This is a genomic window from Sporacetigenium sp. TC11 (assembly GCF_058146105.1).
This window is the reverse complement of the sequence record NZ_JBYVNY010000001.1, coordinates 1-57,671: the sequence shown is the minus strand read 5'-3', so window position 1 is coordinate 57,671 and position 57,671 is coordinate 1. Positions and strand designations below refer to the sequence as shown.

At 30.8% G+C, this 57,671-nt stretch carries 56 protein-coding genes (1 of these 56 running past the window's edge); 45 read left to right on the top strand and 11 right to left on the bottom strand.

Annotated features, from left to right (window positions below; genetic code table 11):
* The 4 genes in view from ribD to ribH are tightly spaced (at most 13 nt apart) and all read left to right on the top strand, a layout consistent with a single transcriptional unit that may run on beyond the window.
* Window positions 1-1,040 carry the 3' portion of a bifunctional diaminohydroxyphosphoribosylaminopyrimidine deaminase/5-amino-6-(5-phosphoribosylamino)uracil reductase RibD gene (gene ribD, locus ACUSRV_RS00280; RefSeq protein WP_490140409.1) on the top strand. It extends 67 nt beyond the left edge of the window, so only the last 1,040 of its 1,107 coding nucleotides appear in the window; the start codon falls outside the window, past its left edge; it ends in the stop codon at window positions 1,038-1,040.
* Window positions 1,041-1,043: 3 nt separating this feature from the next.
* Window positions 1,044-1,694: a riboflavin synthase gene (locus ACUSRV_RS00275; RefSeq protein WP_490139902.1), complete on the top strand. Its 651-nt coding sequence runs from the start codon at window positions 1,044-1,046 to the stop codon at window positions 1,692-1,694.
* Between the two features lie 13 nt (window positions 1,695-1,707).
* Window positions 1,708-2,928 (top strand): bifunctional 3,4-dihydroxy-2-butanone-4-phosphate synthase/GTP cyclohydrolase II, encoded by a 1,221-nt coding sequence (locus tag ACUSRV_RS00270; RefSeq protein ID WP_490139901.1) that lies wholly within the window; start codon window positions 1,708-1,710, stop codon window positions 2,926-2,928.
* Window position 2,929: 1 nt separating this feature from the next.
* A complete protein-coding gene (ribH, locus tag ACUSRV_RS00265) occupies window positions 2,930-3,391 on the top strand; it encodes a 6,7-dimethyl-8-ribityllumazine synthase (protein WP_490139900.1) in 462 nt (153 codons plus the stop codon).
* A 47-nt stretch (window positions 3,392-3,438) separates the two neighbouring features.
* Here the strand turns inward: ribH and ACUSRV_RS00260 are convergent, their stop codons facing one another.
* A complete protein-coding gene (locus tag ACUSRV_RS00260; protein ID WP_490139899.1) occupies window positions 3,439-4,479 on the bottom strand; it encodes an ABC transporter permease in 1,041 nt (346 codons plus the stop codon).
* Window positions 4,480-4,481: 2 nt separating this feature from the next.
* On the bottom strand, window positions 4,482-5,207 hold the full coding sequence (locus tag ACUSRV_RS00255; protein ID WP_490139898.1) for an ABC transporter ATP-binding protein: 726 nt from the start codon (window positions 5,205-5,207) through the stop codon (window positions 4,482-4,484).
* Between the two features lie 195 nt (window positions 5,208-5,402).
* Between ACUSRV_RS00255 and ACUSRV_RS00250 the strand changes: the two genes are divergently transcribed.
* The 6 genes from ACUSRV_RS00250 (at window position 5,403) to ACUSRV_RS00225 (ending at window position 10,751) form a co-directional block, all read left to right on the top strand.
* Entirely contained in the window at window positions 5,403-5,912 is a 510-nt protein-coding gene (locus tag ACUSRV_RS00250) for a GNAT family N-acetyltransferase (RefSeq protein ID WP_490139897.1), read from the top strand.
* A gap of 239 nt (window positions 5,913-6,151) precedes the next feature.
* Entirely contained in the window at window positions 6,152-7,045 is an 894-nt protein-coding gene (locus ACUSRV_RS00245) for a sulfite exporter TauE/SafE family protein (RefSeq protein WP_490139896.1), read from the top strand.
* Between the two features lie 88 nt (window positions 7,046-7,133).
* Window positions 7,134-7,610, top strand: coding sequence for a DUF6241 domain-containing protein (locus ACUSRV_RS00240; RefSeq protein WP_490139895.1), 477 nt, complete (start codon window positions 7,134-7,136; stop codon window positions 7,608-7,610).
* A gap of 65 nt (window positions 7,611-7,675) precedes the next feature.
* Entirely contained in the window at window positions 7,676-8,386 is a 711-nt protein-coding gene (locus ACUSRV_RS00235; RefSeq protein WP_490139894.1) for a hypothetical protein, read from the top strand.
* A 90-nt stretch (window positions 8,387-8,476) separates the two neighbouring features.
* Window positions 8,477-8,980, top strand: a complete 504-nt coding sequence (locus tag ACUSRV_RS00230; protein ID WP_490139893.1) for a GNAT family N-acetyltransferase — start codon at window positions 8,477-8,479, stop codon at window positions 8,978-8,980.
* A gap of 262 nt (window positions 8,981-9,242) precedes the next feature.
* Entirely contained in the window at window positions 9,243-10,751 is a 1,509-nt protein-coding gene (locus ACUSRV_RS00225; protein WP_490139892.1) for a DUF1846 domain-containing protein, read from the top strand.
* 115 nt (window positions 10,752-10,866) lie between these two features.
* Here ACUSRV_RS00225 and ACUSRV_RS00220 read toward each other — a convergent pair whose 3' ends face one another.
* Entirely contained in the window at window positions 10,867-11,310 is a 444-nt protein-coding gene (locus ACUSRV_RS00220; RefSeq protein WP_490139891.1) for a MarR family winged helix-turn-helix transcriptional regulator, read from the bottom strand.
* A 264-nt stretch (window positions 11,311-11,574) separates the two neighbouring features.
* On the opposite strand from ACUSRV_RS00220, the gene ACUSRV_RS00215 reads away from it, so the two are divergent.
* Together ACUSRV_RS00215 and ACUSRV_RS00210 are read left to right on the top strand one after the other, a co-directional pair.
* Entirely contained in the window at window positions 11,575-13,806 is a 2,232-nt protein-coding gene (locus ACUSRV_RS00215) for an ABC transporter ATP-binding protein (protein WP_490139890.1), read from the top strand.
* Window positions 13,806-15,665 carry an ABC transporter ATP-binding protein gene (locus ACUSRV_RS00210; RefSeq protein ID WP_490139889.1) on the top strand — a complete coding sequence of 620 codons (1,860 nt, stop codon included), beginning with the start codon at window positions 13,806-13,808 and terminating at the stop codon, window positions 15,663-15,665. The genes ACUSRV_RS00215 and ACUSRV_RS00210 overlap by 1 nt, the downstream gene beginning before the upstream one ends.
* Before the next feature lie 55 nt (window positions 15,666-15,720).
* Here ACUSRV_RS00210 and ACUSRV_RS00205 read toward each other — a convergent pair whose 3' ends face one another.
* Window positions 15,721-15,885 carry a hypothetical protein gene (locus tag ACUSRV_RS00205; RefSeq protein ID WP_490139888.1) on the bottom strand — a complete coding sequence of 55 codons (165 nt, stop codon included), beginning with the start codon at window positions 15,883-15,885 and terminating at the stop codon, window positions 15,721-15,723.
* Window positions 15,886-15,994: 109 nt separating this feature from the next.
* Complete coding sequence (locus ACUSRV_RS00200) at window positions 15,995-16,546, bottom strand: GNAT family N-acetyltransferase (RefSeq protein WP_490139887.1); 552 nt, start codon at window positions 16,544-16,546, stop codon at window positions 15,995-15,997.
* Window positions 16,547-16,685: 139 nt separating this feature from the next.
* On the opposite strand from ACUSRV_RS00200, the gene ACUSRV_RS00195 reads away from it, so the two are divergent.
* The 6 genes from ACUSRV_RS00195 to ACUSRV_RS00170 all read left to right on the top strand — a co-directional run bounded on the left by ACUSRV_RS00195 (window position 16,686) and on the right by ACUSRV_RS00170 (window position 20,917).
* Window positions 16,686-17,432: a MerR family transcriptional regulator gene (locus ACUSRV_RS00195; RefSeq protein ID WP_490139886.1), complete on the top strand. Its 747-nt coding sequence runs from the start codon at window positions 16,686-16,688 to the stop codon at window positions 17,430-17,432.
* Window positions 17,433-17,591: 159 nt separating this feature from the next.
* Complete coding sequence (locus tag ACUSRV_RS00190; protein WP_490139885.1) at window positions 17,592-17,828, top strand: helix-turn-helix transcriptional regulator; 237 nt, start codon at window positions 17,592-17,594, stop codon at window positions 17,826-17,828.
* Entirely contained in the window at window positions 17,829-18,284 is a 456-nt protein-coding gene (gene def / locus ACUSRV_RS00185) for a peptide deformylase (RefSeq protein WP_490139884.1), read from the top strand.
* Window positions 18,285-18,635: 351 nt separating this feature from the next.
* On the top strand, window positions 18,636-19,850 hold the full coding sequence (locus ACUSRV_RS00180; RefSeq protein WP_490139883.1) for a type III PLP-dependent enzyme domain-containing protein: 1,215 nt from the start codon (window positions 18,636-18,638) through the stop codon (window positions 19,848-19,850).
* Between the two features lie 104 nt (window positions 19,851-19,954).
* Window positions 19,955-20,137 carry a DUF6954 family protein gene (locus ACUSRV_RS00175; RefSeq protein WP_490139882.1) on the top strand — a complete coding sequence of 61 codons (183 nt, stop codon included), beginning with the start codon at window positions 19,955-19,957 and terminating at the stop codon, window positions 20,135-20,137.
* A 180-nt stretch (window positions 20,138-20,317) separates the two neighbouring features.
* On the top strand, window positions 20,318-20,917 hold the full coding sequence (locus ACUSRV_RS00170) for a DUF2238 domain-containing protein (protein WP_490139881.1): 600 nt from the start codon (window positions 20,318-20,320) through the stop codon (window positions 20,915-20,917).
* 656 nt (window positions 20,918-21,573) lie between these two features.
* Here the strand turns inward: ACUSRV_RS00170 and ACUSRV_RS00165 are convergent.
* Window positions 21,574-22,086, bottom strand: a complete 513-nt coding sequence (locus tag ACUSRV_RS00165; protein WP_490139880.1) for a nitroreductase family protein — start codon at window positions 22,084-22,086, stop codon at window positions 21,574-21,576.
* A gap of 316 nt (window positions 22,087-22,402) precedes the next feature.
* On the opposite strand from ACUSRV_RS00165, the gene ACUSRV_RS00160 reads away from it, so the two are divergent.
* The 4 genes from ACUSRV_RS00160 to buk all read left to right on the top strand — a co-directional run bounded on the left by ACUSRV_RS00160 (window position 22,403) and on the right by buk (window position 27,982).
* Window positions 22,403-24,292 carry a sigma 54-interacting transcriptional regulator gene (locus ACUSRV_RS00160; protein WP_490139879.1) on the top strand — a complete coding sequence of 630 codons (1,890 nt, stop codon included), beginning with the start codon at window positions 22,403-22,405 and terminating at the stop codon, window positions 24,290-24,292.
* Between the two features lie 161 nt (window positions 24,293-24,453).
* The gene (gene iorA, locus ACUSRV_RS00155; protein ID WP_490139878.1) at window positions 24,454-26,238 is read left to right on the top strand and encodes an indolepyruvate ferredoxin oxidoreductase subunit alpha; all 1,785 of its coding nucleotides are present in this window, start codon (window positions 24,454-24,456) and stop codon (window positions 26,236-26,238) included.
* Window position 26,239: 1 nt separating this feature from the next.
* Entirely contained in the window at window positions 26,240-26,821 is a 582-nt protein-coding gene (locus ACUSRV_RS00150; RefSeq protein WP_490139877.1) for an indolepyruvate oxidoreductase subunit beta, read from the top strand.
* A 75-nt stretch (window positions 26,822-26,896) separates the two neighbouring features.
* Entirely contained in the window at window positions 26,897-27,982 is a 1,086-nt protein-coding gene (gene buk / locus ACUSRV_RS00145; protein ID WP_490139876.1) for a butyrate kinase, read from the top strand.
* A 38-nt stretch (window positions 27,983-28,020) separates the two neighbouring features.
* On the opposite strand, the gene nudC is transcribed toward buk, so the two are convergent.
* The gene (gene nudC / locus ACUSRV_RS00140; RefSeq protein WP_490139875.1) at window positions 28,021-28,800 is read right to left on the bottom strand and encodes an NAD(+) diphosphatase; all 780 of its coding nucleotides are present in this window, start codon (window positions 28,798-28,800) and stop codon (window positions 28,021-28,023) included.
* Between the two features lie 175 nt (window positions 28,801-28,975).
* Between nudC and ACUSRV_RS00135 the strand changes: the two genes are divergently transcribed.
* Both ACUSRV_RS00135 and ACUSRV_RS00130 read left to right on the top strand, forming a co-directional pair.
* A complete protein-coding gene (locus tag ACUSRV_RS00135) occupies window positions 28,976-29,503 on the top strand; it encodes a DUF2284 domain-containing protein (protein ID WP_490139874.1) in 528 nt (175 codons plus the stop codon).
* 73 nt (window positions 29,504-29,576) lie between these two features.
* Entirely contained in the window at window positions 29,577-30,539 is a 963-nt protein-coding gene (locus tag ACUSRV_RS00130) for a D-2-hydroxyacid dehydrogenase (RefSeq protein ID WP_490139873.1), read from the top strand.
* A gap of 96 nt (window positions 30,540-30,635) precedes the next feature.
* On the opposite strand, the gene ACUSRV_RS00125 is transcribed toward ACUSRV_RS00130, so the two are convergent.
* The gene (locus ACUSRV_RS00125; protein WP_490139872.1) at window positions 30,636-31,097 is read right to left on the bottom strand and encodes a redoxin domain-containing protein; all 462 of its coding nucleotides are present in this window, start codon (window positions 31,095-31,097) and stop codon (window positions 30,636-30,638) included.
* Between the two features lie 293 nt (window positions 31,098-31,390).
* On the opposite strand from ACUSRV_RS00125, the gene ACUSRV_RS00120 reads away from it, so the two are divergent.
* The 4 genes from ACUSRV_RS00120 (at window position 31,391) to ACUSRV_RS00105 (ending at window position 36,460) form a co-directional block, all read left to right on the top strand.
* A complete protein-coding gene (locus tag ACUSRV_RS00120; protein WP_490139871.1) occupies window positions 31,391-32,239 on the top strand; it encodes a sialate O-acetylesterase in 849 nt (282 codons plus the stop codon).
* 51 nt (window positions 32,240-32,290) lie between these two features.
* Window positions 32,291-32,812, top strand: coding sequence for a PadR family transcriptional regulator (locus ACUSRV_RS00115; protein ID WP_490139870.1), 522 nt, complete (start codon window positions 32,291-32,293; stop codon window positions 32,810-32,812).
* 140 nt (window positions 32,813-32,952) lie between these two features.
* Window positions 32,953-35,568 (top strand): phosphoenolpyruvate synthase, encoded by a 2,616-nt coding sequence (ppsA, locus tag ACUSRV_RS00110; protein ID WP_490139869.1) that lies wholly within the window; start codon window positions 32,953-32,955, stop codon window positions 35,566-35,568.
* A gap of 307 nt (window positions 35,569-35,875) precedes the next feature.
* Window positions 35,876-36,460 carry a hypothetical protein gene (locus tag ACUSRV_RS00105; RefSeq protein ID WP_490139868.1) on the top strand — a complete coding sequence of 195 codons (585 nt, stop codon included), beginning with the start codon at window positions 35,876-35,878 and terminating at the stop codon, window positions 36,458-36,460.
* Window positions 36,461-36,632: 172 nt separating this feature from the next.
* On the opposite strand, the gene ACUSRV_RS00100 is transcribed toward ACUSRV_RS00105, so the two are convergent.
* A complete protein-coding gene (locus ACUSRV_RS00100) occupies window positions 36,633-37,589 on the bottom strand; it encodes an ornithine cyclodeaminase family protein (protein WP_490139867.1) in 957 nt (318 codons plus the stop codon).
* Between the two features lie 154 nt (window positions 37,590-37,743).
* Here ACUSRV_RS00100 and ACUSRV_RS00095 point away from each other — a divergent pair, with 154 nt between their 5' ends.
* From ACUSRV_RS00095 to ACUSRV_RS00060, 8 genes are all read left to right on the top strand, one after another.
* Window positions 37,744-38,544, top strand: a complete 801-nt coding sequence (locus tag ACUSRV_RS00095) for a TrmB family transcriptional regulator (protein ID WP_490139866.1) — start codon at window positions 37,744-37,746, stop codon at window positions 38,542-38,544.
* 123 nt (window positions 38,545-38,667) lie between these two features.
* Complete coding sequence (gene cls, locus ACUSRV_RS00090; RefSeq protein WP_490139865.1) at window positions 38,668-40,203, top strand: cardiolipin synthase; 1,536 nt, start codon at window positions 38,668-38,670, stop codon at window positions 40,201-40,203.
* Between the two features lie 40 nt (window positions 40,204-40,243).
* Window positions 40,244-41,236 (top strand): oxidoreductase, encoded by a 993-nt coding sequence (locus ACUSRV_RS00085; RefSeq protein ID WP_490139864.1) that lies wholly within the window; start codon window positions 40,244-40,246, stop codon window positions 41,234-41,236.
* Between the two features lie 207 nt (window positions 41,237-41,443).
* Window positions 41,444-42,346 carry a helix-turn-helix transcriptional regulator gene (locus ACUSRV_RS00080; RefSeq protein ID WP_490139863.1) on the top strand — a complete coding sequence of 301 codons (903 nt, stop codon included), beginning with the start codon at window positions 41,444-41,446 and terminating at the stop codon, window positions 42,344-42,346.
* 95 nt (window positions 42,347-42,441) lie between these two features.
* On the top strand, window positions 42,442-43,002 hold the full coding sequence (locus ACUSRV_RS00075) for a DNA-3-methyladenine glycosylase I (RefSeq protein WP_490139862.1): 561 nt from the start codon (window positions 42,442-42,444) through the stop codon (window positions 43,000-43,002).
* A 228-nt stretch (window positions 43,003-43,230) separates the two neighbouring features.
* Complete coding sequence (locus ACUSRV_RS00070) at window positions 43,231-43,995, top strand: MerR family transcriptional regulator (RefSeq protein ID WP_490139861.1); 765 nt, start codon at window positions 43,231-43,233, stop codon at window positions 43,993-43,995.
* A 171-nt stretch (window positions 43,996-44,166) separates the two neighbouring features.
* Window positions 44,167-44,589, top strand: coding sequence for a PPC domain-containing DNA-binding protein (locus tag ACUSRV_RS00065; protein ID WP_490139860.1), 423 nt, complete (start codon window positions 44,167-44,169; stop codon window positions 44,587-44,589).
* Between the two features lie 49 nt (window positions 44,590-44,638).
* Window positions 44,639-45,088 carry a flavodoxin family protein gene (locus tag ACUSRV_RS00060; protein WP_490139859.1) on the top strand — a complete coding sequence of 150 codons (450 nt, stop codon included), beginning with the start codon at window positions 44,639-44,641 and terminating at the stop codon, window positions 45,086-45,088.
* A gap of 52 nt (window positions 45,089-45,140) precedes the next feature.
* Here the strand turns inward: ACUSRV_RS00060 and ACUSRV_RS00055 are convergent, their stop codons facing one another.
* Window positions 45,141-45,956, bottom strand: coding sequence for an alpha/beta fold hydrolase (locus ACUSRV_RS00055; protein WP_490139858.1), 816 nt, complete (start codon window positions 45,954-45,956; stop codon window positions 45,141-45,143).
* An 83-nt stretch (window positions 45,957-46,039) separates the two neighbouring features.
* Window positions 46,040-46,606 (bottom strand): TetR/AcrR family transcriptional regulator, encoded by a 567-nt coding sequence (locus ACUSRV_RS00050; RefSeq protein ID WP_490139857.1) that lies wholly within the window; start codon window positions 46,604-46,606, stop codon window positions 46,040-46,042.
* A gap of 218 nt (window positions 46,607-46,824) precedes the next feature.
* Here ACUSRV_RS00050 and ACUSRV_RS00045 point away from each other — a divergent pair, with 218 nt between their 5' ends.
* The 9 genes from ACUSRV_RS00045 (at window position 46,825) to ppnP (ending at window position 57,518) form a co-directional block, all read left to right on the top strand.
* Window positions 46,825-49,179: a YhgE/Pip family protein gene (locus tag ACUSRV_RS00045; RefSeq protein WP_490139856.1), complete on the top strand. Its 2,355-nt coding sequence runs from the start codon at window positions 46,825-46,827 to the stop codon at window positions 49,177-49,179.
* A 131-nt stretch (window positions 49,180-49,310) separates the two neighbouring features.
* Window positions 49,311-50,057, top strand: coding sequence for a SagB/ThcOx family dehydrogenase (locus ACUSRV_RS00040; protein ID WP_490139855.1), 747 nt, complete (start codon window positions 49,311-49,313; stop codon window positions 50,055-50,057).
* Window positions 50,058-50,090: 33 nt separating this feature from the next.
* Window positions 50,091-50,573 (top strand): Cys-tRNA(Pro) deacylase, encoded by a 483-nt coding sequence (gene ybaK / locus ACUSRV_RS00035; RefSeq protein WP_490139854.1) that lies wholly within the window; start codon window positions 50,091-50,093, stop codon window positions 50,571-50,573.
* A 25-nt stretch (window positions 50,574-50,598) separates the two neighbouring features.
* Window positions 50,599-51,936 (top strand): metallophosphoesterase, encoded by a 1,338-nt coding sequence (locus ACUSRV_RS00030; protein WP_490139853.1) that lies wholly within the window; start codon window positions 50,599-50,601, stop codon window positions 51,934-51,936.
* A gap of 456 nt (window positions 51,937-52,392) precedes the next feature.
* Window positions 52,393-52,971, top strand: a complete 579-nt coding sequence (locus tag ACUSRV_RS00025) for a helix-turn-helix domain-containing protein (protein WP_490139852.1) — start codon at window positions 52,393-52,395, stop codon at window positions 52,969-52,971.
* A 114-nt stretch (window positions 52,972-53,085) separates the two neighbouring features.
* A complete protein-coding gene (locus tag ACUSRV_RS00020; RefSeq protein WP_490139851.1) occupies window positions 53,086-53,988 on the top strand; it encodes a trans-4-hydroxy-L-proline dehydratase activase in 903 nt (300 codons plus the stop codon).
* 6 nt (window positions 53,989-53,994) lie between these two features.
* A complete protein-coding gene (gene hypD / locus ACUSRV_RS00015; protein WP_490139850.1) occupies window positions 53,995-56,373 on the top strand; it encodes a trans-4-hydroxy-L-proline dehydratase in 2,379 nt (792 codons plus the stop codon).
* A gap of 15 nt (window positions 56,374-56,388) precedes the next feature.
* Entirely contained in the window at window positions 56,389-57,195 is an 807-nt protein-coding gene (gene proC / locus ACUSRV_RS00010) for a pyrroline-5-carboxylate reductase (protein ID WP_490139849.1), read from the top strand.
* A 41-nt stretch (window positions 57,196-57,236) separates the two neighbouring features.
* Window positions 57,237-57,518, top strand: coding sequence for a pyrimidine/purine nucleoside phosphorylase (gene ppnP, locus ACUSRV_RS00005; RefSeq protein WP_490139848.1), 282 nt, complete (start codon window positions 57,237-57,239; stop codon window positions 57,516-57,518).
* The last annotated feature ends 153 nt before the right edge of the window (window positions 57,519-57,671 follow it).

The following is a 57,671-nucleotide window of genomic DNA, read 5'->3' as shown; positions in this document are numbered from 1 at the left end:
CAAGCCCAAATCCACTAGTAGGAGCCTTAATAGTAAAAAATGGAAAAGTAATTGGAGAAGGATATCATGAAGTTTACGGTAGTAATCATGCTGAGATAAATGCATTTAAAAATGCAACAGAAGATGTTAAAGGTGCTACTATGTATGTTACCCTAGAACCTTGTTCTCACTATGGCAAAACGCCTCCATGTGCAAATGCAATAGTAGAAAAAGGAATAAAGAAGGTAGTAATAGGTTTAAAAGACCCAAACCCACTAGTTTCAGGAAAAGGAATACAAATTCTAAAAGACAATGGGATAGAAGTAGTTAGTGGAGTGCTAGAAGAAGAAGGAAGAAAATTAAATGAAATATTCTTAAAGTATATAACTACAAAACTTCCATTTTGTATTATGAAAACTGCTATGACATTAGATGGAAAAATCGCAGCATACACTGGGGATTCCAAATGGATAACAGGAGAATTGTCAAGGAAATACGTACATAAATTAAGGCATAGAGTGTCAGGTATTATGGTAGGAATAGGAACAATACTTAAGGATGATCCATTTTTAAATACAAGACTAGAAAATGGTGAAGGAAAAGATCCCATAAGAATAATTGTAGATAGTAAGCTGAGAATTCCACTACAAGCAAACGTTTTAAATCTTAAATCCGATGCAAAAACAATTATAGCAACTACTCAAAATGCTGATAAGGATAAGTTAAAAGATTTAGAAGGAAAAGGAGCAGAAGTAATTATTACTTCATCTAGTGATAAAGTTGACTTGGTATTTTTAATGAAAGCACTTGGAGAGAAAAAAATTGATAGTGTTCTTTTAGAAGGTGGAAGTGAGCTAAATTACTCTGCACTTAATGAGGGAATTGTAGATAAAGTAAATTCTTTTATTGCACCTAAGATAATAGGAGGAAGTAATTCAAAAACTCCAGTTGGTGGAATAGGAAAATCATATATGAAAGATGCTATAAATCTTAAGGATATAAATATTCATGCCTTTGGAGATGACATAATGATAGAAGGCTATATAAGAAAGGAGGAATAAGACGTGTTTACAGGGTTAGTAGAAGAAATTGGAAAGATTGAATCTATTATTAAATCTGAGAAATCAGCCAAAATAATAATTAAAGCTAATAAAGTACTTAAGGAAGTAATGCTAGGAGATAGTATAGCTACTAATGGGGTTTGTCTTACAGTAACATCATTTGAAAGCGGGAAATTTACTGTTGATGTTATGGCAGAAACTATTAGAAGAAGTAATCTAAAAGGCCTTTCTCCTGGAGATGAAGTTAATCTAGAAAGGGCCTTGAGATTAGGTGATAGACTAGGGGGCCATATAGTAAGTGGACATATTGATGGTACAGGGATTATTAGGAGCTATGAAAAAGAAGATAATGCAATATGGGTTTCTATTTCTGCATCACATGAAATATTAAAATATATAGTTCAAAAAGGATCTATTGCAATAGATGGTGTAAGTCTGACAGTTGCATATGTAGATGAATCTATATTTAAGGTTTCTATAATTCCACATACCAAGGAAATGACTACACTTCTTAGAAAAAAAGTTGGAGATGAAGTAAATTTAGAATGCGATATGATAGGAAAGTATATTGAGAAACTTTTAGGAGCAAAAGAACAGGCACCAATTAAGAAAGGTATTGATTTCGATTTCCTTAGTGAAACTGGATTCATATAGAGGAGGGTAAAAAATGAATAAATTTAATACTATAGAAGAAGCAATTGAAGATATCAGAGTTGGAAAGATAGTAGTTGTAGTAGATGATGAAGATAGAGAAAATGAAGGCGACTTACTTATGGCTGCAGAGAAAGTTACACCTGAGGCTATAAACTTTATGGCTAAATATGGTAGAGGACTTATATGTATGCCTATTGTAGGAGAAAGATTAAAAGAATTAGATATTTACCCTATGGTAAGTAGAAATACAGACTCTCACCAAACTGCCTTTACAGTATCGATAGATGCTGCAGAAACTACAACTGGAATTTCGGCTCATGAAAGATCAGATACGATAGCAAAGGTTTTAGGAAAAGATACAACGCCGGAGGACTTTAAAAGACCTGGACATGTGTTTCCACTTGAGGCAAAAGATGGTGGAGTTCTAAAAAGAGCAGGCCATACTGAAGCAGCTGTAGACCTTGCAAGAATGGCAGGACTTTATCCTGCAGGTGTTATATGTGAAATCATGAATGAAGACGGTACAATGGCTAGAGTTCCAGATTTAATGGACTATGTAAAAGAACACGATCTTAAACTTATTACTATTGCTGACTTAATTGCTTATCGTAGAGAAAAAGAAGTATACATAAAAAGAGTAACAAAAGCAGATATGCCTACAAAGTATGGTGACTTTGAAATAGTTGGATATGAAAATATCTTAAATGGAGAACATCATGTAGCTTTAGTAAAAGGAGATGTTTCAAATGGAGAACCTGTACTTATTAGAGTTCACTCAGAATGTCTTACAGGAGATGCATTTGGATCATTAAGATGTGACTGTGGAGAGCAATTTGCATCAGCTATGAAATCAATAGAAGAAGAAGGTAGAGGAATACTTCTTTATATGAGACAAGAAGGAAGAGGAATAGGACTTATAAATAAACTTAAAGCCTATGAACTTCAAGATAAAGGGATGGATACAGTAGAAGCAAATTTAGCTCTAGGATTTCCTGAGGATATGAGAGATTATGGAATCGGTGCTCAAATCCTTGTAGACCTTGGAGTAGAAAAAGTAAAACTTATGACTAATAATCCTAAAAAAATAGCTGGACTTACTGGATATGGAATAGAAATTGTAGATAGAGTAGCAATACAAATGAACCACAATGAAAGAAATGAGCATTATTTAAGAACTAAACAAGAAAAAATGGGTCATATTTTAAAATTTAACGAAAATAATGGAGGTAAATAATATGAAAACTTATGAAGGAAAATTAATATCGCAAGGATTAAAATACGGAATTATAGTAGGAAGATTTAATGAGTTTATAGGTGGCAAGCTTTTAACAGGAGCAATAGATGGCCTAAAGCGTCATGGAGTAGAAGATTCTGAAATCGAAATAGTATGGGTTCCAGGAGCTTTTGAAATTCCACTTGTTGCAAAGAGAATGGCTAAGTCTAAAAAATACGATGCAGTTATTTGTCTTGGTGCAGTAATAAGAGGAGCTACACCTCACTTTGATTATGTATCTAGTGAAGTAACAAAAGGTGTTGCAAGTGTATCTTTAGAAACTGAAGTTCCTGTAGTATTTGGTGTATTAACTACTGATACTATAGAACAAGCAATAGAAAGAGCTGGAACAAAGGCAGGTAACAAAGGATATGATGCAGCAGTTACAGCTATAGAAATGTCAAATTTACTTAATCAATTTTAATAACTAAATTAAACAATAAATAAAAGACTACCTTAATAGGTAGTCTTTTATACTTTTCTATATTTTTTTAATGCTAATATATTTAATACTAAGAATAATATAGCATAAAATAATAACACTAAGATATCTAATTTTATATCTCCTAAATTATATCCTTTTAAAGCTACATTTTTTAAGGCTTGTGCTCCGTAAGTCATAGGAAATAATTTTGATAAAATCTCGACCCACTTTGGAGAATTTGATATATCAAATATACCACTAAATAATATCTGAGGAACTATTATTGCTGGTATAAATTGAAATAATTGAAATTCATTTTTAGCAAATGTTGACAACAGTGTTCCAAGTGCTAAGGAACCAAAAGCTAGTAATAAATTCACTATTAATATAGTAGAGAAATTACCTATAGTATAAATTTTAAGTACATATATCATAAATAGTTGTAAAAGTACTGTTTGTATACTTATAAACAATCCGAATCCTAAAAAATATCCAAAAACTATTTCGTGTCTTTTAAGTGGAGTAGCTAGTATTCTATCTAATGTACCGCTTATTCTTTCTCTCAAAAAGGATACTCCTGCTATTAAAAAAGTAAAGAAGAATATAAAATAACCCATCATAGCAGGTGCTATTGAATTAAATAAATCTAACTCATCATTACCATATAAATAAGATATCTCAGGCTTTGAAATAGGTGTATTCATAGGCATATTTGATGTAGTATAATTGCTAAAAGCTTGACTATAAATTTTTATAACTAAATTGTCTGTAGGAGGATTAGAACCATCTACAGTAATACTTATATCATTATTATTATTAAACTCAATATATCCATGGGATTTGCCATTTTCTAAATTATCATTAGCATTATCTAAATCAACTTCTGATACAGTAGCTTCTTTTTTTAGTTCATCTATAAATTTATTTGGTCCATTTACAACATCAATAGTTGGAGTTGCTGTATTAGACGTAAGAATTATACTAAGTAGAAAACATATAAAAATAGGAGCAATAAACATAAGTCCAACAGTTCTTTTATCGGAAGAGATTTGTTTTATAAGTCTTTTTGCAATAGCTAATGTTTTCATATTTACACTACCTTTCTCGAATAATATAAAAATGCTGACTCTATAGTTTTATCATCAGTTATAGTTTTTAAATTATTAGGAGTATCTATTGCAATTATTTCTCCATCTCTTAGAAATACTAATCTATCACATTTTTCTGCTTCATCCATTACATGGGTTGTAACAATTATAGTAACTCCTTGTTGTTTTAGTTTATAAAACTCATTCCAAAACTCTTGTCTTAGTGTAGGATCTATGCCTACAGTAGGTTCATCGAGTATTAATATTTTGGGGTTATGTATAAGTGATATTGCAAGCGATAATCTACGCTTCATCCCACCTGAGAAGTTCTTTACTAGTTTTTTAGTATGGTTACTTAATTTAACTAACTCTAGCAATTCTATTATCTTTTTATGAGCTTCCTTTTTAGATACACTATACAAAGAGGCAAAAAACATCATATTGTCATATGCATTAAGATCTTCATACAAAGCGTCTGATTGAGCCATATATCCTATATATTTAGTAACTTCTAAATTTGGCATCTTTTTATCATACACATAAATACTACCTTGTGATGGAGATATCATGCCTATTACACATTTTATTAAAGTACTTTTACCACATCCAGAAGGCCCTAGTACTCCAAGAATTTGACCTTGATTTATATCTAAATTTATATTACTTAATGATTTAAACTTGCCAAAAGAGTGGCTGATATTTTTTATCCTAATGGTTTCATTATCCAAATTAATTCCCCCTTAATATTTTATATTTGAAATTACTTACAAGTTAGCAAAATATGTATATGATGTCAATGAAAAGTATATTCCGTATATTAATTTCCCTGGTAATATTTTTGAGAATTTTTAAGGTTATTATTATTTCCATAATAATATGATAAAATGTTATATGAAAGTATTTTATTACAGGGGGATGATTATATGGATAAGAAATTTAATACAAAATTAGATGGATTTAAGGTAAGATTTGCCGGAGAAAATGATGTAGATTTGATTTTAAACTTTATTAAAGAGTTAGCAGACTATGAAAAAATGTTAAATGACGTAGTTGCAACAGAACAAATACTTAAGGATTCATTGTTTAAACGTAAAGCAGCAGAAGTTATTATAGGAGAATATAATAATGAACCAGTAAGTTTTGCATTATTTTTCCATAATTTTTCAACTTTCTTAGGAAAACCAGGACTGTACTTAGAGGATTTATATGTAAAACCTGAAGTAAGAGGTAAGGGGATAGGAAAAACAATGCTTTCATTCTTGGCAAATTTAGCTTTAGAAAGAGATTGTGGAAGGTTTGAATGGTACTGCCTTGACTGGAATGAACCATCTATAAAGTTTTATAAAAACATTGGAGCAGTACCACTAGATGAATGGACTGTATATAGAGTACATAATGAGGCACTTAATAATTTAGCAATGCATAATGAATAATTGTTAGGAAAATTTATTTATATAAAAATATAAAATAAAGGGGTTAAAAATAACCCCTTTATTTTTGTTTTACTTGTATATTGTAAGTGATATCAGCTATAATAAATTCAATATTAAGGACAATTAACCAAAAATGTTGTCATTATTCAGAAAATTTAAAAGACTTATATAAAAATAAGTTGAATGATGATATAATAAGTTTATATTGATAAATTAATAACCATTTTGGGAGGGGTTATATGCTAATTAAAGTTGTTTTAGGGATATTATTTATTATTGCATCATGGTTCGGAATAATTTTCATAAAAGATACAATAAAAAACAAGCAAGAATTAGAAAAAAAATCATTTACAAAATCTCTAGGAATAGGATTTATAACTGACTTTTTTGATACCTTAGGAATCGGCTCTTTTGCTATTACAACGGCAATATTAAAAGGATCAAGAATGTCAAAAGACCAAGTTTTACCAGGAACTTTAAATGTAAGCCATTCTATATCTATGGTACTCGAGGCATTTATATTTATGACTGCAATAACAGTTGAGCCTATAACACTGTTGAGTATGATAGGTGCATCTATAGTAGGGGCTTGGTTAGGTGCAGGTGTTATATCCAAATTACCTGAAAGAAATATTCAGATAACTATGGGTATTGCATTGTTCGTTACTGCCATATTAATGTTATTAGGGAAATTAAATGCATTACCTGGAGGGGGAGATGCCGTTGGATTAACAGGTGTTAAATTATTTATTGGTATAGTAGGTAACTTTATACTAGGAGCATTAATGACTGCAGGAATAGGGTTGTATGCGCCATGTATGGCACTTGTTTATTTCTTAGGAATGTCTCCTGCTGTGGCATTTCCAATAATGATGGGATCTTGTGCATTTTTAGGACCAGTTGCTTCTGTTAAGTTTATAAAAGAAGAATCGTATGATAGAAAGGTTTCTTTTGGTATAGCACTAGGTGGAGCAGTGGGAGTTTTTATAGCTGCATTTCTAGTTAAATCACTACCTTTAGATACATTAAAATGGTTAGTTATATGTGTTATATTGTATACTGCTATAACTATGCTAAAATCAGCTTATAATAACAAGCCAAATAGAAAAATATTAGATGAATTAGCTCAATAATACTATTGGAATAGTTAAACAAACTCCCTTTCACAAAGCATAGACTAGATGTTATAATATGCATATGTGAAGGGGGTTTTTACATATTATGGGAAAAGGGAAATTAATTGGATTAATTTTAGGATTGTTTTTAATAGGTGGTGGAATAACTTATTATATTATTAATAACCAAACATCATCAACACAATCTCAAAATCAAGAATTTGATACTGAAAATAAAAACGAAAAAAATAAGGTATCAGAAAAAGTAGTAACGTCTGCTAATTACGATAAAAAAGAAATATTTTTAAAAATGCATGAAATGTCTAATACATTAATTATTGCAAGGGATGGGCAGGTATGGGGTGAAATAGCAATAGACAAACAAAATATAGCTGACATAGAAGCTATGGTTGTAAGTAATAATGATTTAGATGATAAAGAAGAAAAACGTGTATTAGAAACTCTAGCAGCTTGGAAGAAAGACGATTTTTCAAATGGAGTTGATGAACACAATTACTTTTGGGACAAGCTAGGTGGGAATATTGGTAGAGCTAAAGAATTAAAACCTGAGTATAAAAAATAGAAAACTTTTGCATCACCTTTTGATTATTTATGAATAAATTTATATTAATAGAGGTGGTGTACAATATGTTTTATAATAAAAATAATAACTCATGGAACTATTATCAATATAATTATTATTGGTGGCAACAATATATTTTGCAACAGCAATACAAACAATTAAAAGACAAATTAAGTAATAGACAAAATAATATACTAAATATTTCCGGAGAATGGAATACAGACGAGGGAAAAATAACATTTAATCAAGATGGAAATAACGTTACGGGGATATATAAGTTTGGCAAGGCTAGAGTAGAAGGCACAATAAATGGATATATATTAGATGGATACTGGTATGAAGAACCAACATATGAATGTCCTAATGATAAAGGAAAACTTAAACTTGAATTTGATCCAAGCGGGAATACTTTCGAAGGCAAGTGGGGTTACTGTGAAGAAGAACTAACTCGAAAATGGAATGGGGCACGAGAACAAAGCATTCTAGCATTGAATATCTCTGGGCAGTGGTATACAGAACTTGGAAAAATGACACTTAAACAAGAATTTAATATAGTAACTGGCACATATGAATATGGAAATGGCAAAATAGAGGGTACTATAAATGGATATACACTAAAAGGATATTGGTCTGAAGAGCCAACATATGAATGCCCTAGTGATAAAGGAAAACTTGAATTTAATTTTTCATTGGATGGAAATACCTTTAGAGGGGTTTGGGGATATTGTGAAGACGAACCCAAAAACAGCTGGATTGGAATACGAATGCGACATTAAATAAAGTATTTAATAATATAGTTTAAATATGAGGTCATGATATTTATCATGGCCTTATATATCTTATTAAAGGTATAGGGGGAATTAAGAATGAGGTTAAATGTAAGACCAATAAGGAATGAAGATGCAAAATATATAAATGAAATGAGAATAATGAATGGGGTAAGAGAAAATATAATGGGTATAACAAGTGAGAGAATATCAAGAACAGAAGAATTTATAAATGGACTTACAAATAATGATCATTTATTTGTTGCAGAAGTTGAAGAAAATGGATTAAAAAAAGTAGTAGGAAATGTTGGGATGCATGTAAATAACGCAAATAGAGCAAGACACTGCGCTGAAATTGGGATAATGGTACATAGCGATTTTCAAGGCAAAGGCATTGGAAGAGAGTTAATAAATAAAGTTATTGATTTAGCAGATAACTGGTTGATGCTTGTAAGATTAGAGCTATCTGTATATGTTGACAATGAAAAAGCTATTAACTTATATAAATCATTAGGATTTGAAATTGAAGGAACCAAGAAATATGCAGCAATAAGAAATGGAAAGTATGAAGATCAATATATTATGGCAAGATATAATATCTAAAATATACCCACAGGACCTAGGGGTATATTTTTTATTTTGTTATAGTAATTATAATATATTTATATTAGGGTTTTTAGAATTTAACGAGTTTTCCAGAATTTTTAAAAATTATCAAATATAATACGAACGACATATTTCTAATATAAATTACATATTATTCAATTTAATTAAAATTTATGGTATAATATTAAAATGTGAAAAAATATTTTTTAATATTTTTGGAGAAGATATTAATAATAATTTTAGTTAGTGAGGCGTGAATATGAAGATAGGATTTGACCACAAAAAATACCTTGAAGAACAATCAAAGTACATTTTAGAAAGAGTTAATAATTATGACAAGTTATACTTAGAATTCGGCGGGAAACTTTTACAAGATCTTCATGCAAAAAGAGTTTTACCTGGATTCGACGAAAATGCAAAAGTTAAATTACTACACAAATTAAGAGAAAAAGCTGAGATAATTATTTGTGTATATGCAGGAGATATCGAAAGAAACAAAATCAGAGGAGATTTTGGGATAACTTACGATATGGATGTTTTAAGACTTATAGACGAATTAAGAGATTATGAACTTGATGTAAACAGTGTTGTAATAACTAGGTATGAAGGACAACCATCAACAAATGTATTTATCAACAAACTTGAACGTAGAGGTATAAAGGTATATACTCATAGACCTACTAAAGGATATCCTACAGATGTAGATACAATTGTAAGTGATGAAGGATATGGAGAAAATCCATACATAGAAACAACAAAACCTATAGTTGTTGTAACAGCACCAGGGCCAGGAAGTGGAAAACTTGGAACTTGTCTTAGCCAACTTTACCATGAAAATAAAAGAGGTAAAGTTGCAGGGTATTCAAAATTTGAAACATTCCCAGTATGGAATGTACCTTTAAAGCATCCTTTAAATATAGCATATGAAGCTGCAACAGTAGATCTTAAGGATGTAAATATGATAGACTCATTCCATGTTGACGCTTATAATAAGGTAACTGTAAACTACAACCGTGATATAGAACTATTCCCAGTTCTTAGAAAGATAATAGAAAAGATAACAGGAAAAGAATCTGTATACAAGTCTCCAACAGATATGGGAGTTAATAGAGTAGGCTATGGTATAACTGATGATGAAGCTGTAAAAGAAGCTTCTATACAAGAAATAATAAGAAGATACTTTAAAACAAGCGTTGAGTACAAAAAAGGCTATGTAGATAAAGAAACTTTCGAAAGAATAAAGATTATAATGGAAGAACTTAATCTAAAACCTGAAGATAGAAAAGTTGTAATACCTGCAAGAGAATACAGTACTAAGTTAAGAGAAAGTGCTTGTAAAAACGACATCTGTCCAGTTATAGCATTAGAACTTAATGATGGTACAATATTAACTGGTAAAAGATCAGAATTAATGGATGCAAGTGCTGCTGTAATTTTAAATGCAGTTAAATACTTAGCAAATATATCTGATGAAATACACCTTATTTCTCCGGTTATACTTGAGCCAATTATAAATTTAAAATCAAAAACATTAGGAAATAAAAACATAGCTTTAAGTTGTGAAGAAGTATTAATGGCTCTTAGTATATGTGCTGCTACGAATCCAACAGCAGAAGTAGCTATGGAAAAATTAGCAATGTTAAAGGGATGCCAGTCTCACTCAACTACAATATTAAGCGGAAATGATGAACAAACTTTCAGAAAATTAGGTATAGATACAACATCTGATCCTGAGTATCCTTCTGCAAGTTTATATTATAATAATTAATATTATGAATTAAAAAAGTCGTATCAATAGATACGACTTTTTCTTGATTTATTATATATATTGTTTTAATAATAAATGATATTCAAAATACTTAACTGTAATATCGTTTGCAAAATCACTTTAATTTTAAAATAATATCTGTAATACTAGTCACATGTTTACTAAGAGATTCTAAATCTTTTGAATCAAGAGCAGTAATTTTTTTTGCCAAAATACCTTTTATTATTTGTTCTTGTTCTTTTAAAAATTCATGGGCTTTATCTGTCAAATCAATCCTTATTATCCTTCTATCATCTGGATCATTATACCTATTAACCATACCTTCAGAAATTAATTTATCAATTATAGGAGTCATATTAGGTTTAGATATTGTAAGATGTTTAGCAGTCTCAGAAATAGAAGAAGTTCCCCTGTGTTTAAGATAAATTATGACTTTAATATGAGATTGCGGCATATGTATATTTTTCAAAATTTCTTTTTGATGAAAAATTATGCTATGTAAATAAAATGACAAATTATATAAATCTCCAGAGAGCTTATTAAGGTCAACGGTACTCATATTATCCTCCTTATATAAATACTGTAATTTAATAATTTACATTATAATGTATTTATAAACATTTTACAATCAAAAGGTTATTGACATATAAAACTTATTAAAATATAATAGTTATGAAAACATAATCATTATACTATCAAAGCAAAAAGAGGTGATTTTTAATAAATTATAATAATTGATTATTTTATGTGTAAAATTATATAAACTTACACTTATGTAAAATAGTGCGACAATCATAAAAATGAAAGTGGGGGATGTATCTAAATGCTAAAAATAATAAAGTATTTAAAACCGTTTATTATATCTATAATTTTAATTATAGGTCTTTTATTGGTGCAAGCATCAAGTGAACTAGCACTTCCTGACTATATGTCAAAAATTGTAAACGTTGGAATTCAGCAAGGAGGAGTAGAAGACGCAGTTCCTGAGATAATTCGTAAAAGTGAACTAGACAAGATTAAACTATTTATGAGCGATGATGATGAGAAAAAAGTAGAAGATAATTATATTCTTTTAGACAAGAAAACTCTTTCTAAAAGTGAATATGAAGAATATCTAAATGATTATCCAAAACTTAATAAAGAACAACTGTATAAGCTAGATACAAAAGATGAAGATACAATTAATGAACTTAATGGCTTATTTGGCAAGCCTATATTAATTGTTGGAGGAATTGAAAAGGCAGGTATAAAAGGTTTAACTGCGGCAATGCAAGGGGCAGCTAACATTCCTGCAAACACTGAACCATTTGATATAATTTCAAAGATGCCAAAAGAACAAATAAAGGCAATGAAAGAAAGTGTAGATGATAAGTTTAAAGATATGCCAGATAGTATGATTACACAGTCAGCTGTTTCATTCCTTAAGACAGAGTATAAAGAAATAGGCATGGACACTGATAAGCTTCAATCAAGTTATATTCTTTCTTCAGGGGGTAAAATGCTTGGTTTAGCCCTAGTTGGTATGGTAGCTACAGTTATAGTTTCACTACTTTCTTCAAGAGTAGCTGCAGGCCTAGGTAGAAACCTTAGAGCGAAAATCTTTAGAAAGGTTACCGGCTTTTCTAATTCAGAATTTGATAAATTCTCAACAGCTTCTTTAATTACAAGAAGTACAAATGATATTCAACAAGTACAAACTCTTATGGTTATGTTACTAAGAATGGTATTTTATGCACCGATTTTAGCTGTAGGTGGAGTACTGAAAGTACTTAATACTGATACTTCAATGGGATGGATTGTAACAGTTGCAGTTCTTGCTATTTTAACATTGGTAATTGTTTTATTTAGTATAGCTATTCCAAAATTCAAGAGCGTACAAAAATTAGTGGATAAGATAAACTTAATAACCCGTGAGTCCTTAATAGGTATGCTAGTTGTACGGGCTTTTAATACTCAAAAGTATGAAGAAAATAAGTTTGAAAAAGCAAATCAAAATTTAACAAAGACAAATTTATTTATAGGTCGTTTAATGACATTAATGATGCCTATGATGATGTTAATAATGAACTTAGTTACAGTGCTAATTGTTTGGGAAGGAGCTCATCAAGTTGATGCAGGAAATATACAAGTTGGTGATATGATGGCATTTATGCAATACACAATGCAAATAATTATGTCATTCCTTATGATTTCTATGGTATCAATGATGCTTCCTCGTGCATCTGTATCAGCACAACGTATAGCAGAAGTTTTAAATACTGAAGTTATGATAGATGATCCTAAGGAGCCAAAAAAATTCTTATCCGATAAAAAAGGATATATAGAATTTAATAATGTTTCTTTCAGATATCCAGGGGCAGAAGAAGATGTACTTTCAAATATTACATTTAGTGCTAAACCTGGAGAAACCACAGCTTTCATTGGAAGTACAGGTAGCGGTAAAACAACTTTAATAAATCTAATTCCACGTTTTTACGATGCTACAAGTGGAGAAATATTATTAGATGGTGTAAATATTAAAGATGTATCTCAAAAACAACTAAGAGATAAACTTGGCTATGTACCACAAAAGGGAATTTTATTCACAGGTACTATAGAAAGTAATATTAAATATGGTAAAAAAGATATAACAAAAGACGATTTAGAAAAGGCAGCAAGAATAGCTCAAGCTACTGAATTTATTAGTGATAAGCCTGAGGGATTTGAAACTGAAATATCTCAAGGAGGTACTAACGTTTCGGGAGGTCAAAAACAAAGACTTTCTATTGCCCGTGCACTTGCGAAAAAGCCTGAAATATTCATATTTGACGATAGTTTCTCGGCTCTTGACTATAAGACAGATGTTACACTACGTAAAGCTTTAAAAAGTGAAACTTCAGAAAGTACTGTCCTAATTGTTGCACAAAGAATAAGCACAATAATAAATGCTGACAATATTATTGTGCTTGATGAAGGTAAGATAGTAGGAAGTGGTACTCATAAGGAGCTTATGGAAAACTGTGAGGTGTATAAGCAAATTGCTTTATCACAACTTTCAAAGGAGGAGCTTTCATAATGAGTGATAGAAAAACGAAGAATAATAGACCAGGCGGATTCGGTGGACCTCATGGTGGTATGGGAAAAATTGAAAAGGCAAAAAACTTCAAAGGAACTATGAAAAATTTAGGTCAGTACTTAAAGCCATATAGGATAGCAATAATCATTGTAGTAATTTTTGCAATAGGTAGTGCAGCTTTTTCTATAGTAGGTCCTAAACTTTTAGGGAATGCTACAACGAAGCTTTTTGAGGGATTAGTGCAAAAAGTAAGTGGTGTAGAAGGTGCTGAAATTGACTTTGGCTATATAAAAAATATAATGCTTTGGCTTCTTGGATTATATATAACTAGTACAGTTTTCGGGATTATACAAGGTTATATAATTACAGGAGTAGCACAAAAGGTATCTTATAATTTTAGAAAAGAAATTTCAGAGAAGATAAACCGTATGCCTCTTAAATATTTTGATAAGCAAACTCATGGAGAGGTACTATCAAGAGTTACTAATGACGTAGATACTGTGAGTCAAACACTAAATCAAAGTATGTCGCAGATAATAACATCGATTACTACAATAATTGGGGTACTTATAATGATGTTATCAATAAGCTGGCAAATGACACTAGTAGCACTTTTGATGTTACCAGTATCAATGGTATTAATAATGCTAGTTGTAAAAAGATCACAAAAATACTTTAAGTCTCAACAGGAGTACTTAGGGCATGCTAATGGCCATGTAGAAGAAATATTTGGTGGTCATAATATAATGAAGGCTTTCAATAGGGAAGAAGAAGCTATTGAGAAATTTGAAAATATGAATAATACCCTTTATGATTCTGCATGGAAGTCGCAATTTCTATCTGGAATGATGATGCCTATTATGCTTTTTATAGGTAATATAGGGTATGTAGCAGTATCTATTTTGGGAGGATGGCTTGCTATAAAGAAAACTATTGCAGTTGGAGATATTTTATCTTTCGTTCAATATGTTAGAACTTTTACTCAGCCAATAGCTCAGGTAGCTCAAACAGCTAACATACTTCAATCAACTGCAGCAGCAGCTGAGAGAGTTTTTGAATTCTTATCAGAGGAAGAAGAAGTAGAAGAAGCAAAAAATCCAGTTAGTCCTGAAGAAATTAAAGGCGAAGTAGTATTTGATGATGTTCACTTTGGGTACGATTCAGATAAGATTGTTATAAATGATTTCTCAACAACTATTAAGCCAGGTCAAAGAGTAGCAATAGTAGGACCAACAGGAGCAGGAAAAACAACTATTATTAAGCTTTTAATGCGTTTTTATGATTTAAACAGTGGATCCATATTAATTGATGGTCACGATATAAAAGACTTTACAAGAGTAGACTTACGTAATCTGTTCGGTATGGTTCTTCAAGATACTTGGTTATTCAATGGCCCAATAATGGAAAATATACGTTATGGTAGACTTGATGCCACTGACGAAGAGGTAATAAAAGCAGCTAAGGCAGCTCATGCTCATCACTTTGTGAAGACTCTTCCAAATGGATACAACATGGAGTTAAACGAAGAAGCAAGTAACGTATCTCAAGGACAAAAGCAGTTGTTAACTATTGCGCGTGCAATATTAGCTGATCCTAAGATATTGATCCTTGATGAAGCAACAAGTTCTGTTGATACCCGTACAGAAGTTCTTATCCAAAAGGCTATGGAAAACTTAATGGAGGGAAGAACAAGCTTTATTATCGCTCATAGACTATCTACAATACGTGATGCAGATGTAATTCTTGTAATGAAGGATGGAGATATAGTAGAGCAAGGTAACCATGAAGAGTTACTAAAAGCAAAAGGTTTCTATGCTTCACTTTACAATAGTCAGTTTGAAAATGCAGATGCTTCATAATTAATAAAAAGATGATTTCTATATTAAATATAGAAATCATCTTTTTTTATTACAACTATTGCTGAGTCATATCATTTTTATTAGTTGATGTCCATTGATTATCATTAGCAGATTTTTCTTTTTTATTAGATGTTTCTGATTTTAAATAGTCTTTTGATAGTGATACCCATTGATTATCATTAGCAGATTTATTCTTCTTATTTTTAAAAAAATTTTTCATAAAAAAACCCTCCTTTTCATATATAATCTTATTTTTAGCTAAATATAAAATTAAATTCTATAAAAATATTAAAATTATATATTGGATATGAAGTTTTAATTAAGGCATGTTATATCTTATCATTTAACAAAACCATATGGATATGATCTTCCCATTGACCATTTATCTTTAAATATTTACACGCCAAACCCTCATTGTAAAATCCTAATTTTTCGACTGCTCTTAAAGATGCTTTATTTTTAGGCATTATATTTGCTTCTATTCTATGTAGTTCAAACTCATTAAATATAATATGTATTCCCTTTTGAATTGCCTCTGTTATATAGCCTTTATTAATTTCATATTTATCTAACTTATAACCAAGATGGCAAGACAAAAAAGCGCCTCTTATAATATTACTAAATCCAACAGAACCTATAACTTTACTATTATCGTTCTTTTTAAAAATCCAAAGTTTAAGTGAATTGCCATTTTCAATATTAATTAGTTCATTATATAATTGATATTCATGATATTCTTTTGTATAAAATTCTTCATATCTTAAAGGTTCCCATGGCTCTAAAAATAGTTTATTTCTACTGTAATAGTCTAAAACTAATGGAGCATAGGTCTTATCTAATACTTTCAATATAAGTCTTTCTGTTTCATAAACTTTTTGCATAAAATCCCCCCTAGGTTATAGTATAATGGAAATCTAAGAGTCACGTATATAATCTCTATTAGAACGCATAAAAAAATTTAAATATTAATTGACTCTCCTCTTAGGGAAGGGTTTAAGATATAAATTGAGGTGAAGAATCATGGAATATACGGTAAAGGAAGTTGCAAGAATTACAGGAGTTACAGTGAAAACACTTCACTATTATCACAAAATTGATTTACTACTACCATGCAAGGTTACAGATGCCGGCTATCGTATGTATGGAAAAAATGAATTAGAGCTTTTGCAACAAATACTTTTCTTTCGCGAACTTGATTTTTCTCTCGAAAATATTAGAATTGCCCTTGAAGATGAGACAAAACGAGTGGATTGTTTGATAAGACAAAAGGAAATGCTTTTAGCGCGAAAGCATAGAACTGATTGCTTATTGAATAATATTGAAGAGTCTATAATTGCGGCAATGAAAGGAGAAACTATGAATATCGAAAAAATGTTTAATGGTTTAAATAAGGAGCAATGGGAATCTGCATTGAGTGAACAAAACAAGCATATAAAAGAAAACTATGATTATGATATGTTACAAGATAATCCTATTGATGTAGATAAACTTAATGAGCAAGCAAAGGAAGCACAAGAATTTACAAATTTTATGATAAATGCTCTTAGAAATGGATGGAAAACAAACGATGAAAGAGTTCAAGGCTCAATAAAAAAACATATTGAATTTATGAATGAGAGTGGTATCAAGATGGATGCTAAGATGTTCTCTGATTCTACAAAATTCTTTTTAGAAGATGACTTCCATAGAAATATGTATGAAAATCAGCAGGCAGGGCTTTCATATTATATGAGTTGCGCTGCAGAAATGTTTTTAAATAACCGATAATGAAATAAAAGAACTACTCAAGTCTGAGTAGTTCTTTTATTTTTTATATTAAATCTCTTTTAAATTACTTTTAGTTATGTAAGGTTAACTTGACATATAGATTGAAAAATAGTATATTGTTAATGTAAGGTTAACGTTACATTGGAGGTTTAATAATTAATGAAAAATAAAGTTAGAGAAATTCGTGAATCTTTGGGTCTAACTCAAGAACAACTAGGAGCGCTTGTTGGAGTATCTAGACAGGCTATTAACGCTATTGAAACAGAAAAGGTGGAGCCTTCTATATGGCTAGCATATGACATTTCTAAAATATATAATTGTCCAATAGAGGATATTTTTCTATTTGAAGAAAGTGAAAGAAAATCAAGGGCTCAACAAAGTAGAGGTGGATATTAAATGGCATTAAGAGAAATTAGACTTTATAGTGATGAAATACTTAGAAAAAAAAGTAAAGAAGTTGAGGTAGTCGACGATAGAATAAGAGAAATTCTTAATGATATGGCTGATACTATGTATAATACCCCAAATGGTGGGGGATTAGCTGCTTGTCAAATAGGCATATTAAAAAGATTAGTTGTTATAGATATGGGGCAAGGCCTTATAAAACTGGTAAATCCTAAAATTATTAGTACTGATGGAGGACAAAATGTTATAGAAGGTTGCTTAAGTATACCTAATAAATTTGGAAAGATAAAAAGACCGAAAACTGTTACTATACAAGCACTAAATGAAAATGGTGAGAAAATTGTATTAACAGGTACAGGAGATTTAGCAAAATGTATATGTCACGAAATAGACCATTTAGATGGAATGCTTTTTACTGACTTTGTCATTGAATATATTGATATTTAAAACTAAGTATAGTATATTTTGTTTATAAATTAGTTTTATAAGTGTATTAAAATTATAAATGTATTGTAATTTCGAGCCTTTTCTTAACTAAGTAGTTAGGAAAGGCTTTTTTATTTTTTCAAATAAGTAAAAAATTGACTCGAATTTATGGAGGATTATACAATTATGGATATCTTGGTGATATTTGATTTAGTCATATTTTACTTTAGACTGTTAATATACTAGAAGCAGCAAGACATCTTTATAGTAGATATGGGTTTACTTTAACTGAATCTGTAGATAATACTACTTGGACTAATAATTTGCTTAAGGAAGAACGTTGGAATTTATACTTATAGGGAGGTAAATAGCTTGAGTATTATTAAGGAATTAATGGCACAATATAAGAGGCCTTTTTACATATACAACGAGAAGGTTATCAATAAGCAAATTGAAATACTTACAGAAAAACTTAATCAATTTGAATTTCTATATTCAATAAAAACTAATCCATATAAACATATAGTAGATTTAATTGTATCAAAAGGCTTAGGTGCAGATGCAGCTTCTGTCCAAGAGGTAATAATAGCACATAAAGCGGGTCTACCTTACGAAAAAATTCTATATTCATCTGCTGGAAAAACACGTAAAGATATTGAAGAAACATTAGACAAGTCAATAATAATAGCAGACAGCTACAATGAATTGAGATTGATTAACGATATTTCAAAACAAAGGGGATTAAATATAAAGGTAGGGCTTAGAATAAATCCTGATTACACTATGGATATGGAAAAAGGAACAAGCAGTAAATTTGGTGTTGATGAGGAAACACTAATTAAGAATAGAGATTTTGTAAATAATTTAACAAATATAAAAATTATTGGTATTCATATTCACCTAAAGTCTCAGACGCTTGAACATACTAAACTTTGCTCATACTATGAAAGAGTTTTTGAATTAGCTATATTCTGCAAAGAGAGCATGGGATGGGAACTAGAATTTATTAATTTCGGTGGAGGAATTGGTATAGCATATTCATTATTAAATGATACTCCTCTCAATATTGAGATCCTTAGCGAAGGATGTAAAAAACTAGTTGAAAAATTTAAGTATAAAATCAATGCAAGACTTATTATTGAAACAGGTAGGTTCATAGTTTGTAAAGGTGGCCAATATGTTATTCATATTGTAGACATAAAAGAATCAAGGGGTATAAAATACTTAATTGTAGAAAATGGGCTCAACGGTTTTTTAAGACCTTCTATTGCACAGCTTATAAGTTCATATGCACCTCAAGGAAGTAAGTTACAGGGATGTGAACCGTTATTCACTTCTAAAGATGCATTTGAATTTACTATAATTGAAAGTGAAGAAGTATTGCTTGAAAAAGTAAATATCGTTGGTAATTTATGCACATCAGCTGATATAATGGCAAAAGATATAATGCTTCCAAAAGCTAATATTGGAGATGTATTAGTAGTATCAAATGCAGGAAGTTATTCTTATACTTTGACACCATTATTGTTTGCAAGCCAACCTCTTCCATTACAGTTTTACATAAATTCAAAGGGCGAAATATTGTAAAATATTTTGTATAACTACGACTTCTTTGATGATAAACTAAATATAAGAAATAACTCAAGTATTAAGAAGTAAAACTTTGATTTAAATAAAGGAGATTACATATTATGAAGGTATTAGCTTATATATTTATATCAGTAGCTTTTATTTTAGTTACCTTTTTTGGGCTAGGGCCAGTTCTTCTTGCCGATGGAGGTCTTGGTGAAAGAATGATCACCCTGGCAATTGTATTAGGATTATATTTAGTTCTTATAATATTATTTAGAAATATAACAAAAAAGAAAAAATAGATACTTTAAAATAAATAGATTGAAATTAAGGGACTAGATATAGTCCTTTTTTAAATTGTGATAAACAAGCGGAACTAAATTAACATTATCTAAATAGAATAATAGAAGAAGCGTAATATATGATGAAGATATTAGCATATTATTTATTACACTAATTATACTTTTAGGTGGTGGAGTGTAATGAAAAGAATTGAGAAAATAAAACTTTTTATTATTATTATAATATACTTATCTATGATATCTACTGGATTGATTGCATTTGTTGATAAAAACTGGATGTATTTAGGAATATCGCTCCTTACATTAATTGTCATGTTATTGCCGTCTATTATAGAAAAACGATTTAGCATTGATATACCTGGAGGATTTGAAATAATTTTAATACTATTTATTTATTCAGGCGTCTACCTTGGAGAACTACAACATTTTTATAATAAGTTTTGGTGGTGGGACAAAATGCTCCACAGTTTTTCAGGAGTTATTTTAGGGAATATAGGTTTTTTGATTGTGAGTTACCTAACTAGCAACAGTAAGATAAACATTAAACGAAGCCCAATTTTTGTAGCTTTTTTTTCCTTTTGTTTTGCTGTTGCAATGGGAGCTATATGGGAAATTTACGAGTATTCCATGGATAAATCTCTGGGACTATTTATGCAAAGGGGTAGCCTAGATGATACTATGATAGATATAATTTTAGATACTATAGGTGCGTTAATATTTGCAATCTTAGGTTATTTCCAACACAAAGATAAGCTTAGACGTATGTCTAAGAAGAATTAAAAAATAGCATGCATCCTCTAAAATTTTAGAGGATGCATGCTATTTTTAAAATCAATGTTGAAATGTAGAAACGTATAAATAGATTTAATAGAGTTATATATAATGATATATTTAATACATAGTTTAGTCAGTTATTATTGCATAGGGGTATAATATTATGTACTAAAAGTATAAACAATTATAATATATTAATCAGAGTTATAATAAATATACTATAATTTATATAATAGAATATATGAAATATTAGAAAGGGAGACCATATGGGGATTATCTATATTTTGATATCTGGAACAATCTCTAGTATTTTGTTCAGTATATTATTTGAAGCTTTGAACAAGAGCATGTTAAAAGTATTTGTACCACTACAAAAATTAACAAGGAAATTAAAAAGAAAACGCATTTATGATGCAATCACCTTTTTGTGTCTTATTTTTATTGCTACTGAAATTAAAGATATGTATAGTTTAAATTATATTAGCTTCGGTATAGTGTTAGGGTTTGCATTTGCATTGAATGACATAATATTTGAACATTAAGCTAAATTTATGTCACAGTATTTATATGTAAAGTTACTTTTGATGATAAAAATAAAGTGGTACATGCGTAGGTACCACTTTGCTAATATCCATATATCTACTAAATCTGATAACTGTTTTCTATTTATATTTATCGTAGCAAACAATTTCCTCCAACATCTTTCTTGGCCTTGCATTTGGTTTTTCTGCTGGATAACCCAAGGGTGTCATTGCCACTACTCTAACATTTTCAGGTATCCCAAGAATCTCTTTAATCTGATTCTCAAAAAAACCTCCAATCCAGCAGCTACCAAGTCCAAGCTCTTGAGCCTCTAAAATCATATAGGACATAGCAATAGACAAGTCAACAGTATAGGCAAGTTGACCACAAGGCATTACAAAAGATGTTTCAGTGGCACATGCAACTATTATTACAGGTGCCTCTACAACAAACTTTCGTCCATTTACTGCAGGTAAAAGTCTTTGTTTTATTTCCTCATCTCTAACAACAATAAATTTCCACTCCTGTTTATTTTTTGCAGATGGAGAAATTCTGGCTGTCTCTAAAATTTTATTTAGTTTTTCAACCTCTATAGGTATGTCTAAATACGATCTAATACTTCTTCTTTCCCTTAAAGCTGTTAATACATTCATTTTACTTTCCCTCCATAGATTAGCTGAAATATATCTATATTTAAATTATATTCCGAAAGCTTTTACTAAGTTCATGAGGGATGACATTTTCTGGTTCAAATTCAAATGCAACTAAATTTCAACACTATATTAAAACATAGCCTTAAATTATAATATCCAACTGATAAACTTGAGCAAGGACTCTGATTTTCAAGGTCATTAGCTACATGATTAAAGCGAATTTTATATTTGATAAAAAAATGATTTAATATTACTATTATATTAAGAGTATTTTTGAATTTAAGTTAATTAATCGAGGGGATTGGGGAGAATTTTTATGGACAGAATAATAGGGGTAATCGCTTCTGATTTAGAACTGAAAAATAGTATAACAGAGTTATTTCAAGAGGATGTAAATCAAGGTAAAATTATTATAGACATATTAAACTCTAACAATATGGAAGAACAAGGTAAGATATTAGAAGATAAAGGTGCTCAAGCTATTGTAGCAAGAAGTGGTGGATATATTTATAATGTTGGTAAAGTAAATGTTCCTGTAGTACATTTAAAAATTACACCCATTGATATTTTACGTGCAGTAAAAGATGCAAGCAAATATAACAAAGAGATAGTGTTATTTATTTCTGTTTATGAGTATTTTGATTATGATGAATTTAAAGATATAATTACAACTAATATAATAATTGAAAAATTTCGCGTTAAGGAAGAAATTGAGGAAAGAGTATATAAATATATAAATAAAAAAGAAGAGATTGTAATAATCGGGGGAGGAATTCCTTGTAGTTGTGCTCAAAACCTGGGAATAGATAATGTTAATATAGGTGCTAGTAAGGAATCCATTTATGAAGCAATTACAGATGCTAAGGAACTTGTGGACAATCTATATGAGCAAAAATATAAAAATGAGGTTTTAAAAACCGTATTAGATGGAGTTCATGATGCTGTCATAGCAATAGATAATGAAGGTACAATTATATTATATAATGAAAGAGCAGAGAAATTATTAAAAAAGTCTAGTGTAGAAGTTATAGATAAAAAACTATTAGATGTTTATCCGGAACTTGGATTTATGTTGGATATTTTAAAAAATAAAACCAATCAATATAATCAAATTAGAAAATTAAAAAGGATTATAGTTACTTCAAATATATCTATTTTAGATGTAGATGGCCATATTAATGGTGTTTTGTGCTCATTTCAGGATATTACGAAACTTCAAAGTTTGGAAAAAAAGATAAGATATGAAATAAATAAAAAAGGTCTTGTTGCAAGATATAATTTTTATGATATTGTTGCATGTGATCCTGTTACTAAGGATACAGTGGCAAAGGCAATTAAAATAGGTTTAACTGATAGCGCTGTAATGGTTTATGGAGAAAGTGGTACCGGCAAGGAAATGATGGCTCAAGGTATACATAATATAAGTAGTAGAAAAGAGGAACCTTTTGTAGCTGTAAACTGTGCAGCAATATCCGAAAATCTTCTGGAGAGTGAACTCTTTGGATATGAAGAAGGGGCATTTACAGGAGCAAGAAAAGGTGGAAAGCCAGGGTTATTTGAACTTGCCCATGGAGGAACTATATTTTTAGATGAAATAAATAGTATGTCACTAAATCTTCAAGCAAAGCTGCTGCGTGTTCTAGAAGAAAAGGAAGTAATGAGAATAGGTTCAGACTATGTTATTCCGTTAGATGTAAGAGTAATTGCTGCTGCCAATGAAGAATTAAAGGAAAAAGTTAAAGCGGGAAATTTTAGAAGTGATTTATTTTATAGATTAAATATTTTAAAATTAAGCATTCCACCTCTGAGGGAAAGAAAAAAAGATATAGTTCCATTGTTTAAACATTATCTAAAAGAATTATCAAAGGAAAATAATGAAATAGAATTAAGTAACAAAACGGAGAATAAGATAATAAATCATACATGGACAGGAAATGTAAGAGAGCTTAAAAACGTTGCTCAAAGATATATACTTTTTAATGAGATTGACCTTGATGAAGATGAAGTTGAGGGTGAAGTTAAAGTTATGGGAAATGAGAGAATACTAGATATTGATAATGAAGTTAGTCTAAAAGATTTGTATGAATCCTTGGAGGAAAAAGTTATAGATATACTATCTAGTAAAGGTGTATCAAATACAGAAATTGCTAAACACCTAGGTATAAGTAGAACAGCTTTATGGAAGAAGAAAAAAATAGAAGATTAATGAATAAAGTGTAAACTTTGTTAACGAAACGTTAACTTAGTTTACGCTTTTTAATTATTCAGAAAATAAAAAATCTGTCAAAATATCGGAAAATAGCCAAAATTAAAACTGGCATGAAAATTGCTAAATAATATTACATAAAATATAATAGGGGTGAGAATATGAAAAAATTATTAACAGCAAATGAAGCAATTGCCCGTGGAGCATGGGAAGCAGGGGTAAGATTTGCTTCAGCATATCCAGGAACACCAAGTACTGAGATATTAGAAAACGTTGGAACATATAAAGGGGATATTGTAGCAGAATGGGCAACTAATGAAAAGGTTGCAGTAGAAGCAGCAATAGGAGCATCTATCGCTGGAGCAAGATCATTAGCAGCAATGAAACATGTAGGGGTTAACGTTGCAGCAGATCCATTATTTACTTTTGCATATACAGGTGTTAATGGAGGAATGGTTTTAATAACAGCAGATGAGCCAGGACAACATTCATCTCAAACAGAACAAGATAATCGTAACTATGCAAAGTTTGCAAAGGTTGCTATGTTTGAGCCTGCAGATAGCCAAGAAGCAAAAGATATGGTTAAGGCTGCTTATGAAGTTAGTGAAAAGTATGATACACCTGTTTTAATAAGAATGACTACAAGAGTATGTCACTCTAAGGGAATAGTTGAATGTAATGATAGAGAAGAAGTTGAAATAAAAGAATATGTTAAGAATCCAGCAAAATATTTAACAGTACCAGGTCATGCAAGAAAACTTAGAGTATTAGTTGAAGATAGAATGGCTAAACTTTTAGATTTTTCAAATAGTACTAGCTTAAACTATACTGAGTGGAATGACACTAAAATAGGGGTAATAGCATCAGGCGCTGCATTTAGTTTTGCTAAAGAAGTATTTGGAGATTCTGCTTCATACTTAAAATTAGGATTTACTAATCCACTTCCTAATGAAAAAATAAAAGAGTTTGCTGGTAAAGTTGATAAGTTATATATTATAGAAGAAAATGATCCATATATAGAAGAGCAAGTTAGAATGTTAGGATTTGATTGCTTCGGGAAAAACCTTTTCCCATCTTACGGTGAAATGACTCCGGATGTTATTAGACAATCCGTATACGGTGAAACAATGGAAACTATTGAATTTGACGAATCAAAAGTTGTTCCAAGACCTCCAACACTATGTTCAGGATGTCCACATAGAGGGTTCTTCTATGAAATTGGAAAGAGAAAAAATGTAATGATCTCTGGAGATATAGGATGTTATACTCTAGGATTTGATCAGCCATATAGTGCTATGGATACTGCAGTATGTATGGGTGGAAGCTTTGGTATTGGACATGGCGCACAAAAAGTTTTCAATATGAAAGAAGACAATAAGATGAGAGTTGTATCTGTTTTAGGAGATTCAACATTCTTACATACAGGTGTAAATGCACTTTTAGAGGTAGCTTATAATAAAGGAAATACAGTTAATGTAATATTAGACAATAGAATAACTGGAATGACAGGACATCAAGAAAACCCAGGAACAGGTTACACATTACAAGGTGAAGAAACTGTTGAAGCAGATATAGAAATGCTTGTTAGAGCATGTGGAATTAAGAATGTAGCAAAGATTGATCCAAATAATCTTAAATCAGTAAAAGAAACATTTGACTGGGCATTAAGTCTTGATGAACCTTCGGTAATAATAACAAGATGGCCATGTGTATTAAAGAAATTTACAAAACAAGATAAAGAAGAATTTAATAATCCTTTCCAAACTAAGTGTGATGTTAATGATGAAAAATGTGTTGGATGTAGAGCTTGTATAAGAACAGGATGTCCAACTATATCGTTTAACAAAGCAGATAAGAAATCAATAATTGATCAAAATTCATGTGTAGGCTGTGAAGTATGTCTTCAAGTTTGCCCAGTAAAAGCTATTGGAAAGGTGGGAGCATAAAATGATAAAAAGTATTCTTTTAGTAGGAGTAGGTGGGCAAGGAACAATACTTGCTAGTAAGCTTTTAACATTAGGTCTTATGGAAGCTGGATACGATGTTAAAATGAGTGAGATACACGGAATGTCTCAAAGAGGAGGTTCTGTATCATCTCAAGTTAGATACGGGGATAAAGTTGAATCTCCAGTTATCGAACTTGGTGGAGCAGATATACTAGTTTCTTTTGAAAAGATGGAAGCTTTAAGATGGCTTAAATATTTAAAGAAAGATGGAAAAGTTGTAGTTAATGATTTTGAGATAAATTCTATGCCTATTCTTTCTGGAAAAGTAGATTATCCTACAGAAATATTAGAAGAACTTAGCTCAAAGGTTCAAACAACAGTTATTGATGCTGCAAAACAAGCTACAGAACTAGGAAATCCAAAGGTTATGAATGTTATATTACTTGGAACTACAATTAAGGCAATGGGTCTTGAAGATATAGATTGGGAAAAAATCATAAGAGATAATGTAAAACCACAATTTGTTGAACTTAACTTAAAGGCTATTGAAGTTGGAATGGGATTAGCAAGCGTAGAAGCTTAATAAAATTAAAAATATATGAAAACCTATGTTCACATTTCTGTGAGTCATAGGTTTTTTGAAAAGGGGGAAATAATAATGAGTCATAAAATATTGGCAATAAATCCAGGTTCTACATCAACTAAAATATCTATATATGAAAATGATAAGGAACTACTTTGCAAAACACTAGATCACCCAGCTAGTGAAATTGAAAAGTACAATAAAGTTGCAGACCAATTTAATATGAGAAAAGATGTTATACTTTCATTTTTAAGTGAAAATGGATATGATGTTAGTGAGTTATCTGCTGTTGTAGGAAGAGGGGGAATGGTTCCATCAGTAAAGTCAGGAGCTTATTTAGTTAATGACGTTATGGTAGATAGACTATTAAATAACCCAATTATGGAACATGCTTCAAATTTAGGAGCGATTATAGCTTATGAAATAGCAAACACTGCTAATATACCGGCATACATATATGACTCTGTAAGAGTTGATGAACTTTCAGATATTGCTCGTATATCAGGTATGTCAGATATACCAAGAACAAGTACTAGCCATGTTTTAAATTCTAGAGCTACAGCAATGAAAGTTGCTGATAAATATAATAAAAAATATTCAGATATGAATTTAATTGTTGCTCATTTAGGTGGAGGAATATCGTTAAGTGTTCATGAAAAGGGACAAATAGTAGATATAGTTTCTGATGATGAAGGTCCATTTTCACCTGAAAGAGCAGGTAGAGTTCCTTGTAGAGCTCTTATAGAAGCTTGTTATTCAGGAGAATTTGACAGAAGTACTATGAGTAAAAAGTTAAGAGGAAATGGTGGCTTAAAATCATATCTTAACACAGTTGATGCTAGAGAAGTTGAAAAGATGATTGAAAATAGCGATGAAAACGCAAGAATGGTTTATGAGGCTATGGCTTATCAAGTTGCTAAGGGAATAGGTGAACTTGCAACTGTAGTAGATGGTAAGGTAGATGCTATTGTAATCACTGGTGGTATAGCATATTCTAATATGATGACTTCATGGATTAAAAGAAGAGTAGAATTTATTTCAAATGTTGAAATAGTACCAGGAGAAAATGAAATGGAATCTCTTTCTTTAGGAACTTTAAGAGTTCTTAATGGATTAGAAGAAGCTAGAGAATATAATGAAGAAATAACAGCAAAGGCATAATAATAAATAAAGAACCCTTGAAAAATCAAGGGTTCTTGCTATTTTTGACTATCAACAAACCAATCTATAAGCCTTTTGGCTATACTGCCACCTAAAGGAATATTTGGAAGTTCTTCTACACTATAAAAAGATGCATGGTCAATTTCTACACCATCAACTTTTAATTCACCGCTATCATATTCACAGGTAAATCCTACCATTAGAGAATCTGGGAAAGGCCAAGGTTGGCTTCCAAAATACTTTATATTTTTAACTTGTATGCCTACTTCTTCAAAAACCTCCCTAGCAACACAATCTTCAAAGGATTCTCCAGGTTCTACAAAACCTGCAAGTACACTGTACATGTCTTTAGGGAAATTAGCATTATGTGCAAGGAGTAACTTATCATCTTTGACAACGGCTGTTATAATAGCAGGAGATATTCTAGGATAACTAATATAACTGCATTTTGGACAAGTTTTTGCTAATTCATTGATTTTATCTTCTGCCAAAGTTCCACATTTACTACAGTACTTATATGTATTATTCCATTTTGTAATATGAAGAGCTCTTGCAGTCAAACTAAAAAAAGAAATATCCATTGAACCTATAAGTGTACGCAGTTTATAAAAATTAAAGTCATTAGCTTCTGTTAAAACTGTATTGACTTCACCAAAAAGAAATTCATTATTATCTTTTGATGTTAAGAAATCTAGATTATTTAAATCTATACCTAAAGCTTTTATATCAGTATCGCTAGGAATTGATATATGCCCATCTTGTATATTAACTAGTAATTCATCATTATTAAAAATAAAACATAATTTATTTTTCTTCATAATCATACACCTTCTCATATTTAATTCTGAATTTATAAAACGCTATAAAATTAGTATAGGTATTATTTTAAATATAATCAATAGGAACTCATTTGAAAATAGTTCTAGAAATATTACACGAAGAATATATAAATAGAGATAAATTCATTTAATAATATAAAAAAGGGGATATTTTATGTTAAAAGAGCGATTAATAGAAACTTTCAAAGAAATAGGTTTTGATGAATATAAAGAGATTAAAACTACTGATATAGTTTTTTCGCAAGACGTATTTAAACAATGTGAAAAGAATACTTGCGGAAATTTTGGGATAAACCATGCTTGTCCACCGGGAGCTGGGACTATAGATGAAAGAAAAGCAAGTGTTTTAAAATATGAAAATGCTTTTATAATATCCAAAATTGTATCTATTAAAACGAGAAAAGAAATGATAGAGTCTCTTGAAATTGTTGCGAAGGTAAATAAAGATTTAAGAAGTGCTTTTGAAAATGAAGATATATCTATAATGGGGGCAGGCCCATGTACTAAATGCAAAAAATGTACTGCACTAGATAATGAACCTTGCCGTTTTCCAGACAAAATAGAGTATTCAATGGAAGGAAGCGGTATTGATGTAGTTCGTATGTCTATGAATCAAAAAATGACTTATAATGCTGGAGCGGGAAAAATCGGTTACTTTACATTAGTGCTGTACAATGATTAATTTTATTTGTATAAGGACCTCTATCTTTTGATGGAGAGTATTTTAATTATAGTTAGTATATTAGGGGGTGGGTATGATGAAAATTGTAGTACTTGACGGATATACATTAAATCCCGGAGACTTAACATGGGAAGGGCTAGAAAAGCTCGGTTCAACGACAATTTATGATAGGACATCAGAAGATAAGGTTTTGGAGAGAATTAAGGATGCAGAGGTTGTTTTTACAAGTAATGTTCCACTATCGAAGGATACTATAGAAAAGGCAAAAAACCTTAAATTTATAGGGGTACTTGCTACAGGGTATAACGATATAGATATCGATACAGCAAAAAAATTAGGAATATCGGTAACAAATATTCCTACCTACGGCACAGACTCAGTAGCACAAATGGCATTTGCTCATTTACTTGAAATTTGCAACAATGTTGCATTACATGATAAAGCAGTTAAAAATAATGAATGGACAAATAATGCTGATTGGTGTTTTTGGAAAGAGCCGCTCATAGAACTTGCTGGTAAAACAATGGGTATAATTGGATACGGTAGAATTGGGCAAACATCAGGAAAAATCGCTCAAGCATTTGGAATGAACGTATTGGCATACAATAAGCATCCCAAAAAAGAGCTAGAATGTGAAAGTATGAGGTATGTTGAACTAGATGATCTTTTAGCTAAATCTGATGTAATTAATCTTCACTGTCCATTGCTTGAGGATACAAAGGGAATTATAAACAAAGATACCATTGCAAAGATGAAAAACGGAGTAATTATTATAAATACATCGAGAGGACAACTTATTGTGGAAGAAGATTTAGCACAAGCCCTTAATAGTGGAAAGGTATATGCAGTTGGTCTTGACGTTGTATCAATAGAACCTATTTTAAAAGATAATCCGTTACTTAAAGCGAGAAATGTATTTTTAACTCCACACATAGCATGGGCACCGAGGGAGTCAAGAGCTAGGCTTATAAATACTGCAGTAGATAATCTTAAGCAGTTTATGGATGGAAATCCTGTAAATGTTGTTAATAGATAAAAAACATAACGCCCATACACTAGGCAAAAAATCTAAGGTATGGACGTTTTCACAAAATAGGGAAGTCATAGAAAGTTGTAGACTTTAGGATGTCACCTACATATTTGATAGAACTTGTATAACTTCATTTATATCAGGTAATTGTGAAGATGGATATACTTTTACCCATTGAACCTTACCATTTTCATCTATTATAATGTTTACTCTTTTTGATACACCATTTTTTTCATCGAATATTCCATAATCTTGTGCAACTTTTCCATGAGGCCAAAAGTCTGAAGGAAGACTCAGGTTTTCAATTGCAATTGCTGTTGCCCATGCTTTTTTGCATGGCGTGGGATCAACACTAAATCCAAGAGGAACTGTATTTAGACTTTGAAATTTCTGCCAATTATTCTCTATTGATCTCATCTGATCAGTACAAACAGGTGTCCAAGCAAGTGGATGCCATGATAGTAATACCTTTTTTCCTCTATAATCTGACAGACTTATATTTTGTTCGTTTTCATCTGTTACAGTAAAATTTGGTGCGTCATTACCTACCTCAATAAGTTTCACTATTATAATCTCCTTTCCAATTATGTATTTATATATAATGTCCTATGTAAGTAGATTTTATGTACCTATGTAATTATCATAATAAAATTTAGGCTAATCAGTCAAAGTATATCTGAAATTATGACTCTGAATCGTCTAAACTATATTTTAACTTACTTCTGAAAAAAATATAGTTGACAATTAGTCTAATTAGACTATAATATTTAAATATTGTTAGTCTAATTAGACTAATATTAAATTTAGTAGTTTTCAATATCTAAGAAAATCTACTGAAGCAAGAAAGGATGAAAAAAATGGTTAAATCGTTTTTAATGTTAGGTCAGTCGAATATGGCTGGAAGAGGGTTTATTCATGAAGTACCCCCGATTTGTAATGAAAGAATACAAATGTTGCGTAATGGTAGATGGCAAATGATGGCTGAGCCTATTAATTATGACCGTCCTGTTTCAGGAATAAGTCTAGCCGGTTCATTTGCAGATGCATGGTGTCGTCAAAATCAGGAAGATACTATTGGCTTAATTCCCTGTGCTGAAGGTGGAAGTTCATTGAATGAATGGGATGTAGATCAAGCACTTTTTAGACATGCAATAACTGAAGCTAACTTTGCTATGCAAAGTAGTGAGTTAACAGGAATTCTATGGCATCAAGGAGAAAGTGATAGTTTCAATGGTAACTACAAAGTATATTACAAAAAATTACTTTTAATTATTGAGGCTCTTAGAAAGGAGTTGAATGCTCCAGATATTCCTCTCATTATTGGCGGCTTAGGAGATTTTTTAGGCAAAGAGGGATTTGGAAAAAACTGTACTGAATATAACCTTATTAATCAAGAGTTACAAAAATTTGCTTTTGAACAAGAAAATTGTTACTTTGTCACAGCATCAGGTTTAACTTCTAATCCTGATGGTATTCATATTGATGCAATTTCTCAAAGAAAATTTGGTTTACGATATTTTGAAGCCTTTTCTAATAAGCAACATGTATTGAAGCCATTGATTAATGAAAATGAGTTGATAAATCTTAATCATGCTAGAACACATACCAAAGCAGAAAAGATATATATAAAAAGTATGGATTTGGCATTAGGAAAAATATCATATGATGAATTCGAATCTCAATTCATACAGATAAACAATGGCTAAACGTTATAACTATTAGCATAATTTTGATGAGAGTATAAAGGAGGTGTTTTTTTGATACCATTACTAATTTTAGGTTTATTAAAGCAAAACCCAGGTTCTTACGGATACGAATTATTAGCCTTAATGGAAGAGAGACACTATAAATATATAGTAAACTTCACTAAAGGGTCATTCTATTATAATCTGCAACAATTAGAAGAAAAACAATATATAAAAAAAATTGACCAATTAGACAACACTAGAGAGACGCATAATTATATCATCACTGAACTAGGAGATAAAGAATTTGAAAAATTGATGTATAAATATGGATCTAAGACAGATTATATAAATTTATCTTTTTATGCAGCTATGCTATTTGCTAATGAATATAAAAGTGAGGAGTTAACGAAACTAATAGAAATACAAATAAAACAAACTAAAATGAAAATTTCTTTATTAGAACAATCTCTTCAGCATAATGAAACTATCCCTACTTATTTTAGAAAAATGTTGGAAAATTCACTTTCTCATCATATAGTAAATGTTCAATGGTTTGAAGGACTGTTAAAAGATATAAGAAATGAAAATTAAACTCTCTCTATCTTAATTATAACATATAAAAAATTGTAAATGTAGGCTGTTTGTTCACATTTGCTAGTGCTATAATGCAATAGCACCTTATTATATTTGTTTTAGGGGTATTATTAAGGAAGTGAAAAGGAGGTAAACATATGAATTCATATGTGCTTGGTTTTCGGGACATTGACAAAACAAAACTCATTGTTGTTGGAGGTAAAGGCGCTAATCTGGGGGAACTTACCAAGATTGAAGGAATACGTGTACCAGAAGGCTTTTGTATTTCTACTGAAGCCTTTAAAAGAATTATTGGAGAAACGCCATTCATTAACGAATTACTTGATCAGTTATCGCTTCTAAAGGTGGAAGACCGAGATAAAATAAGTGAACTTAGCGGTGAGATTCGCAGGATCATCGAAGGGATAGACATCCCTGAAGACATTAATGAAGAGATCACCCACATTCTCTTGACTCTTGGAGAAAAAGATGCATATGCAGTACGATCAAGCGCAACTGCAGAGGATTTACCAACGGCCTCCTTTGCGGGCCAGCAAGATACGTATCTGAACATTATAGGAAAAAAGTCAATCCTAAAACATATGAGCAAGTGTTGGGCATCGCTATTTACTGAGAGGGCAGTAACTTACCGTATTCAAAACGGCTTTGACCACCGTAAGGTCCACCTGTCTGTGGTTGTTCAGAAGATGGTCTTCCCGCAGGCGGCAGGAATTTTGTTTACTGCAGATCCAGTCACATCTAATAGGAAGGTGTTATCCATTGACGCCAGTTTCGGACTTGGTGAGGCCTTGGTCTCTGGTGTGGTGAATGCTGATAACTATAAAGTACGTAACGGAAAGGTTATCGAGAAGAAGATATCATCCAAGAAGCTGGCTATTTATGCCTTAAAAGATGGCGGTACGAAAGAACAAGAGATTGAGCCTGAGATGCAGAATAGGCAAGCGCTAAATGATGAACAGATTTTGCAGCTTGAGCATATGGGCAGAAAGATCGAAGAACATTTCGGCCATCCCCAAGACATTGAGTGGTGTTTGGTTGATAATACCTTTTATATTGTCCAAAGTCGACCAATTACTACTTTATACCCAATCCCTGAAGCAAATGATGAAGAAAACCACGTTTACTTATCTGTCGGTCATCAACAAATGATGACAGACCCATTGAAACCATTGGGAATGTCTATATACGTGTTAACATGTTTTGGACAAAGATTTAAAGCTGGTGGAAGATTGTTTGTTGATGTTACACCTATACTGGCTTCGTCTGACAGCAGAAAAATGTTCTTAGATGGCATAGGGAAACACGATATTCTCACAAAAGACGCACTCACTACCATTATAGAGCGAGGAGATTTCATAAAATCTTTACCAAAGGATAAAGAGAAGCAGAGTACAGGTAAAAGTAATAAAAGTGTGTTGTCTGCGAATTCTCAACCACAAATCGAAAACGACCCCACAATCGTTTCACATCTGATTAAAAGTAGTCAAAAATCCATAGAAAAGTTAAAACAAAACATCCAAGATAAATCAGGAACAGATTTATTTGATTTTATTCTAGAAGACATCCAAGAGTTGAAGAAGATTTTATTTGACCCAAAAAGTACAGCTGTATTTACGGCTGCTATAGATGCTTCAATATGGATCAATGAAAAAATGAATGAGTGGTTGGGTGAGAAAAACGTGGCAGATACACTTTCTCAATCTGCACCAAACAATATTACTTCGGAAATGGGTCTTGCACTATTGGATGTGGCAGATGTGATTCGTCCTTATCCAGAAGTAATTGATTATTTACAGCATGTAAAAGATGATAACTTTTTAGATGAACTAGTTAAGTTTGATGGTGGAAAGGAAACCCAAGATGCAATCTTGTCTTATCTTAACAAGTACGGAATGAGATGTGTGGGAGAAATAGATATTACTAAAACTCGTTGGAGTGAAAAACCAGCTATACTTATCCCTATGATTCTTAGTAATATCAAAAACTTTGAGCCTAATGCTAGCAATGAGAAATTTGAGCAAGGACTACAGGAAGCTTTGAAAAAAGAACAAGAGATATTAGGTCGATTGAAGCAATTACAAGATGGTGAACAAAAATCCAAAGAAACAAAGCGAATGATTGACCTAATCAGGAATTTCATTGGTTATCGTGAATATCCAAAATACGGAATGGTTAATCGCTACTTCCTTTATAAGCAGGCTTTACTGAAGGTTGCCGAACAACTCTTACAAGCCACGGTTATTCATGAAAAAGAAGATATATACTATCTCACTTTTGAAGAACTTCGCGAAGTTTTACTCACAAATAAACTGGATTATCATATCATTAGTAAACGTAAGGAAGAGTACAAATTATATGAAAAGCTAACACCACCACGTGTTATCACCTCTGATGGTGAAATCATTGCAGGTGAGTATAAAAAAGGAAATCTCCCAGATGAAGCTATTGTAGGTTTACCTGTTTCTTCTGGGATTATAGAAGGACGGGCACGTGTCATCTTAAACATGGAAGATGCTAATCTAGAAGAGGGAGATATATTAGTCACCTCCTTTACTGACCCTAGTTGGACACCATTATTTGTATCTATAAAAGGCTTAGTCACCGAAGTTGGTGGACTTATGACTCATGGAGCAGTTATCGCACGTGAATATGGGTTACCAGCAGTTGTTGGAGTAGAAAATGCTACCAAATTGATCAAAGACGGACAGAGAATCCGGGTGAATGGAACTGAAGGCTATGTAGAAATCCTATAAGGGGAAGATGTTATCTTCCTCCTGAGAAATTAAATAAAAGATGATTAAGCTTTTAGGAAGCTATAATTTCATGAACTTGCCAAAAGAAGTAATTACAGGAAATGGAGTATTTATTGTTGCAGTTGGAGCTATAATAGCTTATAGTATATTAGCGAGAGAAACTCGTAAAAATGTAAGATATAAGTAATGAAACTTATGGGAAGTAATAAAAATTTATTCTTTTATTATCAAATAGCCAGTTAGGTGTTTACGAATCATCTCAACTGGCTTTTATTTTGTGTACATAACAACAAAGGGGGACTTCATAATGGAAAAATATTGTTTATATATAGTTCTGACAAGAACAAATACAGTAATATCAAGAATTATACAATTTATTAAAAGTGATGAATATACTCACGCAGCTATTTCATTAGATAAAGAACTTAATAATATGTACAGTTTTGGTAGAAAGTATGCTCATAATCCTTTTTTTGGCGTATTTAGAAAGGAAGAAATTAATAAAGGAGTATATAAATATCATAAGAATTTACCTGGTGCAATAGTAGAAATTGAAGTAACAAAAGAGCAATATGAAGTTGCAAAAAATTTATTAAATCACTTTATTAATAATAGTGATAATTATAAATACAATTATATGGGACTTATTGACGGTATATTTAACAATGAAGTATATTGTGAAAATAGATTTTTATGTTCTGAGTTTGTTTATCATATCTTAAAAGAAAGTGGAATTGTAGATCTAAAAATATCAAGAAATCTTGTAAGGCCTCAAAACTTACTTAATATAGAGAACAATATCATTTATAGAGGTAATCTTAAAAATATAAAATTACAAAATAGCGATTGTAATATAACAGAATTAAAAAGTAGAAAATTAAGTGTTATTTAAGGCCGCTCTGAAATTAGAGAGTGGTTTTTGAATTTAATAAAGAAATTGGAATAAACATATATAAATTTGATTAATATAAAATATTTAGTTCCAATATCAATAAAAAGCCCAGTTAGTATTACTAACTAGACTTTTATGTTTTGAAAAGCTATATTAAATGAACAATTAGAGTCTAACCAAGTATTGTTCCAATACCTTTTTCTTTTGCTTTTTCCAAAATATATGCTGCAACAGATGTATCAAATAATGCCATCCCTACTGACTTATAGAATGTCGTCCCATCTGTCTTAATATTTCCTTTTTTAATTGCAGTTCCAAGTGTATGAACTTGTTCTTCTTTAATCCAACCTTCATGTAGGGGATTAATTAAATCTCCAGTTTCTTCTTTTGCAAAATCTACATCTATGTACATTTCATCTAATATTTCAAATAGACTTTGTGGATATTCTTGCATTGTTGGTTTATAAGATCCTATACCAATAAAATGTTTGCCCTTTAATAATTCTTTATCATCTGGAATAACTGGATCTTGTGAAGTTGTTGTAGTTATTATAATATCAGAGTTTTTCACAAGTTCATTTGTATTATCACAAATATTTATTTTAACATTTTGGATTGCAGCTTCTAAATCATTTTTAAATGTAATTGCTTTTTCAGGTGTTTTATTAAAAATATTGATAGTCTTAATATTTCTAATACTACATGCATATAAACTTTGATAAAAACCTTGAACTCCAGTTCCAATAATACCAATACTTTCTACATCCATAGGAGTAGTATGCTTAATTCCTGTTGCACCTACAGCACCTGTACGATATGCAGTTAATGTAGCACCTTCCATTATACATTCAATTTTACCAGTTTCAACATTATTTAATAACATAACTCCTTGTAAAGTTGGAACACCCTTTTTGGCGTTATCCCCATATAAAGTTAAGACTTTTGTACCTTTTACATTGTCTGTAAAACAGGGCATATATAAATAAGTTTCGTTACCTCTATTAACAGTTATTCTGTCTGGCATTACAAAATCTCCAGTTTCGTATACGTGCATAGCATTTTCTACTACTTCAATTACTTCTTCATATTCTATTGCATTTTTAATGTCTTCCCCGCTTAAATATAGCATATTTGTCACATCCTTATTTAATAATATTATAGTAGTTACTCTTAGTAACTAGCATATCAATGTTCATTTTTTATGTCAATATCAATTGACGTTTATTGTCAATTTTAGTCTCATATGTAATAATAAAATAAACTTTAGTTGTGGAGGATTTACTATGGAAAAGATTTTTTCCTTGATGAAAAAATTTAATTTTACAGAATATGAAACAAAAGTATATATTGCATTACTGAAAAATGGAAATGCCACGGGTTATGAAATAAGTAAGCAATCATCTGTACCTCGTTCCAAAGTTTATAATATATTAGAAACTTTACTGCAAAAGGGAATTATACAAAGCACACAAACAGCTCCAGTTTTATATACTGCAATTCCCGTAGATGAATTTATTGAAAAGATGAACAAAACTATTTCTAATGATCTGTCTGAAATTAAGCAATCTTTAGAACAATATAATGAGAATAAAATGTCTGATGCTCTATGGAATATAGAAGGATACAATAACATTATTGCCAAAAGCAAATATCTAATTCAAAATGCTAAGGAAGAAGTTTTGATTCAGATTTGGTATGAAGATCTAGACGAAGAATTGATTTCTATTTTAATGGAGAAAGAACAACATTTGGAAAAGTTTGTTCTTATTTTACTAAGTGAAGCAGGCAATTATAATGTACCCTTTAAGCGTTATTATAATCATGGTTTTGAGCGAGAAAAGTTAAAAGAATTGGGTTCACGTTGGATGACTATTGTAACAGATTCTGATACTATGCTTATGAGCACGGTTTACAACCATACAATAGCAGATGCAATTACAACTCAAAATCAGTCTATGGTTTTTTTAGCTAAAGAATATATTGTACATGATGCTTATACTGCTAAAATTTTGAAGAACTTAGATGAGAATACAAAGAAAAAATTTGGAAATAACTTAGAGAATATTCGAAAAATATATGAATAGATATGGATGTACTTTTATATATAATAAAAATTCAGTACTTTGTGCTGGATTTTTTTGTGTAAAAAATGTAAACAATATTAATTATATATAAATCTAAAAAATAATTTAAATAGGATGGTAAAAATGAAATTTATTAGAAGGTTTTTGGTTAATAGAGCTCTTTTTGTATCTCTTATAATACTAATACAACTACTAGTTTTAATTGGTGTTGTTTTAAAATTTAGTGATTATTTTATTTATTTCTATGGAATAAGTATTCTTATAAGTATAGTCTCAGTATTGCTGATTATTAACAGTAAGAGCAATCCTGCATATAAAATAGCATGGATGATACCTATACTTTTATTTCCGATTTTCGGAGGATTGTTTTATATTTTCTTTGGAAGAAACAAGCTAAGTAAAAAAGAAAAGTCTAGAATGAAATGTATAGAAGATAAAATGAGAGAAGTATTAAAACCACATGAAGTAATTTTAGATAATATAAAATTCGAAAATGAAGTTGCTAATAATCAATCAAAATACATCCAAAATTATGCCTATTCTCCAATATATAATAATACAATAACAGAATATCTCCCAATTGGAGAAGTGAAGTTTGAGAAATTAAAGGAAGAATTAAAAAAAGCACAACATTATATATTTTTAGAGTACTTTATTATCGAAGAGGGCGTAATGTGGAATAGCATACTCGATATATTAGTAGAAAAAGTATCAATAGGTGTAGATGTTCGTGTTATCTATGATGATATAGGATGCTTACTTACTTTGCCATATAGATACGATAAAAAGCTTGAAAAAATGGGCATTAAGTGTTGTATATTCAATCCATTAGTTCCTAAATTCTCTATGATGTTAAATAATAGGGACCATCGTAAAATTGCAATAATTGATGGTCATACAGCATTTACAGGGGGGATTAATCTAGCTGATGAATATATAAATGAGATTAATAAGCATGGTCATTGGAAGGATACTGCTATTATGTTTAAGGGAGATGCTGTGTGGAGTATGACTGTAATATTTTTGTCTATGTGGGATTATCTTAGAAAAGTCGATGAAGATTTTACAATGTTTAAGAAAGATATTCAACTAGATAATATAAAAGCCGGACAAGGATATGTTCAACCATTTGCAGATAATCCATTAGATAATGAAACTGTTGGAGAAACAATTTATTTAAATATAATAAATAAGGCTAAAAGATATGTTTATATTACGACACCGTATTTAATTATAGGAAATGAGATGGTAACAGCATTATCGTCAGCAGCAAAAGGGGGAGTTGATGTTAGAATAATTACTCCTCATTGTGGAGATAAATGGTTTATTCATGAGACTACTAGATCTTACTATAAAGTTCTTATTGAGAACGGAGTAAAAATTTATGAATACATTCCAGGATTCATTCATGCAAAAACCTATGTATCTGATGATGAATATAGTGTCGTTGGTACTATAAATATGGACTATAGAAGTTTATACTTACATTTTGAATGCGGCATTTGGATGTATGACAACAATAGTGTTATTGACATAAGAGATGATTTTTTTCATACTTTAGATATGTGCAGGCAGATTACTATAGAAGATATTACAAATATAAAGTGGCATAAGGCACTAACAAGAGCGATGTTACGTATATTTGCTCCTTTGATGTAAGCTTATATAAAATAAACATATATAAGGGATGTGATTAATAATGAAAAAAAGTTCAATTTTACTAGAAGAGCAAAGGGTAAAAGGTTTTATATTTAATAATAGATATGTATGTGCTCCATTTGACATAGCAAAGGCAAGTGATGATGGACTTGTTACTGATGAGTTATTGGCAATTTACGAACAGCGAAAGGGTCCATCTTTAATAGTTGTTGAACAGGCAGCTATTTCTCCTGAGGGTCAATATAGAGAAAAGCTCATTTTTGTAGATCGAGATGAATGTATAGAAGGATTATCTAAATTAGCAGATATCATACATAATAATAATCAGGTAGCCGTATTACAGATAAATCATTCAGGAAGTTCTGCAGATACTTCATTAACAAAAATGAAAGCTGTGGCTCCCTCTGCTGTAATACATCCTAATGTTAAAAGATCTATGCCTAGGGAACTTACTATAGATGAAATCAATAAAATTAAGAAAGATTTTGTTGAAGCTGCTATACGTACTAAAAAAGCTGGTTTTGATGGTGTTGAGATTCATAACGGCCATGGGTTTTTGTTATCACAATTTCTTTCACCACTTACAAATTTAAGAACTGATGAATACGGTGGAAGTTTAGAAAATAGAAGTCGTCTTCTTATGGAAATAGTTGGCGCAGTACGTGATGCAATTGGAGAAAAATCTCTTTTATTAGTTAGATTAGGTGTAGATGATCTTTTACCAGGAGGGCTTACACTAGAGGAAGGCTGTTTAGTATCTGAGAAATTAGAAAAAGCAGGTATTGATATTCTTGACATATCAACAGGCCTTCTTCCACCTATGGTATTACCCGGTCCTGCAATGTTAAGAGATGTACTTAGAACAGTTAAAGAGCATGTAAATATTCCTGTTATTGGATCAGGAGAACTATCTGATATTGAAATTGCAGCAGATATGGTAGAAAAAGGTGATGTAGATTTTATTGCCCTTGGAAGACCTATAATGAATCAGCCAAACTTTGTTGAAGAATTAATTAAAAAAATAAAAAATTAAGATGAATAGAGCATATATGTATATATGTTTACACATATAAACCACACTGAGTACGTCGTGTTAATAGGGACGAAATATAAAAAATATTTAAGCCTCATGAGGATAATTTACGAACACCTCCTTCTGAGGCTTTTATTATTATATATATCTTTAATAAGACATGCTCATGTCATATATTAATGATAAAATAAGTAGAGGTGATGTAGTATGCAGATTAACAGACTTCTTGAAATTGTATATATTTTACTTGATAAAAAGATTGTTACTGCTAAAGAATTATCTAAGCATTTTGATGTCTCTCAGAGGACAATTTATCGTGATATAGATACACTTAGTGGGGCAGGCATACCAGTTTCTACTAACAAGGGCAAAGGTGGAGGTATTAGACTACTTGAAAATTTTGTCCTCAACAAAGTTATACTTTCAGATAAAGAACAGATTGATATTATATCTTCACTACAAGGTTTAAATGCTCTTAATGTTCCAGATATTGAATCAGTTCTTAAAAAGCTGGCCGTTATGTTTAAAAGGGATAGTATAAGCTGGATTGATGTAGATTTTTCTCATTGGGGTAGCAATGATGCCGAAGGAGAGAAATTTAATATACTTAAAGTAGCAATTTTGAATAGAAATATTGTAACATTTGACTATTTTAGTTCACTTGGGGAAAAAACAAAAAGAACTATTGAACCTCTTAAGATTGTATTTAAGAAACAAAGTTGGTATGTTCTTGGTTACTGTAAAACAAAATGTGATTTTAGAATATTTAAAATAACAAGGATAAGAAATCTAACTTCAACTAATGAATTCTTTCAAAGAGATATTCCCAAGAATGGGTGGTGCAACTTCCAAGCCCCCAATTATAGTATGGTAAAACTCGTTATGAGAATTGAAGAAAAGATGGCATATCGGATATATGACGAATTAGCTCAAGGAGATATTGTAAAAAATCCGGATAGAAGTTTTACTGTGACTGTATCATTTCCGGAGGATGAGTGGGTTTATGGATATGTGCTGTCCTATGGTAATTATGCAGAAGTTTTAAAACCAAACCATATTAGGGAAATTATAAAAAGAAAAATGGAAGATAGCTTGAAAAAATATTTATAATATGACGCCATGTTGTCATATTAAGGTTGGTATAATAAACGGAGAAATAAAAAAACGAAAGGATACTAATCAAAAAAAGAATGGAGGAATTTTTAATGAGTGCATGTTTATGGCCTGGAGAAAGTCAAATGATGAAGGAGTATCATGATAATGAGTGGTGTGTAGCAAGCCTTGATGATTCATATATATTTGAAATGCTTACATTAGAAGGTGCACAATCAGGATTATCATGGAATATAGTTCTTTCTAAAAGAGAAGAATATAAAAGGGCTTTTCATAATTTTGATATCGTTTATTGCTCAAAGTTAAGTGACGAAGATTTAGAAAACATCAGAGAACAATATAATGTTATTAAACATCTATCAAAACTAAAATCTGTAAGAAGTAATGCCTTAGCAGTCATCAAAATCCAACTAGAATTTGGAAGTTTTTCAAATTTCTTATGGCGTTATGTTGATTTTAAACCGGTGATAAACAATTGGAAATCCGACGGAGATATTCCTGCTCAGACTACTCTGTCAGAACAAATCAGTAAAGATTTAAAAAAACGAGATTTTAAGTTTGTGGGTCCAATAACTGTCTACTCATTTATGCAAGCAATCGGCATGGTAGATGACCATATAAGAACATGTCCTCACCATTCAAAAAACAGATAGACCTTAAATTATAATACAAAGAAGAAGTAGAATAAAATTTAGAAAGATAAAATTTTAGCCCTAATAGTTTAGGGCTTTCTTATTGTTCAAAAGTAGAATAAACATTTAAATATTCAGAGATTTGCTGCATAATCCGGAAATTTTAGAAAAATATAAAAAGTATTTTTAAAAAGCTGTTGACATTGACGTTGCGTAAAGGTGTATATTAATTTTATAGGAGGGATGCAGATGGAATATACAGTGCAAAAGCTAGGAAGTTTAGCAGGTGTTAGTACAAGAACACTTAGATACTATGATGAAATAGGAATTCTTAAGCCGGCAAGAATTAATTCATCAGGATATCGAATTTATGGTCAAGAAGAAGTCGATAGGTTGCAGCAAATAATGTTCTATAGAGAGCTTGGTGTAAGTTTGGAAGATATAAGAGATATAATAAATTCACCTTCTTTTGATGGAGCTAATGCACTTAGAGAACATCGTGAAAAACTCCTAGAAAAAAGAAACCAATTGGATATTTTGATAGCTAATGTAGATAAAACAATATCGTTAACAGAAGGGAGAATTGAAATGAGTAATAAAGAAAAATTTGAAGGTTTTAAGAAGAAAATGATTGATGATAATGAGAAAAAGTATGGTGCAGAAATTAGAGAAAAGTATGGCAAGGATACTGTTGAGAAGTCAAATGCTAAATTAATGAATATGACAGAAGAGCAATACAATGAATTTGAAAAGCTAGGTGTTACCTTAATGGAAAAGCTTAAAGAAGCATTTGCAACGGGCGACCCAGCAGGTGAGCTAGCACAGGAAGTTGCAGATTTACACCGCCAATGGCTAAGTTTCACTTGGCCTAGTTACAGCAAGGAAGCACATGCTGGTCTTGCTCAAATGTATGTTGATGATGAAAGATTTACAGCATATTATGATAAAGAACAACCAGGTGGAGCAGAATTTTTAAGAGATGCAATCTTCATTTACACTGGTATGAAAAAATAATAAAAAATTATACTATAAAACCACTCTCAAATTAGAGAGTGGTTTTATAGTATAACAAAGCTAGTCTCTGAGTAAATGAACTAATTTAATGATAAAAAGTCAAAAACTTAATATTTCATGGTAAAATAGAAAGTATAATATATTGTATTTATAATGAAAAGGAGTTATATTATGGAATTTAAAAAATTTGGAAATAAATATATTGTGAGACTAGACAAAGGTGAAGAAATTGTTGAAACTCTAAAGAAGTTTTGCAAAGAGCAAAATATTAAATTAGGTTGGGTAAAGGGAATTGGAGCAGTAAATAAAGCTACAATTGGTTTATTTAGACCTTATTATAAGAAATATTATTCAATAGATTTAAGTGGAGATTATGAAATAACAAGCCTTTTAGGGAATATTTCTACAATGAATGATGAAGTTTATTTACATTTACATATTAATTTATCTGACATAGATTATGAAACATATGGTGGTCACTTAAATTCAGCAATAATAAGTGTTACAGGAGAAATAATGGTAGAGGCTATAGAAGGCACAGTAGAAAGAGAACTAAATGAAGAAATGGGAATAAACTTCTATAAATTTGATTAATTAGAATCATATTGAAAACTATGTGGTGTCTTAAAAAAGGGGTTGTGAAATGAAAACACTAATTGTGTATTATACGAGTACTGGTAATACTGAAAAAGTAGCAAATCAAATACAAAAGCAAACTGGCGGAGTAATTGAAAAAATTGAAGATAATATTAATAGAAGAGGGATACTTGGATTTTTGAAATCAGGCCTTCAAGCTGCTAGAAAATCTATTGTTTCAATTAATGAACCGACTTATAATCCTAGTGATTTTGACCAGATTATTATTGTATCCTCAATTTGGAATGGAACTATTAATTCACCTATGAGAACCTACTTAGAAAAATATAAGAAGGAAATAAGCAGTTACAAGTTAGTTTTAGTGCGTGGAGGAATAGAAATTGAACCAGTAGTTTCAGAAGTGATAAATATATTAGGAAAGTCTCCTATTAAAGTATTAGGCATCAAAAATAAAGAAATAAAACAAAATACTGTAAACCTAGAAGAAGTTTTATAAAAACAAGATAACCGTGTTAAAGTAAAAGCAACACGGTTATCTTATAATATCTTTAATTACCTATAAATTTTACCAATTCTTCATTAAATTTGTCCTTCTCGTCATAGAATAATCCATGACCGCTAAATTTAAATGGTACAAGTTTTGAATTTTTTATACATTGTTTTTGTATTTCACCTAATGGGAATAAAACAACCTTGTCGTGAATACCATGGAGAATTAAAGTTGGTACATTTATTTTTCCTAAGTCTGAAAAGAGTTTCTCTTCTTGTAGCCAAGTATTTGCAATGGCCGCAGTGGACCAACTTGCTGCCTGTAGTCCTAATCCAAAGAACCATTCTGAGAAGGGTTCGGTTGTGTGATGATAGAAAAATATATCGCCGAAATCTCTAAGCATTTTAGGACGATCTTTATACGTTCCCTCAATAATTTGCAGTACAGCTTCTCTATCTATACCATAAGGAAAATTAGGTCGCTTGATAAGACTAGGGGCTGCTGCAGCAAATAAAGCGAGTTTAGAGACTCCATAGCCTTTATGGCGAGCCATGTATCTTACTGCTATTGCTCCTCCTGTTGAATGACCTGCCAGTGTAATATCATTTAAATTTAGCACCTCAATTATACGTCTAACATCGTCTGACAATCTATCATAGTCGTATCCTTTATAAGGTCTATCTGAATTTCCAAAGCCCCTGGTATCTATTCCAATACATCTAAATCCCATCTTAGGAAGAATATTAAATTGATATTCAAACAGTTTATGACTTCCGGGCCAACCGTGCAGAAATAATATTGTTTTTTCTCCTTCAGGATTAAGATCTTCAACATAACATTCTACATGTGGTTCTACTTTGATATAATACCCCATTTGACACCTCCATTAATAAAAATCCTATAGTATATAGATTATTCAATTAATGTCAAATGGTGAATTATAAAAATAGATATGAACTATTTCAAGGAATTTATTCCGTTTGTAATAATACCAGTGACAAAGGTAGCCATATCTTTTGGAGAGACTTGCATATCATCTTCTAACCATTGCTGTATAACACCTATATATCCAGATATGACAAAAGGCCTAAAATAATTTAAGTTTATTGGAGATATTTCAACGCCTAAGTGTGGTTGGGACTCTTTAATAGCTTTCTTAAACTTCTCTATAAAAGCATAGTCGCCATCTGGTCCAAGTAATATTTTGCAAATCTCTGCATTTTCTTGCGCAAACTCAAACACAAAAGTAAAAAAGGATGACATGTTGTCATAAGTAGCTATGTCCTTTGAAAATTTTTCAAAAGCTTTATTGAAATCATCAAATAGTTCATTCTCTATTTGCTCTAGCATATCAAATGTATCTTTATAGTAAAGATAGAAAGTTGATCTATTTACATCTGCCAGATCAGTTAATTCTGTTACTGTAATTTGATTGATTTTTTTTTCAGACATAAGCTTTGTTAAGGCTTGAAGCAGAAGTTTCTTGGTCCTGCGTATACGTCTATCTATTTTTTGTTCATTCATAATAAAGCCTCCATGGGGTTATTAATAATTAAGATAATCGACATATATGGAAAGTATGTTGATTTATCGACGAATGCACAACACATTGATGGTTGAACATACACCACACATATCTTATAATACACATGTGTAGATTAAAATACAATTGTTTTTATGAATTAGAACTCAACTATATTTAATTTACTTATAAAGTAATGACACCGAAGGGAGGTAAAAGTATGAATATAAAAAACAAAAAAGATAATAAAAAATTCATAATGACTGTTCTAGCTATATCAATTATTGCTGTAATGTTTGTACCAATGCTATATTCTTCTATATATCTTGGGTCTATATGGAATGCATATGGTAGAATAGATAAGGTTCCTGTAGCTTTTGTAAATATGGATAAATCATTTACTAAAGATGGAAAAGAATATTATATAGGTAAAGAATTAGAGAACAATCTCAAAAACAACAATAAAGTAAACTGGAAATTTGTAGACTACGAAGAAGCAAAGAAGGGGTTAGAAGGTACTGACTATTATGCAGTTATACAAATACCAGAGGACTTCTCAAAGAAAGTTGCAAATGCTCAAAATGGAGAGTTTGATAATCCAGAGATAATATATATGGCTAATAAAGGAAAGAACTTTGTTTTCTCTCAGATTTCTGAAAAAGTCGCCAATAGTATTAAGTTAGAGGTGAGTTCTAATATACAAAAAGAAATATCCAAAGCACTTGTAAATAGTCTATATGATATTAAAGTTTCCATAAAAGATGCCGGTGATGGAGCAGGTAAGCTTCAAGATGGAACACAAAAACTTTTAGACGGAAGTAATAAATTAACAAATGGTGCTAAAAAGGTTGCAAGTGGTTCAATCCAACTTGAAAATGGCTTGAATGAGGCGGCTAACGCTTCAATAAAACTACAAGATGGAACACAAAAACTATTTAATGGTAGTAGTGACTTATCAAACGGACTTAACTTAGCGGCTGGAGGTTCAAAACAGCTTGAAGTGGGACTGAAATCACTTATCGATGGTGAAAATCAGGTAGTAGACGGTTCTACTTTATTAGTTAATGGTCTAAATGATTTCAAAAGTAGTTTAACTAAAACAAATAATCAAATTCCGCTATTAGTAAAAGGAGCATCAGATCTTAATAGTAATACTATACTGATTGAACAGGGTGCGCAACAATTAAATAATTCTCTTAATACCAATCTTAATTCATTAGCAGATGGTGTTAAAGAAACTTCAGATGGTATTAATCAGGCATCATCAATATTAAATGCCCAATTAGATAACATAAACAATTCTAACTTAAGCCAAGATGATAAAGATAAGCTAAAAGCTGCGATTTTAGCTGTAGATAAAGTTAATAAATCAAATATAAGTGCTAATATTGAAGCTCCAATGAGAAAATTAGGAGATTCGGCACAACCTCTAGTTGGTAGCATAATACAACTAGAAGAAGGCACTAAACAAGTTTCTGAAGGTGTTAGCCTATTGGCAAATGGATTATCTGATAACCAAAGTAAGGCTGAAGCTGTTTTAGACCAACTAATAAACGGGGCTAAGGGAATTCAAAATGGAAGTAGCAGCATACTTGCTGGATTAAATATAATTGCTGGAAAAACTGGAGAACTAGGATATGGATTAGACAAGTTAAATAGTGGTTCAGCTACATTAAATGAAGGATTGAAAGTTTTAAATAACGGTAATATTACTCTAAAAGAGGGATTAAATACTGCTGCTATAAAGACAGGTGAACTGTCAGATGGACTAAAACAACTGAGCGATGGGTCGACTTCTTTAAATAATGGATTAAATGATGCTAATGACGGAGTAACTAAACTTAGCCATGGACTGAACAATGGTTATGGCAAAATAAGCGATAATCTTAAGTTTAACTCTGAAGATATGTCTAAGTTTGTTTCAGAACCTGTATCTTTAAAAAATAACACAATAAATGATGTGAAATATTATGGAGAAGGCTTTGGACCATATTTTATTTCATTGTCATTATGGATAGGTATAATGCTTTTAAACATAATAATTTCAATTGAAAAACCTTTAAATATATTTAAAAATAAGTTTGTAAATAGTTTTATTGGAAGATTCGTAATAGGTTCAGGGCTTGTGACTCTTCAAGCTTTAATTTTAAGTTTTGTTCTTATAAAATGGCTTGGTATCAACCCTGTAAATATTACTAGCTTCTATATAAGTAATATATTTATAGCAATAGTATTCTTTAGTGTTATGTATGGAGTATCTCATGCGATAGGTGTTTTAGGAGCCCCAATTATGTTTATTGTATTATTGCTACAGCTTGCTTCTTCTGGGGGAACCTTCCCAATAGAAACAGCCCCTGCATTCTATCAAGCTATTGGAAAGGTTATACCTATGACTTACTCAGTAAATACACTTAGGATGATTATATCTGGAGTTAACTCCTCTTTACTGAGCCACAATATTGTAATATTGATTACTTTTATGATTGTATTCTTATTTGGAGGAGCTCTAATAAGGTTAGTAATCGAAAAGATAAAAAACAAAGAGGAAGTAATTGATAATTCACAGATAATATAAAAATATACAAATCATAAAACTACTCAATTAATTGGGTAGTTTTATTTTATATACGCATATGCAAAAGGGTATTATAATTTTAATAGAGAACTATATATTAAAATTACAATATACAAACCAGGGGGATTACTATGTATAAATTAAAACAATTAAGGGATTTTATGAAGTCTAGTTTTTCGGATTGGGATGATATACAGTCAGACCAAGAAAAGAAATTACCACAGCCACCATTAGAGAAGCCTTGTGTTAATTACTTAGAAATTATAGATTTGCCAAAGGCAACAGAAGATGTACTTTTAAAAGTAAATGTATTTGATATTATTAGCTCTAGAAAAAGCCGTAGAAAATACAAAGAAGAAAAATTAAGCCTAGAGGAGTTATCGTTTCTTCTTTGGTCAACGCAAGGGGTAAAAAAAGTTAGACCTAATAACTATGCTACAATAAGAACTGTACCATCTGCAGGAGCTAGACATCCCTTTGAAACATATTTAATAATAAATAGAGTTGATGGATTAAAAAAGGGACTTTATCGTTACTTGGCTGTAAGCAACCAACTAGCTTTAATCTTTGAAGATGATAATTTAGAAGAAAAAATTTCTAAAATATCACATGATCAAATATTTGTAGGCAATGGTGCAGCAACATTTATATGGACTTGTATTCCTTATAGGGGTGAGTGGAGATATTATATATCATCTCATAAACATATGCTATTAGATGCAGGACATTTATGTCAAAATCTATATATTGCTTGTGAAGCTATTGGATGTGGAACATGTGCAATAGGAGCTTATGATCAAACTCAGATAGATAAATTAATTAATGTAGATGGAGAAGATGAGTTTGTAGTTTATTTAGCACCAGTTGGGAAGTATTAAAATGCAATATAGAATAGGAGATGAAAGTACAATATGGCAAATGTTAAAACTAATGCTATGCGTATTCTAGATCAAAAGAAAATAGATTATAGCATTATTACATATGAAAGCAATGATGGGAAAATAGATGGTGTTTCAGTTGCCCAAAAAATCGGAAGAGATCCAAAATTTGTTTATAAGACATTAGTTGTTCAAGGAAGCAGCAAAACTATATATGTATTTATTGTGCCAGTTAAAGAGGAATTAGATTTAAAAAAAGCTGCAAATGCTGCAGGAGAAAAAAAGGTTGAGATGATACCAGTAAAGGATATATTAAAACATACAGGTTATATAAGGGGAGGATGTTCTCCAATAGGAATGAAGAAAAACTATACAACTTTTATAGATAGTAGTGCTTTAGAAATAGACAATATTGTTGTAAGTGCAGGCAAAATCGGAATTCAAATAGAATTAGAAAAATCTAAATTAGCACAAGCTTGTAATGCTGAATTTAAAGACTTCATACACAAAACTTAAAAAATATAGAAGCATGGAGAAGTATATGAAAATCAATAAGAGCGTTTTGACATTTATAATTATATTAATAATTGTTACATTTAGTATAATTGAATATAGTGCTTCTAAGGAATCTAAAATTAAGTCTGGAGAAGAGGTTACCTATTTTATAGCAACAGATACTCACTACATAGCAGAAAGTTTGACTGATGGTGGAGAAGCATTTCAAAAATTTGTTAATAGTGGTGATGGAAAACAATTAACTTATATCCATGAAATAATGGATGCCTTTGCTAATAATATTAAAAAGAAGAAACCAGATGTTCTTATTATTAGTGGAGATTTAACTAGTAATGGAGAGAAAGAAAGTCACTTAGAGTTAGCAAAACGATTAAAAGAAATTGAAAAAATGGGTACTTCAGTTTATGTTATTCCGGGGAATCATGATATACTTAACCCCTATGCAAGAGGATTTAAAGGCGACAAACAATATAGAACAGACTATATAAATAAAAAGGATTTTAGCAAACTTTATAAAAACTTTGGATACAAAGAGGCTATCTCTAGAGATAAAACTACATTGAGCTACCTTGCGGCCCCTTCAGAAGATACATGGTTATTGATGCTTGATACTGCTCAATATAAAAATAATTTAACTCTTGGATATCCACAAATAGATGGTAATATTTCTCCAGAGACTCTTGAATGGATAAAAGAGTGTGGGGATTTGGCAAAATCAAAAGGAGCAAAGCTTATTCCAGTTATGCATCACAATTTATTAGATCATAGTAAAAGAATAAGTAAAGGCTTCACCGTAAATAACAATGAAGATGTTATAAAGGTATTTCAAGAGTATGAAATTAGTTTAGCTTTAAGTGGACATACCCATATTCAAGATATAAAGAATAAGGATAATTCAATTTACGATATTGTAACAGGCTGTATTTCTGTATACCCTCAAAAATATGGGGTTCTTAAATATTCACCAAGAAGTGGAATTGATTATAGTACAGAAAGTGTTGATGTAGAGGGTTGGTCAAAAGCAAAAGGAATAGTAGATGAAAATCTTAATAACTTCAATGAAGTTTCTAGGGAATTTTATGGAGATATGATATATTCTAAAGTTGTTTCTAGATTGGGAATCACTGATTTTTATACTACTAAGGAACTTAAATTAATGGGAGAGACTTATAAAATATTGTACTTAAGGTATTATGAAGGTGAGAGGGAGATAGTTACAGAAGAAATTAGAAACTCACCTGGATTTAAATTATGGCTAAATTCTGAAGAAGCTCCTTTTCAAAGTAATGTACTTAGGCTAGTTACTACCAACGGAGAAAATAACAATAAACTTCATATTCCAAATTATAAAATATCAAAATAAATTGCCCCTACATCACAAAAAGTGAGGTAAGGGGCAATTTATTTATTTACAATTGTTTCCCTGAATAAAGTATATATTAGAATTAATTTCTAAAGTTATTTTTGAGTTTTATATAAATCTATTACTTTTTCAAAAATATGATAAAGGAGGGTTATACGTAAATTTTATTTTATAGTTATGAAATTATTTCAATGCAATGAAAAATTATATGGATTTCGAGAAAATAATATAGTATAATGAAAATGTGATGATTGACAATATATAAACAGGTAATATAGTAACAGTAAATACAATAATATACATCGTGGTTATAGAGTTATGATATTATAACTAAAATATTTAACAATAGAAAACTTTCATGATACTGAAATTGCCAAATGAATCAGTTACTCTTTTAGTTTTGATAGCTGTGATATAATAAATTCATAATATTAAAATAGAAAAGAGGATATAGATATGACAGAAGATTTAGGAAGAAAAATAAAAGAATTAAGGATTAATAAAGATTTAACATTAAAAGATTTGAGCGCAAAAACAAATTTATCTATTGGATTTCTATCGCAATTAGAAAGAGGGTTGACAACTGTTGCTATTGATTCTTTGAGTAATATTGCTGAAGTACTAGAAGTTAACTTGTCATACTTTCTAGATGGCCCTAAATATAATAAAAAAGTTATACTTCGTAGTTATGAAAAAGAAGTATTTCAAGTATATAGTAATCAATTTATACATTATCATTTAACTAATGATGTTGGAGAAAAAAATCTTTTACCGAGATTAATAGAAATACTTCCAACTAACAGTAAGGAAGATGTAGCACCATATACACATGGAGGTGAGGAATTTATCTATGTTTTAGAGGGTATACTCACACTGTTTATTAATGATGAACAACATGAACTATATCCAGGAGATAGTGCCCATTATAATTCTAATGTTATCCATAATTGGGCAAATTGTACAAGTAAAACAGTTAAAATACTAACAGTACATACTAATAGTGTTTTAAAAGAAAAAAGTGAAAATAAAAAATAAGAGCTTAAAATATATAAGGTATTAATTTAATACCTTATATATTTTAAATAGGGTAGTTACTTATTTAACAATAAAATAATTTCCGTTTAATAATTTTATATGGGGGATGGTTAAATGGCTTTAGGAACTGTAATAAATATTCAAAAATATTCAGTACACGATGGCCCTGGTATTCGTACAACAGTTTTCCTTAAAGGATGCCCGCTAAGATGTTGGTGGTGCCATAATCCAGAGAGCGAGTGTCTAAAGCATGAAATTATGTTCTTTGAAGAAAGATGTTCAAACTGTGGAGTTTGTGCTAAAAGGTGTATGCAAAACGCAATAGATATTGATAATAACTACCCAGTCGTAGATGAAAATAAATGTGTACTTTGTGGTAAATGCACTGATTTCTGTCCAAATAACGCGAGAGAATATGTAGGAAAAGATATGACGGTACAGGAACTTATGAAAGAAATAATAAAGGATGAAGTGTTTTATGATGAATCTAATGGAGGAGTTACATTTTCAGGAGGAGAACCACTATTACACTCAGATTTTTTAAATGAAGTTTTGAAGAAATGCAAAACTAGGGGAATTCATACAACTGTAGATACAAGCGGTTATGCATCTTGGGATAAATTTGAACAGATATATGATAAAGTTGATTTATTCTTATTCGATATTAAACACATGGATAATGAAAACCATATAAAATATACAGGTGTTGAAAATATTTTAATAATAGAAAATCTAAAAAAACTTTCAGATAAAGGAAGTAATATATATGTTAGAATGCCTATTATTGCAGGAGTAAACGATAATGATGAACATATAGATAATTCCATAGAGCTTCTTTCAAAACTAAATATATTACAGGTTAATTTACTACCATATCATAAAATGGGTATGGATAAGTATAGAAGGCTTAACATGGAATATAAATTGACAGGTATGGAAAAGCCATCTGATGAAAAGATAGATGAAATAGTAAACAAATTTAAAAAATCTAATATAAAAGTAAAAATAGGGGGGTAATGAGTTATGATGACTGAAAGAGTAAGAAAATTAAGGGAACAAAGTTTAAACGCTATTCCTCGTATTTCCATGGAAAGGGCAAAAATTGAAAACGAAGTTTACAAAAAGTATGAAGGTAAGGTTTCTATTCCAGTACTTAGAGCATTAGTTTTGAAAGAATTAATGGCTAATAAAAAACTTTGTATTAATGATGGAGAATTAATAGTTGGAGAAAGGGGAGAAGAACCAGCTGCAACTCCTACATATCCAGAATTATGTTGTCACACTATTGAAGATTTAGAAATAATGGATAAACGTGAAAACATATCTTTTAAAGTAAATGAAAATGATAAAAAAATACAAAAAGAAGTTATAATTCCTTACTGGGAAAAAAGATCAATGAGACATAAAATTTTGGAAAGTATGAGTGACGAGTGGAAAGAATGTTATGCATCAGGGATATTCACAGAGTTTATGGAACAAAGGGGTCCTGGACATACTACTGGAGACGATAAAATATATAAAAAAGGATTTTTGGATTTTAAGAAAGATATTGAAAATGCAATTGCAAATCTTGATTTTTATGAAGATGATGAAGCACTAGATAAAAAAAATCAACTAGAGGCTATGAGCATTGCTTGTGATGCAGTAATGATTTTGGGAAAACGTTATTACGAGTATGCAAAAGAATTGGCACGAAAAGAAGAAAATACAGAAAGAAAATTAGAGCTTTTAGAAATTGCAGATATATGTGCACATGTTCCAGCTAATGCTCCAAGAACATTTAGAGAAGCACTTCAAATGTATTGGTTCGTTCATTTATGTGTAATATCTGAATTAAATCCATGGGATGCTTACAACCCAGGAAGATTAGATCAACACTTATATCCATTTTATAAAAAAGAAGAAGATGAAGGAACATTGACAAGAGAACAAGCTGAAGAACTATTACAATGTTTCTGGGTTAAATTTAATAATCAGCCAGCACCACCAAAGGTTGGTATAACACTAAAGGAAAGTGGTACTTATACAGACTTTGCAAATATTAATATTGGTGGAGTAAAAATAGATGGTTCAGATGGAGTTAACGAAATAAGTTATCTTTTACTTGATGTAATAGACGAAATGAGATTGTTACAACCAAGTTCAAACGCACAAATAAGTAAGAAAAGTCCACAAAGATTTGTAAAGAGAGCTTGTGAGGTATCTAGAGAAGGCTGGGGTCAGCCATCTATGTTCAATACAGATGCTGTCGTCCAAGAACTAGTTAGAGCAGGTAAATCAATAGAAGATGCTAGATGTGGTGGAACAAGTGGTTGTATTGAAGCGGGAGCTTTTGGTAAAGAGGCATATATTCTTACAGGATATTTTAACTTACCTAAAATACTAGAGATAACATTAAATAATGGTATTGATATAATAACTGGAAAAAAATTAGGTATTGAAACAGGTGATGTTACTAAGTTTGAAAGCTATGAAGAAATATTAGAAGCTTTTAAAAAACAGCTTAAGCACTTTGTAGATATAAAAGTAAAAGGAAATAGAGTAATCGAAAGGCTATATGCAACACTAATGCCAGTACCATTTCTTTCAGTAGTAACTGATGATTGTATATCTAAAGGAAGAGACTATAATGCTGGCGGTGCTAGATATAACACTACTTATATTCAAGGTGTTGGTATCGGAACAATTACTGATTCTTTAACTGCTATAAAATATCAAGTATTTGATAAAAAGAATATAACTATGGATGAATTAATGAAAGCCCTAGAAAATAACTTTGAAGGTCATGAAGATATACTAAATTTAGCAAAGAATAAGACGCCTAAGTACGGTAATGATGATGATTATGCAGATGAAGTAATGAAGCAAATATTTGATGCATACTACGAAGAAGTAAATGGCAGAAAAAATGGAAGAGGTGGAGTTCATAGAATAAATATGCTTCCAACTACATGTCATGTATACTTTGGATCAGTTATGGGGGCAAGTGCAAATGGAAGAAAGGCATATGTTCCAGTTTCAGAAGGCATTTCACCAGAAAAGGGAGCAGATATAAATGGACCTACATCTGTAGTTAAATCAGCAGCCAAAATGGACCATTTAAGAACTGGTGGAACTCTATTAAACCAAAAATTTGATCCTTCTGTTGTTCAAGGGGAAGAGGGATTAAATAATATGGCCAGTTTAGTAAGAGCATACTTTACAATGGATGGTCACCATATTCAGTTTAATATTATAAGTAGAGAAACTCTTTTAAAAGCTCAAGAAAATCCTGATGAATACAAAGATTTAATTGTTCGTGTTGCTGGATATAGTGATTATTTTAATAATCTTGATAAAGTATTACAACAGGAAATAATAGATAGAACAGAGCAGTCTTTTGAAGGGGCTAGCTGCTGTTAGTAAAGGGGAATGATTATGAATAAGATAATAGGATTTATAGGATGCGGCAATATGGGGCAGGCGATGATTGGAGGAATAGTTAAAGCCAATATAGTTGTTCCAAGTAATATAGTAGTAGCAGACTTAAATGAGAAAAGTCTAAACGAAGCTAAAGAAAAATATGGAGTAAAAACAACTACTAATAGTAGTCAAGTGGCTGAAATTAGTGATATTTTAATTCTATCAATAAAACCTGATTTATATCCAATAATCATTAAAGGAATAAAGGATGTAGTTAAAAAAGATGCAGTAATAGTAACAATTGCAGCAGGAAAGTCTATTGAAAGTACTGAAGAGATATTTGGAAGAAAGTTAAAGGTAGTTAGGGTAATGCCTAATACACCAGCTCTTGTAGGAGAAGGAATGTCTGCTTTATGTCCAAATGAAGTAGTAACTAAGGAAGAGATAAAGGAAATAACAGATATTTTTAATAGCTTTGGCAAATCGGAAATAGTAGGGGAAAAATTAATGGATGTTGTTACTTCTGTTAGTGGTTCATCTCCAGCATATGTATATATGTTTATTGAGGCTATGGCTGATGCAGCAGTATTAGACGGGATGCCAAGAAATCAAGCTTATAAATTTGCAGCACAAGCTGTACTTGGAGCTGCAAAGATGGTACTAGAAACTGATATGCACCCAGGTGCACTTAAAGATATGGTTTGCTCTCCAGGAGGAACAACTATAGAGGCAGTTGCAACTCTTGAAGAAAAGGGACTTCGAAATGCAGTTATTTCAGCTATGAGAAATTGCACTAAAAAGTCTAAAGAGATGTCTAAATAGATTTAAAAATAAATCAAATATTTTAATAAGGGGAAGAGAATATGTTTAAAACAAATGAGTATTTTGAAGGAAAAGTAAAATCTATAAGTTTCATGGCAGCAGAAGGTCCAGCAACAATAGGAGTAATGGCAGTAGGCGATTATGAGTTTGGGACATCAAGCAAAGAAATTATGACAGTAACAAGCGGAATGATGGAAATTATGCTTCCTGGAAGTGATGAATGGAAAGAATTTAAACAAAATGAAACATTTGTCGTAGAAGCAAATAATAAATTTGGAGTAAGAGTTAAAGAAGAAACGGCATATCTTTGTCTATACAAATAGAAATAATAATACCCCTACCGAACGAAATGAAATGAACCCCTTTAAGTAGACACCCCTTAAACCCTAGTGTAGACTAGCGTAAAGGGGTGATTTTTATGTCAAGTAAAAGATATTCAAGTGAATTTAAAATAAATGCAGTTAAGCAATATATTG

Excerpts from the sequence above, each read along its gene's own strand:
- ACUSRV_RS00270 (WP_490139901.1), top strand. The coding sequence starts at position 1,708 with ATGAATAAATTTAATACTATAGAAGAAGCAATTGAAGATATCAGAGTT.
- ribH (WP_490139900.1), top strand. The coding sequence starts at position 2,930 with ATGAAAACTTATGAAGGAAAATTAATATCGCAAGGATTAAAATACGGA.
- ACUSRV_RS00260 (WP_490139899.1), bottom strand. The coding sequence starts at position 4,479 with ATGAAAACATTAGCTATTGCAAAAAGACTTATAAAACAAATCTCTTCC.
- ACUSRV_RS00250 (WP_490139897.1), top strand. The coding sequence starts at position 5,403 with ATGGATAAGAAATTTAATACAAAATTAGATGGATTTAAGGTAAGATTT.
- ACUSRV_RS00245 (WP_490139896.1), top strand. The coding sequence starts at position 6,152 with ATGCTAATTAAAGTTGTTTTAGGGATATTATTTATTATTGCATCATGG.
- ACUSRV_RS00240 (WP_490139895.1), top strand. The coding sequence starts at position 7,134 with ATGGGAAAAGGGAAATTAATTGGATTAATTTTAGGATTGTTTTTAATA.
- ACUSRV_RS00235 (WP_490139894.1), top strand. The coding sequence starts at position 7,676 with ATGTTTTATAATAAAAATAATAACTCATGGAACTATTATCAATATAAT.
- ACUSRV_RS00230 (WP_490139893.1), top strand. The coding sequence starts at position 8,477 with ATGAGGTTAAATGTAAGACCAATAAGGAATGAAGATGCAAAATATATA.
- ACUSRV_RS00225 (WP_490139892.1), top strand. The coding sequence starts at position 9,243 with ATGAAGATAGGATTTGACCACAAAAAATACCTTGAAGAACAATCAAAG.
- ACUSRV_RS00220 (WP_490139891.1), bottom strand. The coding sequence starts at position 11,310 with ATGAGTACCGTTGACCTTAATAAGCTCTCTGGAGATTTATATAATTTG.
- ACUSRV_RS00215 (WP_490139890.1), top strand. The coding sequence starts at position 11,575 with ATGCTAAAAATAATAAAGTATTTAAAACCGTTTATTATATCTATAATT.
- ACUSRV_RS00210 (WP_490139889.1), top strand. The coding sequence starts at position 13,806 with ATGAGTGATAGAAAAACGAAGAATAATAGACCAGGCGGATTCGGTGGA.
- ACUSRV_RS00205 (WP_490139888.1), bottom strand. The coding sequence starts at position 15,885 with ATGAAAAATTTTTTTAAAAATAAGAAGAATAAATCTGCTAATGATAAT.
- ACUSRV_RS00200 (WP_490139887.1), bottom strand. The coding sequence starts at position 16,546 with ATGCAAAAAGTTTATGAAACAGAAAGACTTATATTGAAAGTATTAGAT.
- ACUSRV_RS00195 (WP_490139886.1), top strand. The coding sequence starts at position 16,686 with ATGGAATATACGGTAAAGGAAGTTGCAAGAATTACAGGAGTTACAGTG.
- ACUSRV_RS00190 (WP_490139885.1), top strand. The coding sequence starts at position 17,592 with ATGAAAAATAAAGTTAGAGAAATTCGTGAATCTTTGGGTCTAACTCAA.
- def (WP_490139884.1), top strand. The coding sequence starts at position 17,829 with ATGGCATTAAGAGAAATTAGACTTTATAGTGATGAAATACTTAGAAAA.
- ACUSRV_RS00175 (WP_490139882.1), top strand. The coding sequence starts at position 19,955 with ATGAAGGTATTAGCTTATATATTTATATCAGTAGCTTTTATTTTAGTT.
- ACUSRV_RS00170 (WP_490139881.1), top strand. The coding sequence starts at position 20,318 with ATGAAAAGAATTGAGAAAATAAAACTTTTTATTATTATTATAATATAC.
- ACUSRV_RS00165 (WP_490139880.1), bottom strand. The coding sequence starts at position 22,086 with ATGAATGTATTAACAGCTTTAAGGGAAAGAAGAAGTATTAGATCGTAT.
- ACUSRV_RS00160 (WP_490139879.1), top strand. The coding sequence starts at position 22,403 with ATGGACAGAATAATAGGGGTAATCGCTTCTGATTTAGAACTGAAAAAT.
- iorA (WP_490139878.1), top strand. The coding sequence starts at position 24,454 with ATGAAAAAATTATTAACAGCAAATGAAGCAATTGCCCGTGGAGCATGG.
- ACUSRV_RS00150 (WP_490139877.1), top strand. The coding sequence starts at position 26,240 with ATGATAAAAAGTATTCTTTTAGTAGGAGTAGGTGGGCAAGGAACAATA.
- buk (WP_490139876.1), top strand. The coding sequence starts at position 26,897 with ATGAGTCATAAAATATTGGCAATAAATCCAGGTTCTACATCAACTAAA.
- nudC (WP_490139875.1), bottom strand. The coding sequence starts at position 28,800 with ATGAAGAAAAATAAATTATGTTTTATTTTTAATAATGATGAATTACTA.
- ACUSRV_RS00135 (WP_490139874.1), top strand. The coding sequence starts at position 28,976 with ATGTTAAAAGAGCGATTAATAGAAACTTTCAAAGAAATAGGTTTTGAT.
- ACUSRV_RS00130 (WP_490139873.1), top strand. The coding sequence starts at position 29,577 with ATGATGAAAATTGTAGTACTTGACGGATATACATTAAATCCCGGAGAC.
- ACUSRV_RS00120 (WP_490139871.1), top strand. The coding sequence starts at position 31,391 with ATGGTTAAATCGTTTTTAATGTTAGGTCAGTCGAATATGGCTGGAAGA.
- ppsA (WP_490139869.1), top strand. The coding sequence starts at position 32,953 with ATGAATTCATATGTGCTTGGTTTTCGGGACATTGACAAAACAAAACTC.
- ACUSRV_RS00105 (WP_490139868.1), top strand. The coding sequence starts at position 35,876 with ATGGAAAAATATTGTTTATATATAGTTCTGACAAGAACAAATACAGTA.
- ACUSRV_RS00100 (WP_490139867.1), bottom strand. The coding sequence starts at position 37,589 with ATGCTATATTTAAGCGGGGAAGACATTAAAAATGCAATAGAATATGAA.
- ACUSRV_RS00095 (WP_490139866.1), top strand. The coding sequence starts at position 37,744 with ATGGAAAAGATTTTTTCCTTGATGAAAAAATTTAATTTTACAGAATAT.
- cls (WP_490139865.1), top strand. The coding sequence starts at position 38,668 with ATGAAATTTATTAGAAGGTTTTTGGTTAATAGAGCTCTTTTTGTATCT.
- ACUSRV_RS00085 (WP_490139864.1), top strand. The coding sequence starts at position 40,244 with ATGAAAAAAAGTTCAATTTTACTAGAAGAGCAAAGGGTAAAAGGTTTT.
- ACUSRV_RS00080 (WP_490139863.1), top strand. The coding sequence starts at position 41,444 with ATGCAGATTAACAGACTTCTTGAAATTGTATATATTTTACTTGATAAA.
- ACUSRV_RS00075 (WP_490139862.1), top strand. The coding sequence starts at position 42,442 with ATGAGTGCATGTTTATGGCCTGGAGAAAGTCAAATGATGAAGGAGTAT.
- ACUSRV_RS00070 (WP_490139861.1), top strand. The coding sequence starts at position 43,231 with ATGGAATATACAGTGCAAAAGCTAGGAAGTTTAGCAGGTGTTAGTACA.
- ACUSRV_RS00065 (WP_490139860.1), top strand. The coding sequence starts at position 44,167 with ATGGAATTTAAAAAATTTGGAAATAAATATATTGTGAGACTAGACAAA.
- ACUSRV_RS00060 (WP_490139859.1), top strand. The coding sequence starts at position 44,639 with ATGAAAACACTAATTGTGTATTATACGAGTACTGGTAATACTGAAAAA.
- ACUSRV_RS00055 (WP_490139858.1), bottom strand. The coding sequence starts at position 45,956 with ATGGGGTATTATATCAAAGTAGAACCACATGTAGAATGTTATGTTGAA.
- ACUSRV_RS00050 (WP_490139857.1), bottom strand. The coding sequence starts at position 46,606 with ATGAATGAACAAAAAATAGATAGACGTATACGCAGGACCAAGAAACTT.
- ACUSRV_RS00045 (WP_490139856.1), top strand. The coding sequence starts at position 46,825 with ATGAATATAAAAAACAAAAAAGATAATAAAAAATTCATAATGACTGTT.
- ACUSRV_RS00040 (WP_490139855.1), top strand. The coding sequence starts at position 49,311 with ATGTATAAATTAAAACAATTAAGGGATTTTATGAAGTCTAGTTTTTCG.
- ybaK (WP_490139854.1), top strand. The coding sequence starts at position 50,091 with ATGGCAAATGTTAAAACTAATGCTATGCGTATTCTAGATCAAAAGAAA.
- ACUSRV_RS00030 (WP_490139853.1), top strand. The coding sequence starts at position 50,599 with ATGAAAATCAATAAGAGCGTTTTGACATTTATAATTATATTAATAATT.
- ACUSRV_RS00025 (WP_490139852.1), top strand. The coding sequence starts at position 52,393 with ATGACAGAAGATTTAGGAAGAAAAATAAAAGAATTAAGGATTAATAAA.
- ACUSRV_RS00020 (WP_490139851.1), top strand. The coding sequence starts at position 53,086 with ATGGCTTTAGGAACTGTAATAAATATTCAAAAATATTCAGTACACGAT.
- hypD (WP_490139850.1), top strand. The coding sequence starts at position 53,995 with ATGATGACTGAAAGAGTAAGAAAATTAAGGGAACAAAGTTTAAACGCT.
- proC (WP_490139849.1), top strand. The coding sequence starts at position 56,389 with ATGAATAAGATAATAGGATTTATAGGATGCGGCAATATGGGGCAGGCG.
- ppnP (WP_490139848.1), top strand. The coding sequence starts at position 57,237 with ATGTTTAAAACAAATGAGTATTTTGAAGGAAAAGTAAAATCTATAAGT.